The 57,671-nt window shown below is 63.3% G+C and carries 48 protein-coding genes (2 of these 48 cut by a window edge); 13 read left to right on the top strand and 35 right to left on the bottom strand.

Annotated elements, in window-relative coordinates; genetic code table 11:
• Positions 1-835: the 3' portion of a hypothetical protein gene (locus tag AB7F49_RS02770; RefSeq protein ID WP_428520078.1), read on the top strand. 125 nt of this gene lie to the left of the window's left edge; the window shows 835 of its 960 coding nt (coding positions 126-960); the start codon falls outside the window, past its left edge; it ends in the stop codon at positions 833-835.
• Between the two features lie 197 nt (positions 836-1,032).
• Here the strand turns inward: AB7F49_RS02770 and AB7F49_RS02765 are convergent, their stop codons facing one another.
• Complete coding sequence (locus AB7F49_RS02765; RefSeq protein WP_428520076.1) at positions 1,033-1,779, bottom strand: FkbM family methyltransferase; 747 nt, start codon at positions 1,777-1,779, stop codon at positions 1,033-1,035.
• Positions 1,780-1,958: 179 nt separating this feature from the next.
• Positions 1,959-2,270: a hypothetical protein gene (locus tag AB7F49_RS02760; protein WP_428520074.1), complete on the bottom strand. Its 312-nt coding sequence runs from the start codon at positions 2,268-2,270 to the stop codon at positions 1,959-1,961.
• 478 nt (positions 2,271-2,748) lie between these two features.
• Between AB7F49_RS02760 and AB7F49_RS02755 the strand changes: the two genes are divergently transcribed.
• Positions 2,749-3,348: a methyltransferase domain-containing protein gene (locus tag AB7F49_RS02755; RefSeq protein ID WP_428520072.1), complete on the top strand. Its 600-nt coding sequence runs from the start codon at positions 2,749-2,751 to the stop codon at positions 3,346-3,348.
• Between the two features lie 750 nt (positions 3,349-4,098).
• Positions 4,099-6,342 (top strand): hypothetical protein, encoded by a 2,244-nt coding sequence (locus tag AB7F49_RS02750; RefSeq protein WP_428520070.1) that lies wholly within the window; start codon positions 4,099-4,101, stop codon positions 6,340-6,342.
• A gap of 216 nt (positions 6,343-6,558) precedes the next feature.
• Here the strand turns inward: AB7F49_RS02750 and AB7F49_RS02745 are convergent, their stop codons facing one another.
• Complete coding sequence (locus AB7F49_RS02745) at positions 6,559-6,873, bottom strand: hypothetical protein (RefSeq protein WP_428520068.1); 315 nt, start codon at positions 6,871-6,873, stop codon at positions 6,559-6,561.
• Between the two features lie 232 nt (positions 6,874-7,105).
• On the opposite strand from AB7F49_RS02745, the gene AB7F49_RS02740 reads away from it, so the two are divergent.
• Entirely contained in the window at positions 7,106-7,849 is a 744-nt protein-coding gene (locus AB7F49_RS02740; protein WP_428520210.1) for a GntR family transcriptional regulator, read from the top strand.
• A gap of 23 nt (positions 7,850-7,872) precedes the next feature.
• Here the strand turns inward: AB7F49_RS02740 and AB7F49_RS02735 are convergent, their stop codons facing one another.
• Positions 7,873-8,304 (bottom strand): nuclear transport factor 2 family protein, encoded by a 432-nt coding sequence (locus AB7F49_RS02735; protein WP_428520067.1) that lies wholly within the window; start codon positions 8,302-8,304, stop codon positions 7,873-7,875.
• Positions 8,305-8,560: 256 nt separating this feature from the next.
• Between AB7F49_RS02735 and AB7F49_RS02730 the strand changes: the two genes are divergently transcribed.
• The 6 genes from AB7F49_RS02730 to AB7F49_RS02705 all read left to right on the top strand — a co-directional run bounded on the left by AB7F49_RS02730 (position 8,561) and on the right by AB7F49_RS02705 (position 15,725).
• Positions 8,561-9,745, top strand: a complete 1,185-nt coding sequence (locus tag AB7F49_RS02730) for an ABC transporter substrate-binding protein (protein ID WP_428520065.1) — start codon at positions 8,561-8,563, stop codon at positions 9,743-9,745.
• A 124-nt stretch (positions 9,746-9,869) separates the two neighbouring features.
• Positions 9,870-10,742, top strand: a complete 873-nt coding sequence (locus AB7F49_RS02725; RefSeq protein ID WP_428520063.1) for a branched-chain amino acid ABC transporter permease — start codon at positions 9,870-9,872, stop codon at positions 10,740-10,742.
• A gap of 4 nt (positions 10,743-10,746) precedes the next feature.
• The gene (locus AB7F49_RS02720; RefSeq protein ID WP_428520061.1) at positions 10,747-13,245 is read left to right on the top strand and encodes an ATP-binding cassette domain-containing protein; all 2,499 of its coding nucleotides are present in this window, start codon (positions 10,747-10,749) and stop codon (positions 13,243-13,245) included.
• Between the two features lie 51 nt (positions 13,246-13,296).
• Positions 13,297-14,559, top strand: a complete 1,263-nt coding sequence (locus AB7F49_RS02715; protein WP_428520060.1) for an amidohydrolase family protein — start codon at positions 13,297-13,299, stop codon at positions 14,557-14,559.
• A gap of 208 nt (positions 14,560-14,767) precedes the next feature.
• Complete coding sequence (locus tag AB7F49_RS02710; protein ID WP_428520058.1) at positions 14,768-15,367, top strand: D-sedoheptulose 7-phosphate isomerase; 600 nt, start codon at positions 14,768-14,770, stop codon at positions 15,365-15,367.
• 121 nt (positions 15,368-15,488) lie between these two features.
• The gene (locus AB7F49_RS02705) at positions 15,489-15,725 is read left to right on the top strand and encodes an Lrp/AsnC ligand binding domain-containing protein (protein WP_428520056.1); all 237 of its coding nucleotides are present in this window, start codon (positions 15,489-15,491) and stop codon (positions 15,723-15,725) included.
• Positions 15,726-15,738: 13 nt separating this feature from the next.
• On the opposite strand, the gene AB7F49_RS02700 is transcribed toward AB7F49_RS02705, so the two are convergent.
• The 14 genes from AB7F49_RS02700 to AB7F49_RS02635 all read right to left on the bottom strand — a co-directional run bounded on the left by AB7F49_RS02700 (position 15,739) and on the right by AB7F49_RS02635 (position 35,155).
• Positions 15,739-16,656: a DMT family transporter gene (locus AB7F49_RS02700; RefSeq protein WP_428520054.1), complete on the bottom strand. Its 918-nt coding sequence runs from the start codon at positions 16,654-16,656 to the stop codon at positions 15,739-15,741.
• A 117-nt stretch (positions 16,657-16,773) separates the two neighbouring features.
• Positions 16,774-17,688 (bottom strand): c-type cytochrome, encoded by a 915-nt coding sequence (locus AB7F49_RS02695; protein WP_428520052.1) that lies wholly within the window; start codon positions 17,686-17,688, stop codon positions 16,774-16,776.
• Between the two features lie 110 nt (positions 17,689-17,798).
• A complete protein-coding gene (locus tag AB7F49_RS02690; RefSeq protein ID WP_428520050.1) occupies positions 17,799-18,245 on the bottom strand; it encodes a c-type cytochrome in 447 nt (148 codons plus the stop codon).
• A 144-nt stretch (positions 18,246-18,389) separates the two neighbouring features.
• Positions 18,390-20,690 carry a xanthine dehydrogenase family protein molybdopterin-binding subunit gene (locus AB7F49_RS02685; protein ID WP_428520048.1) on the bottom strand — a complete coding sequence of 767 codons (2,301 nt, stop codon included), beginning with the start codon at positions 20,688-20,690 and terminating at the stop codon, positions 18,390-18,392.
• A gap of 12 nt (positions 20,691-20,702) precedes the next feature.
• Complete coding sequence (locus tag AB7F49_RS02680) at positions 20,703-23,882, bottom strand: efflux RND transporter permease subunit (RefSeq protein WP_428520046.1); 3,180 nt, start codon at positions 23,880-23,882, stop codon at positions 20,703-20,705.
• 4 nt (positions 23,883-23,886) lie between these two features.
• Positions 23,887-25,098 carry an efflux RND transporter periplasmic adaptor subunit gene (locus AB7F49_RS02675; RefSeq protein WP_428520044.1) on the bottom strand — a complete coding sequence of 404 codons (1,212 nt, stop codon included), beginning with the start codon at positions 25,096-25,098 and terminating at the stop codon, positions 23,887-23,889.
• A gap of 124 nt (positions 25,099-25,222) precedes the next feature.
• On the bottom strand, positions 25,223-26,785 hold the full coding sequence (gene murJ / locus AB7F49_RS02670; RefSeq protein WP_428520042.1) for a murein biosynthesis integral membrane protein MurJ: 1,563 nt from the start codon (positions 26,783-26,785) through the stop codon (positions 25,223-25,225).
• A gap of 83 nt (positions 26,786-26,868) precedes the next feature.
• On the bottom strand, positions 26,869-28,020 hold the full coding sequence (locus AB7F49_RS02665) for a DegT/DnrJ/EryC1/StrS family aminotransferase (RefSeq protein ID WP_428520040.1): 1,152 nt from the start codon (positions 28,018-28,020) through the stop codon (positions 26,869-26,871).
• A gap of 41 nt (positions 28,021-28,061) precedes the next feature.
• Entirely contained in the window at positions 28,062-29,063 is a 1,002-nt protein-coding gene (locus AB7F49_RS02660; RefSeq protein ID WP_428520038.1) for a Gfo/Idh/MocA family protein, read from the bottom strand.
• Positions 29,064-29,257: 194 nt separating this feature from the next.
• Complete coding sequence (locus AB7F49_RS02655) at positions 29,258-30,007, bottom strand: transaldolase family protein (RefSeq protein WP_428520036.1); 750 nt, start codon at positions 30,005-30,007, stop codon at positions 29,258-29,260.
• Positions 30,008-30,153: 146 nt separating this feature from the next.
• Positions 30,154-31,581 carry a mannose-1-phosphate guanylyltransferase/mannose-6-phosphate isomerase gene (locus tag AB7F49_RS02650; protein WP_428520034.1) on the bottom strand — a complete coding sequence of 476 codons (1,428 nt, stop codon included), beginning with the start codon at positions 31,579-31,581 and terminating at the stop codon, positions 30,154-30,156.
• Between the two features lie 53 nt (positions 31,582-31,634).
• A complete protein-coding gene (locus tag AB7F49_RS02645; RefSeq protein ID WP_428520032.1) occupies positions 31,635-32,651 on the bottom strand; it encodes an NAD-dependent epimerase in 1,017 nt (338 codons plus the stop codon).
• The gene (locus AB7F49_RS02640) at positions 32,648-33,931 is read right to left on the bottom strand and encodes a nucleotide sugar dehydrogenase (protein ID WP_428520030.1); all 1,284 of its coding nucleotides are present in this window, start codon (positions 33,929-33,931) and stop codon (positions 32,648-32,650) included. The genes AB7F49_RS02645 and AB7F49_RS02640 overlap by 4 nt, the downstream gene beginning before the upstream one ends.
• A 36-nt stretch (positions 33,932-33,967) precedes the next feature.
• Positions 33,968-35,155: a glycosyltransferase family 4 protein gene (locus AB7F49_RS02635; protein WP_428520028.1), complete on the bottom strand. Its 1,188-nt coding sequence runs from the start codon at positions 35,153-35,155 to the stop codon at positions 33,968-33,970.
• A gap of 144 nt (positions 35,156-35,299) precedes the next feature.
• On the opposite strand from AB7F49_RS02635, the gene AB7F49_RS02630 reads away from it, so the two are divergent.
• Genes AB7F49_RS02630 through AB7F49_RS02620 form a run of 3 tightly spaced genes read left to right on the top strand, consistent with a single transcriptional unit; the run spans position 35,300 to position 39,184 of the window.
• Positions 35,300-36,307, top strand: coding sequence for a lysylphosphatidylglycerol synthase transmembrane domain-containing protein (locus AB7F49_RS02630; RefSeq protein ID WP_428520026.1), 1,008 nt, complete (start codon positions 35,300-35,302; stop codon positions 36,305-36,307).
• Positions 36,304-37,770: a glycosyltransferase gene (locus tag AB7F49_RS02625; protein ID WP_428520025.1), complete on the top strand. Its 1,467-nt coding sequence runs from the start codon at positions 36,304-36,306 to the stop codon at positions 37,768-37,770. The genes AB7F49_RS02630 and AB7F49_RS02625 overlap by 4 nt, the downstream gene beginning before the upstream one ends.
• A gap of 10 nt (positions 37,771-37,780) precedes the next feature.
• Entirely contained in the window at positions 37,781-39,184 is a 1,404-nt protein-coding gene (locus tag AB7F49_RS02620) for an ArnT family glycosyltransferase (protein ID WP_428520023.1), read from the top strand.
• 31 nt (positions 39,185-39,215) lie between these two features.
• On the opposite strand, the gene AB7F49_RS02615 is transcribed toward AB7F49_RS02620, so the two are convergent.
• The 17 genes in view from AB7F49_RS02615 to AB7F49_RS02535 are tightly spaced (at most 21 nt apart) and all read right to left on the bottom strand, a layout consistent with a single transcriptional unit that may run on beyond the window.
• Positions 39,216-40,196 (bottom strand): GDP-L-fucose synthase family protein, encoded by a 981-nt coding sequence (locus tag AB7F49_RS02615; protein WP_428520021.1) that lies wholly within the window; start codon positions 40,194-40,196, stop codon positions 39,216-39,218.
• A complete protein-coding gene (gene gmd / locus AB7F49_RS02610) occupies positions 40,193-41,230 on the bottom strand; it encodes a GDP-mannose 4,6-dehydratase (protein WP_428520019.1) in 1,038 nt (345 codons plus the stop codon). Before gmd ends, AB7F49_RS02615 begins: the two co-directional genes overlap by 4 nt.
• Complete coding sequence (locus AB7F49_RS02605; RefSeq protein ID WP_428520017.1) at positions 41,223-42,326, bottom strand: glycosyltransferase; 1,104 nt, start codon at positions 42,324-42,326, stop codon at positions 41,223-41,225. Before AB7F49_RS02605 ends, gmd begins: the two co-directional genes overlap by 8 nt.
• Complete coding sequence (locus AB7F49_RS02600) at positions 42,323-43,198, bottom strand: hypothetical protein (protein WP_428520015.1); 876 nt, start codon at positions 43,196-43,198, stop codon at positions 42,323-42,325. The genes AB7F49_RS02605 and AB7F49_RS02600 overlap by 4 nt, the downstream gene beginning before the upstream one ends.
• A gap of 7 nt (positions 43,199-43,205) precedes the next feature.
• Positions 43,206-44,285, bottom strand: a complete 1,080-nt coding sequence (locus AB7F49_RS02595; protein ID WP_428520013.1) for a glycosyltransferase — start codon at positions 44,283-44,285, stop codon at positions 43,206-43,208.
• 5 nt (positions 44,286-44,290) lie between these two features.
• Entirely contained in the window at positions 44,291-44,851 is a 561-nt protein-coding gene (locus tag AB7F49_RS02590; RefSeq protein WP_428520011.1) for an acyltransferase, read from the bottom strand.
• Positions 44,848-45,999 (bottom strand): DegT/DnrJ/EryC1/StrS family aminotransferase, encoded by a 1,152-nt coding sequence (locus tag AB7F49_RS02585; protein WP_428520009.1) that lies wholly within the window; start codon positions 45,997-45,999, stop codon positions 44,848-44,850. The genes AB7F49_RS02590 and AB7F49_RS02585 overlap by 4 nt, the downstream gene beginning before the upstream one ends.
• The gene (locus AB7F49_RS02580) at positions 45,996-47,075 is read right to left on the bottom strand and encodes a Gfo/Idh/MocA family protein (protein WP_428520007.1); all 1,080 of its coding nucleotides are present in this window, start codon (positions 47,073-47,075) and stop codon (positions 45,996-45,998) included. Before AB7F49_RS02580 ends, AB7F49_RS02585 begins: the two co-directional genes overlap by 4 nt.
• Positions 47,072-48,343: a glycosyltransferase family 4 protein gene (locus AB7F49_RS02575; protein WP_428520005.1), complete on the bottom strand. Its 1,272-nt coding sequence runs from the start codon at positions 48,341-48,343 to the stop codon at positions 47,072-47,074. The genes AB7F49_RS02580 and AB7F49_RS02575 overlap by 4 nt, the downstream gene beginning before the upstream one ends.
• Before the next feature lie 4 nt (positions 48,344-48,347).
• A complete protein-coding gene (locus tag AB7F49_RS02570) occupies positions 48,348-50,048 on the bottom strand; it encodes an asparagine synthase-related protein (protein WP_428520003.1) in 1,701 nt (566 codons plus the stop codon).
• Positions 50,045-51,913 carry an asparagine synthase (glutamine-hydrolyzing) gene (asnB, locus tag AB7F49_RS02565; protein ID WP_428520001.1) on the bottom strand — a complete coding sequence of 623 codons (1,869 nt, stop codon included), beginning with the start codon at positions 51,911-51,913 and terminating at the stop codon, positions 50,045-50,047. Before asnB ends, AB7F49_RS02570 begins: the two co-directional genes overlap by 4 nt.
• Positions 51,913-53,457, bottom strand: a complete 1,545-nt coding sequence (locus tag AB7F49_RS02560) for a hypothetical protein (protein WP_428519999.1) — start codon at positions 53,455-53,457, stop codon at positions 51,913-51,915. Before AB7F49_RS02560 ends, asnB begins: the two co-directional genes overlap by 1 nt.
• A 7-nt stretch (positions 53,458-53,464) precedes the next feature.
• Complete coding sequence (locus AB7F49_RS02555; RefSeq protein WP_428519997.1) at positions 53,465-54,226, bottom strand: cytidylyltransferase domain-containing protein; 762 nt, start codon at positions 54,224-54,226, stop codon at positions 53,465-53,467.
• Positions 54,219-55,553 (bottom strand): DUF4910 domain-containing protein, encoded by a 1,335-nt coding sequence (locus tag AB7F49_RS02550; protein WP_428519995.1) that lies wholly within the window; start codon positions 55,551-55,553, stop codon positions 54,219-54,221. Before AB7F49_RS02550 ends, AB7F49_RS02555 begins: the two co-directional genes overlap by 8 nt.
• Positions 55,550-56,548, bottom strand: a complete 999-nt coding sequence (locus AB7F49_RS02545; protein WP_428519993.1) for a sulfotransferase family protein — start codon at positions 56,546-56,548, stop codon at positions 55,550-55,552. Before AB7F49_RS02545 ends, AB7F49_RS02550 begins: the two co-directional genes overlap by 4 nt.
• 21 nt (positions 56,549-56,569) lie before the next feature.
• A complete protein-coding gene (gene pseI, locus AB7F49_RS02540) occupies positions 56,570-57,622 on the bottom strand; it encodes a pseudaminic acid synthase (protein WP_428519991.1) in 1,053 nt (350 codons plus the stop codon).
• Positions 57,619-57,671: the 3' end of a class I SAM-dependent methyltransferase gene (locus tag AB7F49_RS02535; RefSeq protein ID WP_428519989.1), read on the bottom strand. The gene runs 724 nt beyond the window's last position; only the last 53 of its 777 coding nucleotides appear in the window; the start codon falls outside the window, past its right edge; the stop codon is at positions 57,619-57,621. Before AB7F49_RS02535 ends, pseI begins: the two co-directional genes overlap by 4 nt.

The following is a 57,671-nucleotide window of genomic DNA, read 5'->3' as shown; positions in this document are numbered from 1 at the left end:
AGCGCTGGAGGCGAAGGAGCCGGAGCCTGTACGGATGCTGCATCATTTCGCCTGCACCGGAGGCACGGTGATTGCGAAATGCATCGCTGCTGTGCCGAATACGGTTCTGCTTAGCGAAATTGACCCCCTGAGCACGCTGCAAACAGGCGAAAAGGCGAAGAGATTTGCGCCAACGGACCTGATTCTCAATCTGCGCAACAGTCTTCGGAGCGTGAACGACGAAACGATCGAAACGGTTTTCGCGGACGGCTTTCTTGCAATGTACAAGAGCCTTACCCTGGAAGGGCGCCGCCTCGTGATACGAGAGCATACCCATTCCCATTTTTGCACGAAGGTTGACCCGGCCGGACGTCCGTCAGTGCACGATCTCATCGCAAGGATTGTGCCGGTGCTTTCGGTTGTGACGGTCCGGCACCCGCTGGATTCGTTCCTGTCGCTCCAGGCGAACCGCTGGATTCATTTTTCACCATCTACACTTGAGGAATACTCAAGGCGCTATCTGGCGTTCCTGACGGCATATGAGAAAGTTCGCGTCATCCGATACGAAGACTTCGTAGCCGATGTCGAACATACGCTCCAAGAGATGTGCGACATCTTCAAGCTTCCGCACAATCCATATTTCTTGGAACTGCTGCCGATCATATCTATTTCAGGAGACAGCGGCCGATCGAGCAACATCATTGAACCGCGGTCGCGGCGAGAAATTCCAGAAGCAGTTGCCGAGCAGGTGTTATCCAGCCCCAGTTATTTCAGGCTTTGCCAAGACTTGGGATATGAGCCGAGCCCGACGAATTTCGAACGAGGTCGAGTATCAGACCAAGGTCGCGCCAACTGATGCTGACGGCGGGTGATGCAAGGACAGGATGAGTAAAGCGATAGTCCGCAAATGCAGGAGGGATCGCTACGATAGCGCACCGATAGGCAGTCGGCGGGCGCCGTACGAGGCCCGCCGTTGGTCAGTGGGGCTGCCCAGCAGACCGTTTGAGCTTGGCGTCCTGAGCTGCGCGGCGCTGATCGCCGTGCAGTCGCCATTCAGACATAGGGGTCCTCGATCGGCTCGTCCTCAAGATGCCGGAAGCCGTGCTGCCATTTCGCCCAATGCACCTTGCCCTCGCTGTATTGCCAGGGTCTGTACTTCAGTTCGGCCTGGCGCAACCGATTGTTGATCATCACCAGGTCGACCAGCGCCAGCTGCCCGTAATAATAGGCATTGTCGCAGATATCGAACATCCGAAAGCCGACCTTTTCGAGCATCGCGGCGCGCGAACAAAGATCCTGCCGCCCAATCGAGGTCTCGATGATGACAAAGGAGGCGCCGCGTAGCACCGTCTGCCCACCAGCGATGATCTTCTCCTCAACCCCATCCACGTCGAGTTTCACCAGGTAGGAAAGGTCAGGAAGGGCGGCGCCGGCGAAGACGGTGTCGAGCCGCCTCGTGGGGACTTCCTCGATCTTGACAAGAAACGGCATGTCCTCTTCGCGCTTGTCTCTGAGATGGGCATGGGTAACCCGTCCCGACCCATCCTGGCTTGTGTTGTGCAGATAGAGAACTCCGTCCGTGTCGCTGAGCGCAATCTTGTGCAACGTATAGGCGATCCCCTTCTTGCGATAGTTCTCCTCCAGCTTCTGATGATAAACGGTGGTCGGCTCGAACAGATGATGATGGCGGTCCGAGAAGACCTCCATCAGAAAATCCGTCTTGCTCTGCGCGCCGATATCGACCACCTGCCGCACCGCCTCGGGCGAGATCTGGCGCACGAGTCGCAGGGACTGGGTCATGACGGGGTATCGCATAAAGCTCTCGCCGGAAGCGTTGTTAACCACAAGTCTCTGCCCCTACACCGAAAGCAACCCGAAGGCTAGGTCGCGGAAGAAGGGCCCGTCGTTGCCGCGGCGCAGCGATGGTCGTGCGGCGGCCATCAGACATCGCCCGCCACGAAAAAAAACGGATGATTTTCCTATTGGCGCATTTTGAGATCGGTATCCTGGGGCCGCCGTTCTCGATCAATCGGTTGCGGCATGACTTCCGTCCTATCATCCAGTGCTTTGTCGACGAAGCCGCCGCTTGCGATTTTCAAGCCGTATCTGGGCAAGCGACGGTTTTGCCCGCTTGAAACGTCTTCTCTGTCCAAAACGGAAGGCGACTGGCCACTCTTGAGCATCGCGGCAAGGTTCGTCGAGAATGCTGGCAAGGCGCTCAGGCGCTCGGAGTTATCAATGCCGATGTAGCGAGGATCTCTGTCCGAATGATGCGCCGGACAGGCTGTCATGCGGCGCCCGCCTCGTTGAGCGCCGGGGCGCGGAACTCGTCCGGCTCGCCTTGCCGCGCACGACGCGATGAAGGCCGAGACCGGGCGCCTGCCGCCAGACCTTGCGTGCGCCATACACCTCTAAAATCACGGTGCGATGCGCTCGACGCCCGGCTTCAGCGCCGGTCCCGCTTCGCTCGCGCCGAGAGCCTCTCCGGGTCGAAGCTTTTGGGCGACAGGTCGTCGGAGGTTGACGGGCGATCGGCGGCATTCTCGCAGATCGGCTCGGCCCCAATGCGCGTCGCGGTGATCGTCGATGTGACGTTGGACTTTGCCGCAATGCACGAATAATCTTGGCATCGATGTTGGCAATAAAACCATAAGGTGAGAGTGGGCAATGCTGAGCGTATGTAACATCTGCGCAAGTACAGAATTTCAAGACTTCAAGCAACGCCCTCTCGCTCAATGCAAGGGTTGCGGCTCTCTCGAGCGGACCAGGTTGCTGGCGTTTTATCTTGCTCAGATGAAGCTGGACCCTGGCGCAAGTGTTCTGCACATCGCTCCCGAGAAAGGACTATTCGATTATTTTTCGTCACGGTGGGAAATAAGCGACTACGTTGTTGCTGATTTTAATCCCGAGCAATACGCCTTTACGAAGTGTCGGAGTATCGACCTCTGCAATCTTGAAAGTTGGCCTTCGGACCAATTTGATTTGATCGTGCATTCCCATGTTCTGGAACACACCACCTGCAATATTGCCTATACAATTTATCACCTTCATAGAATGCTCAAGAGGAATGGGCGTCATGTTTTTGTTGTTCCGTTTGCATCCGGAAAATATGAAGAGAGCTTTCGCACGATGAGCAACGCGGAGCGAACGCAAAGATTTGGTCAGTGGGACCACGTCCGGCGCTTCGGATGTGACGATATTGATATGCACCTGGGAAAAATTGTTCGCCTGCCGTCTGCGTTTGACGCCACCAGTTTTGCGACCGTGACAGAACTGGAACAGGCAAATATCCCGAAATTGAGTTGGACGGGGATAAACCCTTCTACCGTGATAGATTTGGCAAAGAACGACTACTTGCTGAGTAGATAAGTTTGAACTGCTGAGACGGATTGTACAAAGTGTACCCGGATGCATGTATGGCTGACAAGAAAATCGGCCGACCGTACAGAGAGCGCGATCGGCTGACAGTACTGCTACGAGCGGGCGGCATCAGGCGGTTTCTTGTTGGCTCGTTTTGATGGTTGCTTCTCCTCCTTTCGCTGTTGGGTTTTGAGCAGACCTTCGACGAAGGCTGTTGCCGCGGCCCTCCATGCCGCGGCCCTGGTGCGAACCGCGCTGATCATATTTCCATGTATGTATCGAGAACGTCCTGCATCTCCGCGGTTGTCTCGAACCAGTGCGTCGTCCCTCGGCGCGGAAGTGTGCGGTGCAACCACTCGACGATGCCGTTGGCTTGCAGGCCCTGGTCGTGCGCCGAACCTTGGCCAAGGGGACACGGAGGTATGCCCGTTTCGCAACGGGCGGGGGTTGGCCTGAAAGCTGGTGGATGGCCGACCGAGGATGGTATGGACTGACATCAAGTCCTGTGCTGAAATTTCAATCATTGCAAATTACCAGCCCGGAAGAAGGCTGGCTGTTGCGTGTGAGATCGACGATCTTGCGTTATCTCGAAGAGGAGGCTGGCGTGAACTCTGATGCTCTCAACTGCCAATTGGCGGCCGGGGGACCGTTTCGCTTGCCGTGCATTCCGTGATCCTCTGGCATGAGCGAACTCACGACTGCTCAGCCACCCTGAAATTCTTGCGGGAACTGCTTGGCAGAGCGACACCCGCATCGACGTTGACGGAACTCACCCACCTTTCGGACGTGGAAGCGTCTTTGCGGGTGGCCGACAACAACATGCGGCTTTTGTTTTTGTGTCCGCCGCCGGTCTCGGCGCTTTGCATTGCCATGGCGCAGGGGACGCCGCCGGGGACTGCGTTGCGCGACTGGAAGGGCAGAGCGCAAGAGATACTGCGCCTGTCGCGCCGTCACAGACGGATCACGACGATCGTCAGCCCTTTCACAATCGTTCGCCATCCCAGGCAGCTTTTCGAGACACTGGGTTTAAGACTGGGTGATGGGCAGATGCCTGCGGCACCTCGTCTGGACACGAAGGCTGGTGACGATCTGATTTTTCAGTTGCTCGCGAACCATGCCCTGAACGCGGACATTCCGGCTCGGATTTTGGCCAGCGAACTCGAGGCAAGTACGCTCGATTTCTCCGGCGGTGCCCTATGGGGCATCTTCAGTGCGGATCGTGCCTTCGCGCAATATCAGGACATGGTCTGGCAGTCAGCGCAGGCCCAGACCTGGGCCGAGCGTGTGGCCGGGCATGAAGCCTTGAAGCAGAAGTTTCTCAACCTGCAGGAGCAGGTCAATGCATTGACGGCGCAAAACAGGATTCTGGCGAACCAACAGGAGCAAGGAGGCACAGCGGCACGTCCCAGCCGTGAGCGAGGCCGGCAAGTTCCTCCGAGCCCCGAGAAGCCGGTTGCGGCAGGCGGTCTGGTTCAGCAACTCACGGTGAGACTTGGCCGCGCCAAACCCGTCAGCCAAGTCGAACTGCGCGAACTCCGGGCCATTCTTGCCGACATCGAATCCGGAACTGAAGCCTCTGAATCGCTCGCGGCGAGGATACGCGTCAATGGGCCAGGCCTGCTTGCGCTCCTGTCCTTCGAGCCGCCAACCAATTCCCAACGCGCCGAATTGGCAGGCAGTTCTGAGACCTTCATTCGAAAGGTGCTTTCGGCGTCATCGGTTCCCGACGGTGGGGGGCTCATCAACGATGCACGGCGCGGCGTCGCCGACCGGCCGCTCTCCGGACTGGCGGCCTCAGCGGACTGGCATGACCCCCGTTGGCTCAGTTTCGTTCCCGGCTTTACCGACGAGGAACCGCTCGATGCGCCGGGTTCCCGCAATCCATGGATCTGGGAGCGCGCGCATTTCCTCTACGGGCTGGACCGGATCGATCGTTCCCGTCCGATCCGGAACGTTCTGGCTGTTTGCGAGCTTCAGGAAGACCTCATCAACAAGCTCGTACGTCGTTTCGGAGGCATCGACCTGCTTGACGTCAATCTACTCCTCAAGCCTGCCATGAACGCGGGGCGGCCCTCGACTTACTTTATCGGAGACATGCTTGAAGAAACGCGTGGGGTCGAGCAGCTGTCACGAGCGGACTTCGACCGCCTGCCAAATGGTTGTTATGACGCGATTGTGCTTCCGCACGCGTCAGCGCTTGTGGGGGGACCGGACAAATTCGCGAACATCCTGTCGCAGCTTGACCCGAAGCTCGCGGTGGGCGGGACCGTCGCCTTTAGCGCCCATATCCCGCTGGGTCGGGCAAGCTCTAATCAGAACCTCGTGGATGTAAATCTCGCCGGCGATGATGGGCTTGTTGGACGGATTCTCCGCGGAACATCCTTTGATTGGATGGACGGGGTCGACATGACGCTTTGCGGTCACGACCTCGGTCTCTTCGGCCCACCGCAGACGCCGGGGGTGTTCTCCGAATCAGCCGGAGACGAAATGACATGGCCGGGCGTATTCTTTCTGGGAAAGTCGGCCGAGACGCCCCGTCCTGCCTGGGAAAGGGTTCTTCGTGACCAACACGATGCCAGCCTCGGCGATCAGACCAAAAAGCTGCGCCTGTCTCCGGGCAGCCGACGGATTGGAGACGCGATCGTGGTGTCGCCTCGCCGCGAGCGGATGACTGCGTTCTACGGGCCCTATATTCGCCTCTCTGCCGGCACCTACAGGGCGAGCGCAAGATTGCGGCTTGATGGAAGCGGAATTTTCAAGGGAAGAATCGACGGAATTTTGGAGGTCGTGGCGGGAACAGTGAGGCTGGCGGAAGTGCAGACCTCCGGCGCGGCGCGGATCTTCGGCCGTGAGCAAAGCTATGTTATGGATTTCGATATTCCCCATGGGTTCGACCAGGAAATCGAGATTCGCGCTGTGGTCGCCACAAATGTTGCTGTACGATTTTTTGACATCATGATTGAGCGTAAGATGGAGCCGCAACAGGTTCAGGATGACACCTAATAGCTCTCCCATCACCGAGGGCTGATTGGACTGCACCGGCCGGCATGCCCGGCATCAACCGTTCCAATTTGAACCTCAGCGTGCAGGTTACTCAGACATGCGCTGACGTGACCCTGCCACTGAACATTCATCCCGGCGGCGGTTGGAAGCTCGGCCAAATTTGCGCTGAAATCGCTATTCGCTGCAGAACGATATTCCTCTTTGGGGGTATTTCGCCTAGATCGCATCATCCGAGCGCTTGCTCGCCAGGCGAGCATGTCTCTGAGAGATTGCACTCCGACGATCGACGATTTGTTGCGGATGGTAGTTCTCGTCCAGAATATCGACACCCTCCGCGATATCGTTTTCCAGGATGCGGATCGAATAAACCAGCATTCTCCATTCGGCTTCGATCTGCTCGGCATCAAACCCCTGGCTGCGCTCCCATTCCTTGAATCCCTGTTTGGCTCTGCGGTAAACCCGTCGTCGCTCCGCAAGGCTCGACGCATCCGTATTCCGCAGCGCCTCACAAATCAGCATCCAATAATCCATCAAGATCAAGTCCCGCCGTTGGCTGTTCCGAAAACCGCTTGAAAAAGCCGAGAGAATCTTGCTGACATATTTCTTCCGAACCGCGCTGGATGATGCATCCGAGCGCTAGGTTTTAAAGGGATTACGAAACGAAGCCAAGATCGGCCCATTCGTGCCGTGCGTTTCAGCCAATTGACCGATGCCGCCACGGCCGCTACGGGATGGCATCATGGCCCGTCCGCGCCGCAATCCCATGTCGAAACGGAGCAAACCCGGCAAGGCATCCGACACCGATCGCGTCGGCACCATCTACCGCGCATTGCGGCGGGCCATCATCGAACAGGCCCTGGAGCCGGGAGCCAAGCTCCCGGAAGACGCCATCGGCGAACGCTTCGGCGCCAGCCGCACCATCGTGCGCCATGCGCTCGGCCAGCTCGCCGCGGAAGGACTGGTCGAGCTTCGTCGCAATCGCGGTGCTGCGGTCGCCACTCCGAGCTGGGATCAGGCGCGTGACATTTTCGACGCGCGCATCGCGATGGAGCGCCTGGTCATGCAGCGGCTGGCCGGCCAGCTCACGCGCCCGCAGATCGAGCAGCTCAGGAACCATGTGGACGAGGAAGAGCGGGCGCGCGGCCGCGACGAGCCACTGTCCATCCGGCTTGCGACCGAGTTCCATATCGTGCTGGCGGAGATGACCGGCAGCGCCGTCCTTGAACATTATGTCAGCGAAACCTCGTCACGCTGCGGTTTGATCCTCGCGCTCTACAGCCGGCCGCATTCGTCGGAATGTGCGGTCAGCGAGCATCGCGAGATCATCGAGGCATTGGTCGAGGGTGACGCGACGCGCGCGGTCGCGGTCATGGATCAGCATCTTGAAGCTGTCGCCAGCCGCGCACTGATCGTGTCTCGGCCCAACAAGGGCAAGGACATCAAGGATATTCTCGCAGGCTACGTCAACGCTGAGAACGAGAAGGGACGGAACGGCGCGCGGCGTTGATCGCTCCGCCGTCATTCGATGCGCTACGCCACGATCCCTCTTGCCGTCAGGATGCGCTCGGCTGAGTCGTTCCAGACATCCATCTGCACGATCTTGCCGCCGCGGACCACAAACCGGTCGACATAGCGATTGCCCTCGAACACTGTGCCGTCCGGCCATTCGCCAAAAAGCGTGCCAAGGTTGTAGACGATGGTCTCGCCCCGTCCCGGCACCACGTCGGTGCGCTCCATTTTCTTCTTCACCCATTTGTAGCGCCCCGCATTGAACGCCGTCGTCTCGCGCGGATGCTTGTACTTGCGCCCGCCGGTAAACGTAATGGCGAGATCGTCGGCGATGTAGCGCGCCGCCGTCTCCGGATCCGGAACCATCGAGGCGATCAGATAGCGCTCGACGATGGCTGCGGCTTCGGCAGTCTCGTCGGTGGCGGAAAGGATCTGGGCGGTGGCTGGTGACATGGTGCATCCCTCATCGCGTCGACCCGTAAGCCGGGTGACGATCCCCTGCATAATCCCTGCCACAGATTGGATGCAATGCCGGCCATTATTCGTATACAATATCGCATACGATTTTGCCTGAATCCGGGGCTCGTTGCCCATTAGATGTGCGGTGGAGCCAAAAGGCAGCGGATTCTTCTGCAATTTCAGTGCATGCGCTTTGGCATGCGGCTTGCGTCAGCAGACCCCAGTTGTTCACCGACCGGAGAGGTATGCCATGATGTCCCGTCTGCCGCTTCCCATCAACCGACGGCTCGTTCTCGCCAGCGCCTTGGCGCTGGTCATGCTCTCACCGGCTGTGGCCCAGCAAACCATCAAGGTCGGGCTGGTTGCGGCCATGTCCGGCCAGTCCGCCAAATCCGGAGAGGCCATCACGCGCGGCCTGACGCTCGCGATCGACGAAATCAACGCCAAGGGCGGCGTGCTTGGCAAGAAGCTGGAACTGGTCTCGCGCGATGACGAGAGCAATCCCGCCAAGGGCGTGGTCGCTGCACGCGAGCTGGTGCAGCGTGAAAAGGTCGCGGCCCTGTTCGGCGGCGTCGATACGCCGGTGTCGCTCGCGATCGTGCCCTTCGCCAACCAGGCCAAGGTCCCGTTCATGGGCGTGTGGGCGGCAGGCACGCCGATCACCAAGAACGGCGCGGCCGAGAATTACGTGTTCCGGGTCTCGGCGGTGGACGAAATCGTCGACAAGGCGCTGGTCGATTATTCGATCAAGAAATACGCCGCCAAGAAGCCCGGCATGATCCTGATCAACAATCCCTGGGGCGAGTCGAACGAGAAGGGCCTGAAGGCCGCGCTCGCCGACAAGAAGATGGAATATGCCGGCATCGAGAAATTCGAGACCAACGACGTCGACGTGGTGCCGCAGCTCACCCGCCTGAAGCAAGCCGGTGCCGACGTGCTCTATCTCGTCGCCAATGTCGCGCCATCCGCGCAGGTGGTGAAGTCGCTGGACCGCATGGGCTGGAACGTGCCGATCGTCTCGCATTGGGGCCCGGCCGGCGGACGGTTCGCCGAACTCGCTGGCGCAAGCGCGCCGAAGGTGCATTTCATCCAGACCTACAGCTTTTCCGGCAAGCTGCCGCCGAAGGGCGAAGCGGTGCTGGCGGCGCTGAAGAAGAAATTCCCCGAGATCAAGTCGCTCGCCGACGTGACTCCGGCGGTCGGCATCGCCAACGCCTATGATGCGATGCACCTCACCGCGCTGGCGATCGCGAAAGCCGGATCGACCGAAGGCCCGAAGGTCCGTCAGGGCTTCTACGCGATCGACGGCTATGACGGCCTGATCAAGAACTACAAGAAGCCGTTCACCGCGACCCAGCATGACGCGCTCGGATCTGACGATTATCTTTTCACCTATTTCAACAAGGACGGTGAAATCCTTCCGCTGACGAACTGAAAATCTTGCTCTGGAGTCGTCCCCGCGAAAGCGGGGACCCATATCCACGGCTCTGGAATATGGGTCCCCGCCCGTGCGGGGACGACAACCAGGATGTCCTCGAGATGACGGAGCCGCTATCCTCATGCTGATCACCTCCGCGATCATTTCCGGCATCGGGCTTGGCTCCATGTACGGACTGATCGCGCTCGGTTTTCACGTCACCTATATCGTCTCTCACACCGTGAATTTCGCACAGGGCTCGGCGATGATGCTGGGCGCGGTGCTGGGCTATACTTTCGGCATCACCTTGGGCTGGCCGATACCGCTGGCGGTGGTCGCGTCGCTGCTCCTGTGCGGCCTGTTCGGGCTCCTGGTCGAGCGCACGCTGGTGCGTCCGTTCGCCGAGCGTGGCTCCAATGCATGGCTGATGGCGACGGTCGCCGGCGGCATCGTGCTCGACAATGTCGTGCTCTTCACGTTCGGCAAGGAACCGCGCAGCTTCCCGTCCTTCCTTGCGCAGAAGCCGGTCGAGATTTTCGGCGCGGGCGTCTATCCGCTCCAGCTGATCATTCCCGTGGTTGGGATCGCGGCAGCGCTTCTGTTTCATCTGGTCACCCACCGCACCCGCTACGGCAAGGCTTTGCTGGCGGTGGTGCAGAACCCGGATGCCGCGCGGCTGATGGGCATCAATGTGCGCATGATCGTGGCCGCGTCCTTCGCGATCTCCACCATGCTCGCTGGCGTCGCCGGTCTGCTCATCGCGCCACTGTTCAGCGTGCATTCCGAGATGGGCATGCTGTTCGGGATCAAGGCTTTCGCGGTCGCGATCCTGGGCGGCATCACCTCGGCCTGGGGCGTGGTGCTGGCCGGCCTCGCCTATGGCCTGATCGAGGCGCTGGTCACCGCCTATCTCGGTTCGACCTACACCCAGATCGTGGTTTTCTCGGTGATCATCCTCGCGCTTACCATCATGCCGAACGGCCTGCTGGGCCGCCCGGCCGTGAACAAGGTCTGAGCCGATGGTCGAGACCCTGCGCGCCATCGGTACGCCGCTTGCCATTCTCGCCGTCACGGCTGCGGGCATCGCATTCGGGGTAGCGACCGAAGGCTACTGGCATTTCGTGCTGGCACTGGTCGCGCTCACCACCATTACCGGCGTGGGACTGAATATCCTGCTCGGGCTGACCGGCCAGATATCGCTCGGCCATGTCGGGTTCTATGCGATCGGCGCCTATACCGCAGCGATCCTGACCCTGAAGGGTGTCAGCTTCTGGCTGGCCTTCCCCATTGCGGGCGCGCTGGCGGGCGTGGTCGGCGCGCTGCTGGCGCTGCCGGCCTTGCGCGTCACCGGGCCGTATCTCGCTATGGTCACCATCGCCTTCGCGTTTATCGTCGAACACGGCACCATCGAATGGCGCGACCTCACCGGAGGCCAGAACGGCCTCATGGGGATTCCACCCCCGTCGGTCGGCGGGCTCACATTCAGCGAACGCGACGTCGCCCTGATGGCGGTCGGCTGCGCCGGACTTGCGCTCTATTTCTTCCACCGGCTGGCCAACAGCAGCTGGGGCAAGGGCATGGTCGCGGTGCGCGACGCTGAAGTCGCCGCGCGCTCCATCGGCCTCAACCCGGTCATCGTGAAGACCGCCGCCTTCGCGCTATCGGCGGTACTGACCGGGCTTGCGGGCGCCATGTTCGCGCCGCTCCTGATGTTCGTTGCGCCCTCCAATTTCCCGTTCTCGCAATCGATCCTGTTCCTGCTCGCGGTGATCGTCGGCGGCGCGGGCTGGACGCTGGCGCCGGTGATCGGCGCGGTCGTCAGCGTAGTGCTGCCGGAGATGCTGTCCTGGCTTGCCGAATACCGGCTGCTGTTTTTCGGCAGCCTGCTGCTCGTGGTGCTGTGGCTGGCGCCGGAAGGCGTGCTGGGCTCGCTCGCCAAGCTGTGGCGGCGCATCGATCCGCGGCCGGCTGCGGCCGGCGGTTTCGACGTGAAAGCTTTCCTCAAACCCGCATCGCCGCGCGACCTGATCGCGCGCGACGTCGGCATTTCCTTCGGCGGCATTCGCGCCGCAACCGGCGTGAGCTTCGACGCCAAACCCGGGAAGGTGACAAGCGTCATCGGTCCGAATGGCGCCGGCAAGACGACGGTGCTGAACATCGTCGGCGGCTTCTATCGCGCCGATACCGGTTCGGTGATGCTCGGCGACCAGGATCTGTCCGGCGCCCCCGCCTGGAAGATCGCGCGCGCCGGCATTTCACGCACCTATCAGACCACCAAGCTGTTCACGACGCTCAACGTTCTCGACAATGTCCTGATCGCGCTCCGGCGCGGCGTCCTGGGAGCGCCCTTGTCGGACGCGGAGAATCCACAGGATCGCGCGGTGGCCGAAGCGCTGCTTTCTTTCGTCGGCTATGCCGGGCCGGTGGCGACGCCGGCCGGCGACCTGCCGCATGTCGACCGCAGGCTGGTCGAGATCGCGCGCGCGCTGGCGTCACGTCCCGACGTGCTGCTGCTCGATGAGCCGGCGGCCGGCCTGATGCGCTCCGACAAGGATGGCCTCAGCGCGCTTCTGCGCCAGATCGCCGATCTCGGCATCGCCGTGATCCTGGTCGAGCACGACATGACCCTGGTCATGGGCATTTCGGATCATGTGGTCGTGCTCGACGCCGGGGCGGTGATCGCGCAGGGCACGCCGCTCGAAGTGCGGCACAATCCGGCTGTGCTGAAAGCCTATCTCGGTGGCGGCGGCATGCGTGAGCGGCCGCGCAAGGAGGCATTCGAGCCGCCGGCCGATTCCATCCTGTCGGTGGTCAAGCTGACCGCGGGCTATGGCGCGGCGCCGGTGCTGCAGGCCCTCTCTTTCGACGTGCGGCCCGGCGAAATGGTGGCGATGCTCGGCGCCAACGGCGCCGGCAAGTCGACCATCATGCGCGCGCTGTGCGGCCTGCTTCGGCCGGTCGCCGGCAACATCGTGCTCGACAACAGGCAGGTCGCGGCGCTGGAGGCTTACCGGATCGCGCGCTCGGGACTGGCGCTGGTGCCCGAGGGCCGCCAGGTGTTCGGCGAGCTCGATGTGCGTGACAATCTCGTGCTTGGCGCATTCTCGCGCAAGGACGCCGATCTCGACCGCGAGATCGAAGCACTGCTCAAGCGATTTCCACGCCTGCGCGAGCGGCTGACCAGCCGCGCCGGGCTGCTCTCGGGCGGCGAACAGCAGATGCTGGCGATCGCGCGTGGCCTGATGGCGCATCCGCAGCTTCTGATGCTGGACGAACCGTCGCTCGGCCTCGCGCCCGCGATGATCAACGAGCTGTTCGACATTCTCGCCGAATTGCGTGACGAGGGCGTCACCATTCTGCTGGTCGACCAGATGGCCGCGCTGGCGCTGACCGTCGCCGACCGCGGCTACGTGCTCGAGCAGGGCCGCTTCGTCCGCGAAGGCGCGGCGGCCGAGCTTGCCGCCGATCCGGCGCTGGAAGCGGCCTATCTCGGCGCCAAGGAAAAATCCGTCGCGTGAGCAGCATGGTTCCGGAACAGATCATGCTCACCCAGGAAATGGAGTGCATTTGTGGATTTCGATCTGATCCTGCGCGACGCGCGCATCGCCGGCAGCGCAGACCGAACCGCCGATATCGGCATCAGCAAGGGGCGGATCGCGGCAGTCGCGCCGGAACTGCCGAAGGGCGCCCCGGAAAAATGCCTCGATGGCCGGCTGGTGGTTCCAGGCTTCATCGAAACGCATATCCATCTCGACAAGTCCTGCCTGCTCGGCCGCTGCCAATGCGAGAAGGGTACGCTGGACGAGGCCGTGGTTGCGGTAGCCGCAGCCAAGCGCGGCTTCAGCCATGACGACGTCTACGAGCGCGCCAGCCGGACGCTGGAAAAGGCGATCAAGAATGGCACCACGCGCATGCGCACCCATGTGGAGGTCGATCCGCGGGTCGGGCTGACCAGCGTGCACGCGCTGCTGCGGCTGAAGAAGGACTATGCCTGGGCGATCGACCTGCAGCTTTGCGTGTTTCCGCAGGAGGGCCTGCTCGACGATCCCGGCTGCGAGGATGTCATGGTCGCGGCGCTCGAGGCGGGCGGCAATGTGGTCGGCGGCGCGCCCTATATGGACAAGAACTCGCACGGCCAGATCGCACGCATCTTCGCGCTGGCGCAGCGGTTCGGCATCGATATCGATTTCCATCTCGATTTCGGGCTCGATACCACGCATCTCGATGCGCTGGAGGTCTGCCGGCTTGCCGACGAGACCGGCTGGGGCGGGCGGGTGACGATCGGGCATGTCACGAAATTCTCCGCCATGCCGTCCGCCGATCTCGATGTGCTGGCGAAGCGGCTTGCCGATTCCGGCGTCGCGGTCACCACGCTGCCGTCAACGGACCTGTTCCTGATCGGCCGGGATTATGACGGCAACGTACCGCGCGGGGTGACGCCGGTGCATCGCCTGGTCGAGCGCGGCGTCAACTGCTCGATCTCGACCAACAACGTGCTGAACCCTTTTACGCCGTTCGGGGACTGCTCGCTGGTGCGGATGGCCAATCTCTACGCCAATGTGGTGCAGATCGGCGGGCGGCCGGCCGACATGGAACTGTGCCTGTCGCTCGTGACCGATCGGCCGGCACGGCTGATGAACCTGCGCGATTACGGGATTGCAGCCGGCAACCCGGCGGACATCGTGGTGATGGATTGCGCGGACGGCGCCTCCGCCATCGCCGAGCTTGCGCAACCGCTGATGGTGTTCAGGCGCGGGGAGATGACCGTGTCGCGGCCCGCGGCGACGCTGATGCGGCCGGGAGCGGGACAGGCGGATTCGGCGGCGGCGTGAACCAGCCGTCCGCTCCCTTTCGGCGTGCCCAGGGACTCTCGCAGGTCCGGCTCCAAGTCTCCTGAACTGGGGCAACCGATCTCTGACTTCCGGTTCGATCGGAGGTCGGCGAACGTTCGATTTGATGGCCGAAGCCGGAATGGATATGCATGGACCCCACCACGCGGAAGGCTCGCGCGCCAGGCTGCGGGACGGAGGCTGCACGCGGATGCCGGACCCTGAGACTCACGACCTCCTCGACCGGCATCTGTCGGCGTCGGTTCAGGTCCTGCAGGCGGCGGCGGCGTCGAACAGTTTCCGCATCAGCCTCCGGCAGGTCGCAGAGGTGATGACCGAGAGCCTGAAGAACGGCGGCAAGATCATGTTTGCGGGCAACGGCGGCAGTGCTGCCGATGCCCAGCATATCGCCGGCGAGTTCGTGTCGCGGCTCAATTTCGACCGCGCTCCGCTGGCGGCTCTGGCGCTGACCGTCGATACCTCGGTCCTGACCGCGATCGGCAATGACTACGGCTACGAACATGTGTTCGAAAGACAGGTCCGCGGTCTCGGCCGCCCGGGAGATGTGTTCGTCGGCATCTCCACGTCGGGGCGCTCCCCCAACATCCTGCGTGCCATCGATACCGCCAGAGAACTCGGCTTGCGCAGCGTGGGCTTCGGCGGCGAAGGCCAAAGCGGTCTCAGCGAGCGCTGCGAGCTGATGATCGCGGCGCCATCGCGTCAGACGCCCTTGATCCAGCAGATTCACATCGTGGCCGCGCATGTGATTTGCGGCCTTGTCGAGGAGGCGCTGTTCGGAAAAAGGCCGTGAAGCAGGCGCTTTCCCTTCCCCACGGAGGACTGGGACGGAAGCACTCCGGCATGAACCGGACCCGGCTTGCCAAGCAAAGGGCTTTTTGCTGGATTGGCGCCCACCCCGCGCGGAGGCCCGAATGGTTCCCTTCTTCGTCCAGATCAAATGCCATATGGGCAAATCGTACCAGGTGGCCGATGCGATTGCCGACGCCGAGATCGCTTCCGAAGTCTATTCAACGGCGGGTCATTACGACCTGCTGGTGAAATTCTATGTCGATCCGTCTGTCGATATTGGGCATTTCGTCAACGAGAAGGTGCAGGTCATCCCGGGCATTCAGGACACGCTGACGATAATAACCTTCAAGGCGTTTTGAACGGAGGCAGCCCTCACGGCGCCGGCGGGGCGGTGTCGATGTCGCGCTTGCCAAGCTGCCGCTCACGGAACACCACGATCAGGCCGGCGGTCGCGATGATGCTCGCCCCGACGAACACGATCGGCAGCGGTATTTCGCCAAAGACCAGAAATCCGAACATCAGCGCCCACAGCATCGTCGAATAGGTGAATGGCGCCACCACCGATTGCGGCGCGTTGCGGTAGCTCTCGGTCAGGAAGATATGTGACAGCCCGCCGATCAGGCCGGTCGCGATCAGCGCCGCAAGCTGCATCGGCGACGGCATGATCCAGCCGAAAGGAAGCGTCGCCAGCCCGGCAAGCGCACAGAACAGCGAAAAATAGAACACAATTGACGATGTCGTCTCGGTATCGGTCAGCCGCCGCGTCTGGATCACCGCGCCCGCGTTGATGATGGCGCCCGAGAGACCGCAGATCGCCCCAATCGCGGTCGCCGTGGTCGCAAATCCCCCGTAGCGCGACGGATCGAAATGCGGCCACAGCATCACCAGCACGCCCACGAAACCGAGGATCACCGCAGACCAGCGATAGATGCGCACGCGCTCCTTCAGGAAGATTGCCGACAGCACCACGGTGGCCAGCGGCGAGGCGAACGAAAAGGCTGTGGCGTCGACCACCGGCAGCCGCGCCAGTGAGGCGAAGTTCAGGAACATGCCGCCCACGCTGAACAGGCCGCGCCCGGCATGGCCGAGCACGCGTTTGGTGCGGAGCATCTGCATCAATTCGCCCCGGACCAGCACGAGCAGCGTGATCGGCACGATCCCGAACGCGGCGCGGAAGAATACAACCTGCCCGACCGGCGCGGTTTCGCCCGCAAAACGCACAAGCACCGACATCGCCGCAAACATCAGCGACGAGATCAGCGTGAAAAGAATCGCCTTGGTGACATTCATTGAGGGGAAGACGCCGAGGGCGCGTCCGGCACGGACGCTCAGGTCCCTCCCCTCCTGTCGCCGATGAACCGGCTGCCCGCAAGGGGCTGCGCCGCATGCCAAGGATGCGGCGCAATCCTACTTGGCGGGACGCTTGGGCCCCTCCACCGGCGGCAGCGACTTGAGATAGATCGCCATCGCCGCCCGGTCCTCCTTGGAGAGTTGCGAAGTATTGCGGATCACCGGCCCCATATTGGAGCCGACCGAGTCACCCGAAGGCGTCATGCCCGAATCAAGCAGATACTCGATGTCGTCCTGCGTCCAGTCCTTCAGCCCCGTCTGCGTAATGTTCGGAACCCAGCCCTTGCCCTCAGGATTGGGGCCGCCTGCGAATTTCTGTCCCGAAAGGATGCCCCCCAGCAGATTGCGCGGCGAATGGCATTCGGCGCAGTGGCCCGGACCGTTCACGAGATAGGCGCCGCGATTCCATTCCGCGGATTTGCTCGGGTCGGGCTTGAATGACGAATCATCGAAAAACAGCAGCTTCCATCCGCCCAGAGGCCGGCGAATGCTGAATGGGAACGGCACGTCATGGGCCTTCGAAGCATCCTGCACGGCCGGCAGTGTCTTCATGAAGGCGTGCAGATCGCGCACGTCTGCGACCGACATCAGCCGATAGGAGGTGAACGGAAAGGCCGGAAAATAGTGCGAGCCGTTCGGCGCGGTCCCCTTGAGCATGGCGTTGACGAACTGATGCTCGGTCCAGGCGCCGATGCCCATCTTGGGGTCCTGTGAAATGTTCGGCGCGTAGAAGGTTCCAAATGGCGAATGCAGCGGATGCCCGCCGCCCAGCTTGAGCTTGTCGGGCTGTCCCTCGGTCGCGTGGCAGGATGCGCAGCCACCGGCGTAGAACATGGTCTTGCCGTTTTCGAGGTTGGGCTGATGCGCGGCGAGCGCGGTCGCCGGCACTGTGGCGGGGATGGTGACGAACCAGAACGCCGCGAGGCCGACGACGCCCGCAACGATCGCCAGAAGGATCAGCTTGCGCAGCATGCATCACTCCCCATTGTCCAGACCGATACTATTCGGTCAGGCCGGCTCGGAAAAGTGCGGGGCGGCACATCCGGTGGATGGCCGCCCCATTGGTCACCCGACCGCGAAACCTAATTCTTTGAGATACGAAACATCTCATGGCAGGTGCCGCAGTTATCCTTGCCCATGGCGCTGAACGCCGCCTTGAAACTGTCGAGGTCCTTGACCGAGGTCTGGGCCGCTTTCGAAGCGGCGCCCCACTTCGCCATCGCCGCCTTGAAACCCTCCATGTCGGACCAGATTTTCGGCGACGCCGTGGTCTCACCGCCGGTCTTGGAATCGTCCGGGAACAAAGCCGGCATCTTTTCGGCGGCGTTGGCATAGACGACAAACACCTGAACCGCCTTGGCGTTGTCGTAGGGGGCCGAGCCACGCACCATCGCAGCACCGGTCTTCGCCGCCGCGCCGACGCCCTTCATGATCTCTTTGCGCTCGGCGATAGCCTTGGACTGGGCAATGACGGCGCTGGCGCCGAGAGCAATTGCGAGGGCGGCACAGACGGCGGTGCGAACGATCATTGGGAACTCCCCGTTTTTCGGAAGGAAGGACAGTCTCGGAAGGCGAACCGGCAAACCCGGACGGCAGATTGTTATTCCTAAAAAGTGACGCGACGGCTATTCCCCCCAGCAATCACTAAACCGTGATCCGATCCCCCATGCGAACTAGGTGACCGTTTCGTCCTTCGACTGCCGCATCGCGCGCCATATTCGCTCGGACGTCGCCGGCATGTCGAGATGCTCGACGCGATAGCCACGCCAGAGTGCGTCGATCACCGCATTCATCACGGCAGGGCAAGACCCGATGGCGCCAGCCTCGCCAGCCCCCTTCACGCCGAGCGGGTTGGCCTTGCACGGAACATTCCGGGTCTCGAATGTGAAATCGGGCATCTCCTGCGCCCGCGGCAGCGCGTAGTCCATCAAACTCCCGGTCACGAGCTGACCTGAATCCTCGTCGTAGACGGTGTGCTCCATCAGCGCCTGGCCAATTCCCTGCACCGCTCCGCCGTGAACCTGCCCCTCCAGCAGCATCGGGTTCAGCGAGACGCCGAAATCATCGACAATGACGTAGTTCACGATGTCGAGACGTCCGGTGTCCTCGTCGATCTCGACTTCGGCAACATGGGTACCGTTCGGATAGGTTGGCGCCTTGGGAACGAAGGCATCGGCCGCCCGCAGCTTGTCCGGCGTCGCCCTGGGATGGGCTGCAAGTGCGACGAGCGAGATCATGCGATCGGTTCCGGCGACCCGAATTGCACCATCTGAAAACTCAAGGTCACGCGGCGCGGCTTCGAGGGCGTCGGCGGCGACGTCCTTCAGTTGGTCGGCGAGCTTTGCCGCCGCCATGGCGACTGAATTGCCGCCGGCGGGAATCGAGCTCGATCCGCCGGTCCCGGTCCCGGTTGCGATGTGATGGGTATCACCCTGCAGCATGCGGACCTGGTCCGGCGGTACGGACAGGTGATCGGCCACGATCTGCGAGAACGACGTGTCATGCCCCTGCCCCGTGGTCTGGGTGCCAACATGCAGACGGATCGTCCCGTCCTTTTCGAGTGAGATGGTCGCCGTATCCGGCCCGTTGCCGCCGCAGGCCTCGATGTAGGTTCCGATCCCGAACCCGCGCAGGACCCCGCGCTTGCCGGCCGCAGACGCGCGGGCCTCGAAGCCAGCGAACTCCGCGAGTGCAAGCGCGCGCGACATCTGGCCGTCGAACTCGCCGGTATCGTAGGTCTTGCCGGTCGCGGTGGCGTACGGCATCTGCTCGGGCCGGATGAAGTTGCGCCGCCGCATTTCTTCGGGCGCCAGGCCGGTCTCGCGCGCTGCGGCATCGACCAGCCGCTCGATCACGTAGGAGGCTTCAGGGCGCCCAGCCCCGCGATAGGCGTCCACGGGCACCGTATTGGTGAAGGCGGCACGCACGCGAATGTAGCACACCGAAATGTCGTAGACCCCCGGCAGCATCGCGGCGCCGATATAAGGGATGTACGGCGCATAGGTCGACAGATACGCGCCCATGTCGGCGATGGTGTCGACATCGAGCGCGAGAAAGCGGCCGGCGCCGTCGAGCGCCAGGCGCGCGGTGGTGATGTTGTCGCGGCCCTGGGTATCGCCGAGAAAATGCTCGGTGCGGTCGGCGACCCATTTCACCGGCCTGCCCGTCGCCTTCGCCGCAACCGCGGCGAGTGCATATTCGCGATAGGCGAACAGCTTGGTACCGAAGCCGCCGCCGACATCGGGAGTGATCACCCGCATCTGTTCCGGCGCAAGACCCATCACTTGCACGCCGATGATGTCACGGATGGCGTGGCTGCCCTGGCTGCCGAGCGTCAGCGTGTAATGATCGCGCGCGGGATCGTATTGCGAAATCACCCCGCGGGTATCGATGTAATTGGTGACGAGGCGCTGGTTGACCAGCTTCACGCTCACCACCCGGGCGGCCGTCGCGAACACAGATTCGGTCCTAACCCGGTCGCCGAAACTGACTTCGAAGGCGAGATTTCCCGGGCGGTCCGGCCAGACCTGCGGCGCGCCGTCGGCAAGCGCAGCCGCCGCCCCGACCACATGCGGCAGCGGCTCCCAGTCGATCTCGATCGCTTCGGCCGCATCGCGCGCCTGATCGGGCGTATCCGCGACCACGAACGCCACTGCGTCCCCGACGTGATGGACCTCATCCAGAGCCAGCACCGGACAGGGCGGGACGATCATCTCCTGCCCCGGCACGCCGACGACGCAAGGCATCAGGCCAAGATGCCTGGTATCGGCGCCGGTCAGAAGCGTGCGGATTCCGGGCATGGCACCAGCCCGCGCGGCGTCGACGATCCGGAAGCGGGCATGCGCGTGCGGGGAGCGCAACACCACGGCATGGCCGCATTGCGCCGGCGCAAAGTCCGCGACATAGCGCCCGGCCCCGCGGATCAGCGGATCGTCCTCCTTGCGGACCAGCGCCTGTCCGACTCCGAATTTCATCGCAGCGATCCGTCAGCTTTGCTGTTCAGCGGCCCGGTCCGAAGTCTCAGGATGCATCTTGCGCCGCGCGAAGCGGTCCTCGATCCAGCGCACCATCACGTAGAAAGCCGGTGTGAACAGCAACCCGAAAATCGTGACCCCGATCATGCCGGACACGACCGCGACGCCCAGCGCCTGGCGCAGTTCCGCGCCAGCACCGGTAGCGATCGCAAGCGGAACCACGCCCAGCGTGAAGGCGAGCGACGTCATCAGGATCGGACGCAGACGCAATTCCGCTGCTTCCGACGCAGCACGCCAGCGATCCCGCCCCTGATCTTCGAGCTGCTTGGCGAATTCCACGATCAGAATCGCGTTTTTCGCCGCGAGGCCTATCAGCACGATGAACCCGACTTGAGTCAGAATGTTGCTGTCCTGTCCGGCCCAGACGACTCCGGTGATCGACGCGATCAGACACATCGGCACGATCATGATCACCGCCAGCGGCAAAGTCAGGCTTTCGTACTGCGCCGCGAGCACGAGGAACACGAACACCACCGCGAGGAGGAAGGCGAAGATCGCGGTATCGCCGGCGCGGATCTGCTGGAACGCAAGCGTCGTCCATTCATAGGCAAAGCCCGCCGGCAGGACTTCCGCCGCAAGCTTCTGCATGATCTGGATCGCCTGTCCCTGCGAAAATCCGGGCGCGGCTGCGCCGTCGAGTTCGGCCGCGGGATAGAGGTTGTAGCGCGGCACCCGATACGGGCCGGTGATGTCGCGGATCGTCGTGAATGAGCCGATCGGCACCGTATCGCCATCCGCGTTGCGTACCCGCAGATTGAGGATGTCCCGTGGTTCCAGCCGATAGGGCGCCGCCGCCTGCGCCTGGACCCGGAAGGTGCGGCCGAACAGGTTGAAGTCGTTGACGTAAAGGGAGCCGATATTGACCTGCAACGCGGCGAAAACGTCCGGCAGGTTGATGCCGAGGAGTTGCGCCTTGGTGCGGTCGATGTCGAGATAGAGCTGCGGCGTCGACACTTCGAACAGCGAGAATACCTGCATCAGGCCGGGGGTCGTGGCAGCGCGACCCATCATCGCACCGACCGCCTCCTGCAGGGCCTGCGGTCCGCGGCCGGCACGATCCTCCACCATCATGCGGAAGCCGCCGGCATTGCCGATGCCCTGCACCGGCGGCGGCTGCACCACCAGCATCAGGGCTTCCTGAATTCCGGCATACTTCCCGAACAATGTGCGCTGGATCGCGCCGACCGACTGAGCCGGATCCTTTGCCCGCTTGTCGAACGAGTCGAGAATGAGGAAGATCGCTCCGGCATTCGGTGCGTTGGTAAAGGTCGCGCCGGAGAAGCCCACGATATTGATGGCGTTGAGAACGCCCGGCGTCTCGAGCGCCAATTCGGTTGCGCGCTTCATTACCTTGTCGGTGCGTTCGAGCGACGCGCCCGGCGGCAATTGCGCCACGACGATGAGGTAGCCGCGATCCTGTTGCGGAATGAACCCTTGCGGAGCCTTGCGGAACTCGTTCAACCCGACCCCGATGATCACGGCGTAGACCGCCAGCATCAACCCCGTCAGCCGGACCGTGCGTCCCGCCAGCCAGCCATAGCGGGACGACAGCCAGTTGAAGCCGCGGTTGAACAGCCGGAAAAACGCCCCGAAGGGCTTCTCCCACCACCGCTCCTGATGGTGCTCCTTGTGCGGCTTCAGCAGCAGCGCGCACATCGCCGGCGACAATGTCAGCGACACGATCAGCGAGATCGCGGTCGCGCTGGCGATGGTCAGGGCAAATTGCCGGTAGAACTGACCGGCGATCCCGGTGATGAAGGCGGCGGGGATGAACACAGAGCAGAGCACGAGCGCGATCGCGATCAGCGCGCCGCCGACCTCGTCCATCGAGCGGATGGCGGCGTCGCGGGGCGCCAGGCCGCGCTCGATATTGCGCTCGACATTCTCCACCACGACGATCGCATCATCGACCACGATACCGATCGCAAGCACGAGCCCGAACAGCGACAGGTTGTTGAGCGAAAAGCCGAACACGCTCATCATGAAGAAAGTGCCGATGAGCGAGATCGGGATCGCCACGATCGGAATCACCGCCGCCCGCCAGGTCTGCAGGAACAGCAGAATGACGAGGATGACGAGGACCACCGCCTCGAAGATGGTCTCGATCACCGCGTCGACCGACTGCTGGATGAACTGCGTCGGGTCGTAGATGATGGTGTATTGCATCCCCTCCGGGAAATTCTTGGCAAGCTCCGCGGTGGTGTTGCGGATCGACGTGCCGGTCGAGAGCGCGTTCGATCCCGGCCGCTGGAACACCGCGAGCGCGACCGACGGGCTCCGCCCCAGATAGGAGGACGAGGAATAGTCCTGGCCGGTCAGTTCGACCCGCGCCACATCCTTGATCCGCACGACTGCGGTCGGCGTTTGCTTGATGACGATATTGGAGAATTCAGCCGGATCGGACAGGCGGCCGAGCGTGCGCACCGCCACCTGGAAGGCCAGCTGGTTTGCGACCGGAGGCTGATTGAGCACGCCCGATGCGACCTGGATATTCTGGCCCTGCAACGCGGCGGTGACGTCCTGCGCGGTCAGATTGAGCGATTGCAGCCGGTTCGGATCGAGCCAGATCTGCATCGCGAAATCGCGGGCGCCGAACACCGTGATGGAGCCGACACCGTCGAGCCGGGTCAGTACATCCTTGACGTAGAGATTGGCGTAATTGGTCAGGAATACCGGGTCGCGCGACTGGTCCGGCGAGAACAGATTCACCACCATCAGGATGTCGGGCGAGCTCTTTTCGACCTTGACGCCGATCTGCTGCACCGCCTGCGGCAGCCGCGGTGTCGCCGTCGAGACGCGGTTCTGGACCTGGACCTGCGCGATATCGAGATTGACACCGAGGTCGAACGTCACGGAAATCGAGAACCGGCCGTCGGCGGTCGAGTTGGAGGAGATATACAGCATCCCCTCGACGCCGTTGACCTGCTGCTCGATCGGAGCCGCGACGGTGTCCGCGACGACCTCGGCGCTGGCGCCGGGATATTGCCCGGTGATGTTGATCACCGGCGGAGCGATTTCCGGATATTGCGCGATCGGCAGCCGCAGGAACGCGACCCCGCCGAGGATGATGAACACCGTCGAAAGAACCGCAGCGAAGATCGGCCGGTCGATGAAGAAATGGGAAATCTTCATGAGGCTATTTCCGCGCCTGTCCGGCGGCGGATGCCGAGGCGGGCGCCGGCGCGGGGGCAACCTGCGGCGTGACCTTGATGCCCGGTCTCGCGCGCATCAGGCCCTCCACAATGACGCGTTCGGTCGGCTCGACGCCGCTCTTGATCACCCGGTCGCCGTCGGAAAGCGCACCAAGTTCCACGTATTTCTGCGCGACCGTGTCATCGGGGCGCACGACATAGACGAACTTGCGGGCCTGCTCGCTGCCGATCGCGGCGTCCGGGATCAGCAGCGACGTATACGGCGCCGAGCCCGGCACCTGAACCCGCGCGAACATGCCGGGCGTGAACAGTCCTTGCGCATTGGCAAACACCGCGCGTCCGCGAATGGTGCCGGTCGAGCGGTCGATCACATTGTCGACGAAGTCCATGCGGCCGACATGAACGAAATCCTTCTCGTCGATCAGCTTGAGCCGCACAACCGACGACCCGCCGCGCGCAGCGATTTCGTCCTTCTTCGCATTCACATTGCCGTCGGCCGCAAGGCGCTCGTATCGCAGGTAGGACGCCTCGTCGAAGGTGAACTCGAAACGGATCGGATCGGTGGAGACGATGGTCGCGAGCAGGGTGGTCGTGCCGCCGGCGCCGCCGGTGACGAGGTTGCCGACCGACACGCGGCGGTCGCCGATGCGCCCGGAGACCGGCGCGCGCAGATCGGTGAATTGCAGATCGAGCTCGGCCTGCCGGACCGCGGCTTCCTGAGCGGAGACGTTTGCTTCCGCGACCCGCTTCACCTGCGTGCGCTGATCGAAGGTCTGCTGCGTGATCGTCTTGTCCTTGACCAGCTGCGCGGCGCGGTCGAGATCGCCCTGCGCGAATGCGAGTTCGGCGCGGGACTTCTCCAGCGTCGCTTTGGCCTGATCGAGCGCGGTCTGGAACGGGCGTTTGTCGATGGTGAAGAGCAGGTCGCCCTCCTTCACCATCTGGCCGTCCTTGAAGTCGATCTTGTCCAGATAGCCCGAGACCCGCGCACGAATCTCGACCGAGTCAACGGCCACGAAGCGACCGACATATTCGTCGTGATCGGTGATGGTGCGTTCGATCGGTGCAGCCACGGTGACCGCGGGTGGTGGCGGGGCCGCTTGCTGCTGGGGTGGATTCTGGCCGCAACTCGCAAGCAAGGCGCCCGCAAATGCAAGCGCGACGCCGCCAAGCGGACGATACTTTGGTCTAATCATTCAAGGCTCAAGAGTCGGCTCAGTCCCCACACATCAGATAGGAACGCCGGGTTTGGACTTCAAACATCATGGCGGCGCCTGCCTGTTATTGTTGCGCCGACGAATACTGAACGGATACAGGTGGTTAATCCGATTTTGGGAGCGCCGCCGGCGGCTGAGGGCTGCCCCGAAAAGCCCGGAACCAGTTGCGCCCGAGCAACAGCAGCACCAGCGCCCCATAGAGAATGCCGCCGAACACGGCGAGCGTGGCCAGCGTGGCCTCGTCGCGGAACGCCGGCAAGTCGCGGTAGAGGGCGGCCACAATCCGCTGCGACAGGAAAAGTGCGATCCCGAACACGCATCCGATCGCGGTCAGGAGCAGGATCGACCGCTTCAAACGGCCATCCACCCCGGCAATGCCGGCGCGAGAGGCGAACCAGGCCACGAGCCCCAGATTCACCCAGGCCCCGATGGCGGTCGCGATGGCAAGGCCGACCTGCGCCAGCGGACCCATCAGGGCGATCTTGATCAGGATGTTGATCGCGACCGCAATCAGCGACGCCTTGACCGGGGTCGCGGTATCGCCGCGGGCGAAGAATGGCGCGGTCAGGGAGCGGATCAGTACATATGGAATCAGCCCGATCGCATAGGCCGCAAGCGTTGCCCCGGCTGCCAGCGCGTCGTCTGCGGTGAATTTCCCGCGCAGGAACAGTGCGCGCATGATGAGATCGGGGATCAGGAGAAATGCGACCAGACACGGGATGGTGAGCAGCAGAGTGAGCTCGATCGCGCGGTTCTGCGCATGACGCGCGCCCGGCTCGTCCCCCGCTGCAAGCCGCCGCGACATTTCCGGCAGCAGGACGGTGCCGATTGCAATGCCGATCACGCCGATCGGCAACTGGTTGATCCGGTCGGCATAATAGAGCGCGGAGATCGCACCGGCGGCGAGGAAACTTGCGATGATGGTGTCAGCGAACATCGCAAGCTGCACGCCGGCGGAGCCGACGGTGGCCGGACCGAGCGCGCGGAAGAATTTGCGCACATCCTGATCGAGCCTCGGCCACCTGAAGCGCGCCAGCACATGGGCGCGGCCGGCGTCGCCCATCACCAGCAGCAATTCGAGAATGCCGGCAATGAACACACCCCAGGCGGCGGCGTGACCGGCGGTCGGGAAGAACGCGGCGAGCGCCAGCGTCGCCATCATCGACAGATTGAGCAGAATCGGCGCCGCGGCCGGGGTCGCAAAGTGATGGATCGAATTGAGGATGCCGCCATAAAGCGTCACCAGCGACACCAGCAGGAGATACGGGAAGGTGATGCGGGTCAGTTCGGTCGCCAGCGCGAAGCGGTGCGGATCGTCGCTGAAGCCCGGCGCCAGCAACGAGATCACATCCGAAGTGAAGGCCAGCGCAACCACGAGCAGCACAAGCTGGACCGCCACCATCATGGTGAAAACGCGGTCGGCGAACAGCTTGGCGGGGTCCGGACCGTCCTGTGTACGAATTCGCGCATAGGCAGGAATGAACGCTGCGTTGAATGCACCCTCGGCGAAGATTGCGCGAAAATGGTTCGGCAGCCGCAGCGCGACAAAAAACGCATCCGCGATCGGCCCGGCTCCCAGGATCGCCGCCAGCATGATGTCGCGCGCGAACCCGGTGATGCGCGACAGCAGCGTAAAACCACCGACGGTGAAAATGCGTCCGATCACGATCGGAAAACCATTCTTTCCGCTCGTCCCCGCGAAGGCGGGGACTTCGCGGGAATGAGCGGAGCCTAGAGGCGGTTCAAGCCTTAGCGCAATGCTCGCTTCACTGCATCCACGATCCGGTCCTGCGTCGGCTCGTCGAGATAGGCATGCATCGGCAGGCTGATCACTTCGCCCGAGAGCCGCTCGCTCACCGGCAGCCCGGTCTCGGCCACCGGGAAATCGCGGTAGGCGGTCTGCTGGTGGAGCGGCTTGGCGTAATAGATCGCGGTTGGGATGCCCTCGGCCTGCAGGGCGCGCGCCAGTCCGTCGCGCTTTCCAGCCGCCAGTCGGATCGTGTACTGCGCCCACACCGATTCGTGGCCAACCGGCACGACCGGCACGGCGGCAACGTCGCTCAGCATCCGCGAATAGCGCGCGGCAACCCGGTTGCGGGCCGCGATCTCGTCGCGGAAGATTTTCAGCTTCTCGATCAGCACCGCTGCCTGGATGGTATCGAGGCGGGCCGTCAGACCCAGCCGCACGTTGTCGTATTTGTCCGAACCCCCACCATGAACGCGCACACTTTTCAGGATCGCGAGCAATTCGTCGTCGTCGGTGAGCACCGCACCGCCGTCGCCATAACAGCCGAGCGGCTTGGCGGGAAAAAAGCTGGTCGCGGTGGCATGACCGAAGGTGCCTATGTCGCGCCCCTTGTACGTGCCCCCAAAGCCCTGCGCGGCGTCGTCGAGGATGAACAGCTTCTCCGCGTCGGCGACCTCGCCGACCGCATCATGGTCCGCCGGCAGACCGAACAGATCAACCGGGATCACCGCCTTCGGTCTCAGTCCCATGGCCCTGGCGGTTTCGACCGCGGACTTCAGGCTCGCGGCGTCGATATTGAAGGTGTCGGCATCGACATCGACGAAAACCGGGGTCGCGCCGACCAGCGCCGCGCTTTCGGCAGTCGCGCAGAAGGTGAAGGTCGGACAGAACACCGCGTCACCGCGCCCAACCCCCTTCGCCATCAGGATCATCACCAGCGCGTCCGTCCCGCTCGAACAGGAAAGCGCATGCTTGGCACCGCAAAACGCCGCGAGTTCGGCCTCGAATGCCAGGACCTCCGGCCCCATCAGAAACTGGCAGTGATTGAGGACGCGCGCGGTCGCATCGTCGATCGCCTTGCCAAGCCGTCGGCGCTGCGCGGCAACGTCAATGAAGGGAATGGGTGTCACTTCGACGCGGGCGTGCTGGTTCATCGTGCGGTCAGGAGCTTTCTGCTCGTGGCGAAAATGTAGGTTCAACCGGCGGCGCGGCGCGGCTCGGGACGGCGTGAGGTCACCTTGGCCGGCTGACGATTCTCGAGGCAGCGCATTGCAACGTCGAGGCTTTCCACGCCCTCTTCGCCACTGACCGGCGGCGCGTTGTTATCGCGCACCGCGCTCACAAAGGCCTGCAATTCCGCGCGCAACGGTTCCGCATGCCCGACCGACAGATGCCGCATCGAATAGCTGCCGTCCGGCTGAAACCCGAAACATTCGGTCACCTGGCGGGTGAGCAGATCGCCGATCAGGTACTTGCGGCGGGTCGCGACGTGGACGGTGCGCGCCTTGAACGGTGTCAGCCAGTTGGTGTTGATATGGGCGAGCACACCGGAAGCGGTGCGAAATTGCAGCAATGCGATGTCCTCGCGCTCGGCCATCGCGCTCGACAATTGCGGCTGCACTTCCACGATTTCGGAATCGGTGAACCAGCGGATCAGGTCGATGTCGTGGACCGCGAGATCGATCACCACGCCGACATTCGACATGCGCGGCGGAAACGGACCGACCCGGGTAATCGCGATCGAGAGAATGTCCTCGTCGCGGATCGCGTCCTTGATCGCCTGCACCGCCGGATTGAAACGTTCGACATGGCCGATCATCAGCTTCACGCCGCGCCGCTTTGCTGCGGCGATGATCTCGCGTCCCTCGTCGACGTTGGAGGCGATCGGCTTTTCGATCAGGATATGAATGCCGCGCTCGATGCATTTCAGCGCGAGTTCATGATGCAGATGTGTGGGCGCGGCAATCGTCACCGCATCGAGACCCGGCCCCAGCAGATCGTCGATATCATCGACCGCGGGTACACCAAGAATGCGGGTGACGAGTTCGCGCTGCTGCGCGCTCGGATCGGCCACCCCGACCAGAATCACATCCGGCAGGCCGGAAAAGACGCGGGCGTGATTCGCCCCCATGATACCCACGCCGACCACGCCGACGCGAAGCGGCCCCGTCTCGCCGCTCTTTACTGCACGAACCATCGCAGACTCACCCCCGAAGCGGCCCAGATTGCAGCCCTGCCTAGCATGCCCTTCGCAATTGCGGCGAGATTTCGTTAACTGGTCCAAACACCTTTTGAGTCAAAGCGTTACGAGCGCACGTCCGGTGCGGGCAGAATCCGCCCGCTGCACCCCGTGGATGGTGCAGGGTTTCGCGAAACGGCGACACCCAAAGGCTATTCCGCCGCCGCCCGCCCGCCAAGGTCGAGCCGCAATCCGGCCGCCAGCGCATCTTCCCGGAAGGCCTGCACCGCGCCCACCGACAATTCCTCGGGCGTCTTGCTGCCCAGCGCCGGCAGCTTCTTCAGCACATCGGCGGGTGCGGTGATGATATGGCAGCCCATCCGATCGGCCTCGATGACATTGTAGACCTCCCGGGTCGAGGCCCAGATGATCTCTACATTTTCCGTCTCGCGCGCCTGGGCGATCGCGTCGCGCATCAGGGGCGCATAGTCGATCCCGAAATCGGCGAGCCGCCCGGCAAAGACCGAGACACAGGCCGGCGCGCCGCCACGCAGCGCAGCCATCGCCTTGCCGACCTGGTCGGCGGTGAAAATTGCCGTCATGTTGATTTTCACGCCCTCCGACGACAGCGCGCGCACCGCATCAAACAACGGTTCCTTGCGCGTCGTGGTGACCGGAAGTTTCAGATAGACATTCGGCCCCCATGACGCGATTACGCGGCCCTGTGCCACCATCTCCGGAATGTCGTCGGAGAAGACCTCGAAAGAGATGTGCCGGTCGGGCACCGCGGCAACCAGGTCGCGTGCATAGGCTTCGTAATCCTTCACACCGGCCTTCTTCAGCAATGACGGATTGGTGGTGAAGCCGGCGATCCATCCGTTCTTCGCCATCTCCACAATCTGCGCTTTCTCCGCGCCGTCGGTGAACAGCTTGACCTTGAGGTCGCCGAGTTTGATCGCCATGACGCTCTCCGTCATTCCGGGGCGCCCGCAGGCGCAAAGCGGAAGCGGGCGAACCGGGAATCCATAGCGCCCAGGCGGCCGATAGGCAAAGGATTGTGCGCTTCGTTCCGGATTCGCGCCCTGGCGCACCCGGATAGCGACCCGGATCACGACCGCCGGTAATCATCCTCGATGCGGACGATATCGTCCTCGCCGAGATAGGAGCCGGTCTGGACCTCGATCAGTTCCAGATCGATCATGCCGGGATTTTCCAGCCGGTGCGAGGTGCCCATCGGAATATAGACCGACTGGTTCTCGTGCAGCGTCGTGACCGCATCGCCGATCGTCACGCGTGCGGTGCCGCGCACCACCACCCAATGCTCCGCCCGGTGGTTGTGATATTGCAGCGACAGCCGGCCGCCGCGCTTCACCACGATCCGCTTCACCTGATAGCGCGCGCCGTGGTCGAGCGACTGATAATTCCCCCAGGGCCGGTGCACCCGCAGGTGATCCTCGGTCACCGATGGCGCCACCTCTTTCAGCCTGCTCACCAGCCGCTTCATCTGCGCCGTATGCGCGCGGTCGGCGATCAGCACCGCGTCCTCGCTCGCCACCACCACAAGGTCGCGCACCCCGAACAAGGCCACCAGCGGCTTCTCCGAGGAGGCAAAGGAATTGTAAGTATCGACGAACACCGCATGGCCCTGACCGGCATTGCCGTTGCCATCATGCGGCGACAATTCCCACACCGCATGCCAAGAACCGACATCGGACCAGCCATAGGACACCGGGATCACCGCGGCTCGCGTGGTTTTCTCCATCACCGCATAGTCGATCGAGATCGGCCGCGCCCGCGAGAAATGTCCCGGATCGATGGTGACAAAGCCGAGGTCGCTGCCCGCCGCCTCGATCGCTTCTCTCGCAGCCTCCACCGTCCCGGCCTCGAACGCGGCGTATTCGGCCAGCAGGTCGTCCGCTGCAAAAATGAAATTGCCGGAATTCCAGAGATAGCCCTCCGCGATATGGCGCCCGGCGGTCTCGGCATCCGGCTTCTCGACGAACTGGTCGACCGCGAACACCTCACCGCCGATCCGCGCACCGGGGCGGATATAGCCGTATTCGGTGGCCGGCCGGTCCGGTTTCACGCCGAAAGTCACGATCCGTCCCTGCAGCGCGGCGTCCGCCGCCTCGCGGCAGGCCGCAACGAACGCGGCCGCATCGGTCACGACGTGATCCGCCGCCAGCGCCATCATCACCGGATTGCCGTCGCGCCGGACGCCAAAGGCGGCGCCTGCGGCAATGGCGGGTCCGGAATCACGGCGGATCGGCTCCAGCAGGATGTCGGCGTCAACGCCGATCTCCGCGAGCTGATCCTTCACGACGAACCGGTATCGGGTATTGGTGATGACGATCGGCCGGCCGAATACCGAAGCATCCGCGACCCGCAGCATGGTCTCCTGGAAGGTCGAGCGCGGACCCAGCAGCGGCAGGAACTGCTTCGGCCGGCCCTCGCGCGACGACGGCCACAGCCGCGTGCCGGCACCACCGCACATCACAAGCGGAACGATATGACTGGATGAGGCCGTTTGGTTCATGAGGGCTTAAGGCGCATCGCAAGTTCCACTGCAACGGTTAGAGCACGGCGGTCTTAAGTTCCCGTGTACTTGCGATACCAGTCAACAAAATTGCGGATGCCGGCTTCTATCGGGGTCGAGGGCCGGAATCCCACGTCGCGCATCAGATCGTCCACATCGGCATAGGTTTCCGGCACGTCGCCAGGCTGCATCGGCATCAGGTTACGCTCCGCCTTGCGCCCGAGGCACTTCTCCAGTTCGGAGACGACGTGCAGCAATTCGACCGGCCGATTGTTGCCGATATTGTAGATTCGGTAAGGTGCCGAACTCGTCGCCGGATCGGGATCATTGCCCGACCAGTTCGGATCGGGCGCCGCGGGCCGATCAATCAGACGCACGACCGATTCCACGACGTCGTCGACATAGGTGAAGTCGCGGCGCATGTTGCCGTGGTTGAACAGCGCAATCGGCTTCCCGGAAAGGATCGACTGCGCGAAAATCCACATCGCCATATCCGGCCGTCCCCACGGGCCATAAACCGTGAAGAACCGCAAGCCGGTTACCGGCAGCCGGAACAGATGCGCGTAGGAATGCGCCATCAGTTCATTGGCCTTCTTGCTCGCCGCATACATCGAGATCGGATGGTCGACATTGTCGCTCACGCGGAACGGCAGGCTGGTATTGGCGCCGTAGACAGACGACGACGACGCAAATATGAGATGCCGGCAGGCATTGTGGCGGCAGCCTTCCAGCACGTTGGCAAAGCCCTGCAGGTTGGCGTCGACATAGGCTTCCGGATGCGTGATCGAATGTCGCACGCCGGCCTGGGCGGCGAGGTGCACGACATGGGGAAACCGGTATTCGCGAAACAGCGCGGGCGCCGCTTCGCGGTCGGCGAGATCCAGCTTGTTGAATTCAAAATGATCTGACTTCACCAGTTCGGCAAGCCGCGCTTCCTTCAGTGCGGGATCGTAATACGGCGTCAGGTTATCGACGCCCACAACACGGTGCCCCTGGGACAGCAGCCTGCGCGCAACGTGAAACCCGATGAAGCCGGCTGCGCCGGTGACGAGGATGGGTCCGTTCATCACAAGCGCCACAATTCGATGGATGCAGGCTTTGACCCGCGGTCGAGGATGGACTTGACGTCGAATACCAGGCCTTCGCCGCCGCGCAACAGACTGCCGATCAGCGGCCAGCCGCCATGCACATAATCCTCGTGCGCAACCGCAAGCACGACCGCATCGGCCGCCTCCAGTTCGCTCATGGTCATCAGCGCGATCCCGTATTCATGTTTGGCCTCCTCGGCCGAAGCCAGCGGATCATGGACCTGCACCACAACACCGGCAGCGGCCAGTTCGCGGACGATATCGGCCACCTTGGAATTGCGGGTGTCGGGCACATTTTCCTTGAAGGTCATGCCGAGAATTGTGACGACCGCGTTGACCCGCTGACGCCTGAACAGTGCCTGCACACAGGCAAGCGCCACCCGCTGGCCGACATTGTCGTTGATCCGCCTCCCGGCGAGGATGACTTCGGGATGATAGCCCGCCCGTTCGGCGCGATAGGTCAGGTAATAGGGATCGACGCCGATGCAATGTCCGCCCACCAGGCCAGGGTAGAAGCGCTGGAAATTCCATTTGGTGCCGGCGGCGGCGAGAACGTCACCAGTATCGATGCCGAGCCGATGGCAGATCGCGGATAATTCGTTCATGAATGCGATGTTCAGATCGCGCTGGGTATTCTCGATCACCTTCGCCGCTTCCGCAACCTTGATCGACGGAGCGCGATGGATGCCGGCGGTGACGACCGAGCCGTAGACTTGCGCGACAATATCGAGCGTCGCTTCATCCTGGCCGGCCACCACCTTGGTGATGGTCTCGAAGCGATGCCTGGTGTCGCCAGGGTTGATGCGCTCGGGTGAGTAGCCAACCGAGAAATCCTGCCCCGCCCGCAAGCCCGACGCTCGCTCCAGCACCGGCACGCAATCCTCCTCGATGCAGCCGGGATAGACCGTGGATTCGTAAACCACGATCGCGCCCTTCGGCATCGTCCTGCCTACCGTTTCGGACGCCCCGAACAGCGCGCGCAGATCAGGCCGGTTGGCCTGGTCGATCGGCGTCGGAACCGTCACGATAAAGAAGTCCGCGCCCTTCAGTTGCGCGGCGTCACTCGCGAGTGACAGCGTGCGGATCGCAAGATCGGCGGGCGCGACCTCCCGGGTGCGGTCGTGGCCCGCCTGCAATTCCGCGATCCGGCGCAGATCGATGTCAAAGCCCACAACCGGGATGCCGGCACGGGCAAACGACACCGCGACCGGAAGCCCGACATAGCCAAGACCGATCACGGCGATCTTGCGGCGGTTCGCCACGATGTGAAGCCCCTTCAAATTGAACGCGCGGCCTCTTTAGCTGGCTGCCGCGACGGGCCGCAATAGTCGCGGGGGTCCCTCAATGAGCCGGTCGTAAAGCGCGAGGATTTCCTGCCCAATGCGGGCGCTTGAGAATTCAGTCTCAGCCATGTGCCGCCCCTCACGGCCAAGTTTCAACCGCAACGCCTTGTCGCGCGCAAGCACCGCGATCGCATCCGCAAGCGCCACCGGATCGTCCGGCGGCACCAGGAACGCATTGACCCCATGCCGCGCGATCTCCCGGCAACCGGGGACGTCGGTCGCCACGATCGGACGGCCGAACGCCGCCGCTTCCAGCAGACTCTTGGGCAGCCCCTCCCGGCGCGAGGGCAGCACCGCGATATGCGCGCGCGCCCAGACCTTCTCGATGCCAGAGACATTCCCCAGCAATTCGAGGTTCGGCCGGGTCTTCCAGCCCTCGATTTCCGCGACCGGAATCGAGGCCGGGTTGGCCGGGTCGCGGTCGCCCGCAATCAGGAGCCGCACCCGCTCGCCATGTGCCATCAGCAGCGCATGCGCCTCGACTAGCGGTCGCACCCCCTTGTCGTCGAGCAGGCGTCCGACAAAGGCCGCGGTGACCTCGCCTTCGGGTTCCGGCAAGGGCAGCATCGTGTCGGTGTCGATGCCGGAGCCGGGGATCAGATTCACGCGCTCCGCGGCCACCCCGAGCATTCGCACCGCGTCACGATCGTCCGGATTCTGGACCAGCACCGCCGCGCGCGGATTGTTGAACAGAAGCCGCGCCAGCGCGGTCAGCACCGGACGCATGGCAAGCGCGCTCGCGCTGCGCGACGTGAACACGAAGCCAAGTCCCGCCAGCGCATTCAGCCGCCTCGGCGGAAGCCCAACCGCCGCAAGCGAGCCGATGATGGACGGCTGCAACGCGACGTGATGCACGATGTCTGGCTTGAGCCGGCGATACAGACCGCGCACCTGCCGCACGATCGAGGCGACGTTCAGCGGATTGGTCGAGCCGCGCTTCCAGTCGAGAGGATGCAGGGTAAATCCGCGCCCCTCGATCTGCGCGCCATGTGCCTGCACGCGGGTCGCGACATGGACCTGATAGCCCGCGCGTTGCGCCGCAAGCGCCATCGGCAACCGGTGCGAGATGAAGTACCAGTCCTCGGTCACGAGATAGACCAGCACCGGTCCCTCGATCGCGGATTGCCCTCCAGCCTCCGGCATCACGGTTCCAGTCCGCCCCTCGAAAAGGCTTGACGGCGTGGCATCGCCATTGTTCCAGTCCCGCCCGCCTGCCCGAGACGGCCTGCGAGCGATTTCGCTTCAGCGCCATCCTCTAGCAGGCGTTCCGTCGGATCAGAAGCCTGCATGCGTATCGACACACCGAGCGATGCCGCCCCAACCGCCCGCGGTCCCACACGCCGGCGGCTGTTCGAACTGGCGCTTACGGTCGCGGTCGCGGCGGCACTCCTGAGCATCACCTTGCACTTCGTCGACATCCACCAGGTCAGCCAGGGCCTGCGCAAGATCGGTCTTTCGGCCGCGCTGTTCGCCGCCGCCCTGCTGCTGGCGCAGGTCGTGCTGTGCGCGCTGCGCTGGATGCTGATCACGCGGCTGACACCCACGCCCCTGCCGTTTCGCGAAGCCACGCGCGGCTATCTCGAAGCGGCATTCGTGAACGCGTTCCTGCCGAGCCTGATCGTCAGCGACGGCACCCGGATGGTCCGCGCCATGGCAAGCGGCGCGAGTCCGACCCACGCATTCGTCGGCGTTGCGAGCGACCGGCTGGTGGCGCTTTGTGCCCTCGCCATGGCCTCCGCCACAGGGTTGTTCCTGCTGCCGGAAACCAGCCGCCATCCGCTGATCGTGCTCGCGCTGGTCGGCCTGCTGCCGGCTTTTGTGATCGGGCTCGTCGCGCTCGATATTCTTGGCCGCATGTTCGTGCGCTTCTCCCGGTTTCGCATCGTGCGCCCGTTTCTCGAACTCGCCTCCCTGATGGAGCGGCTGCGCCGCATGCCCGGGCTCACCGCGCTCGTGATCGCGATCTCGCTGATCGGCCACGCGCTTTCGGCCGGCAGCTTCTACATCCTCGCGCGGCAGCTTGAACTCGGCATCGGCTATTGGGAGATGTTCGCGCTGTCCGCGCCCATCATCGTCTACTCGGCGGTACCGATCTCGGTCGGCGGATGGGGTGTCCGCGAGGCGCTGAGCGCGGCTCTGTTCGCGCTGATCGGGATTGCGCCCGCCTCGGGCGTCGCGCTTTCCATCGCCTTCGGGCTTCTGACGTCCGCGGTCGGGCTGTTCTGCGGTGCGATCGCGCTGGCAGCCACGTTTCGCAGCCGCGCCCTCGCATTCCGAAAGGCGCCGCAATCGTGACCGCGACGGACATTCCCGGCAGCGCGCTGGCCCGCGCGCAAATGCGCAAGGCCGCGATCCTCGATCACGCCAACAAGATCGCAGGCCAGCGCCAGCACTGGATCGCCCGCAACCGCGCCTTCTATCGCGACGACCGCAACTACATGAAGTTCCTGATTCCGAAGGGCGTGCGCGTGCTCGATCTCGGTTGCGGCAACGGCGACCTGCTGGCCGAACTGGAGCCGTCTCGCGGGGTCGGTATCGACATCAGCCCGGCCATGGTCGAGCAGGCCCAGCGGCTCTATCCCCAACTCGCCTTCGTGGTCGGCGATGTGGAAGACGAAGCCGTCATCGGCGGCATCGACGGGCCATTCGATTACATCATCCTGTCCGACACCGTCGGCATGCTGGACGATATCGAAACCGCGCTTCGGCAATTGCAGCCGCTTTGCGGCCCGGACACCCGGATCATCATCGCCTATTATTCCCAGCTCTGGGAACCGCTGCTGAAGGTCGCGGAATGGGTCGGGCTGAAAATGCCGCAGCCGCCGACCAACTATCTCAACACCACCGATTTCCTGAACATCCTCGATCTCGCCGATTTCGAGCCGATCAAGATGGATTACCGGCAATTGGTGCCGCGGCGCCTGCTCGGCCTCGGAACCTTGATCAACCGCTTCGTCGCGCCGATCCCCGGAATCCGGCGGCTGTGCCTGCGCACCTATGTGGTCGCGCGCTCAAGGACCGCGAAGCGCCCGGCCGACATGTCGGCCAGCATCGTCATCCCCTGCCGCAACGAGCGCGGCAATATCGAGACCGCGATCAAGCGCCTGCCGCCCTTCGGCAAGTCGCAGGAAATCATCTATGTCGAAGGCAATTCCAGCGACGGCACTTTCGAGGAATGCCTGCGCGTGCAGCAGGCCTATTCCGGCACCCACGACATCAAGGTGCTGAAGCAGGACGGCCGCGGCAAGGGCGACGCCGTGCGCAAGGCCTTCGCCCATGCTTCGGGCGACATTCTGATGATCCTCGACGCCGACCTCACCATGCCGCCGGAAGCGCTGCCAAAATTTCACGCCGCGATCGAATGCGGCAAGGCCGATTTTGTGAACGGCACGCGCCTCGTCTATCCGATGGATGACGAGGCGATGCGCCCGCTCAATTTCCTCGCCAATCGCTTTTTCGCCGGGGTGTTCAGCTATCTCGTCAATCAGCGTTTCAGCGACACGCTGTGCGGTACCAAGGCCATGAGCCGCAAGCATTACGAGGCGATCGCACGCGGGCGCGACTATTTCGGTGAGTTCGATCCCTTCGGAGATTTCGATCTGATCTTCGGTGCGGCGAAGCAGAATCTCAAGATCGTCGAGGTGCCGGTCCATTACGGCGCCCGCGTCTACGGAGAGACGCAGATTTCGCGGTTTCGCGACGGCTGGCTGCTGCTGCGGATGGTCGGCTTCGCCTTCATGAAGCTCAAGGCGTTCTGAGGCATTGCCGATGACCGCCTTACCAATGCGCTTCGGCTCCCGGAATGGCGCAACCGACTTCCTGCCGCTGCTGTGGCTCTTCCTGTTTGCGCTGGCAATCCGCTGGACCTACGCGCTCGGCGTCTACGCGGCGATGGGTGACAGCGGCATCATCTCCGCGGACGGTCACGGATACATGTCGGATGCGCGGCGGATGGTGGAGCACCTTTCGGCCGGCACCCTGCAGGCCGCGCAATGGCTGGGTACCGACCGATCCACCATGCCGGTATTTTCCTGGCTGCTCGCGCTCAATGTCATGGCATTCGGCGACAAGGGCGCCTTCGCCTATGTGCTGACGCAAGGCGTGATCGACGCCGTGACCTGTCTGTTCGTCTACGCCATGGCGGCAATGGTCTCCGGTCGCTTTGCGTTGCCGGCCGGGATCGCCGCGGCGCTCAACCCGACCCAGATCGTCCTGTCGGGGCTCGTCTATACCGACACGCCATTTCTGCTGTTCGTGGCGATCATGCTGTTCGGGTCGCTGCGATGGTTGCGCGCCCCGTCACTCGGCTCGGCGCTGATCATCGGGATCGGCATCGGCGGAGCGGCCCTCACCCGCATCCTGATCCTGCCGTGGCTGCCCGTACTCATCGTGTTTCTTCTGGGTGTGGTGTTCTTTCGGAGGACCTTCGCGCTTCGTCATCTCGCGCATGCGGCAGTCATCGCAGCATTAACGGTGTCGTGTGTCGTACCGGTCATCAGCCGCAACGTCTTCGAGCACGGAGCGTTTGCCCTGACCTCGCAGGGCGGCGTTCACCTCGCCTATTGGGTCGTGCCGCTGGTCAAGGAAGCCAAGGACGGGACGCCCTGGGAACGGACATCGGAAGCCATGAGCAAGCGGGTCAAGGCGAAATATCCCGACATGCCGAAGAACCCGTTCGAGGCATCGCGTCTCACCGCAGAAGTCGGCCGCGAGGCACTGGGCGAACTCGGCTACGCGGCAATCGTCAAGGCCTGGGTGACCGGTGCAGTCATCAACCTCGCGGCACCGGCGATCATTCTGTCACCGCCGGTCGCTCAACTGCCCCGGACCGGATTCTATGCCACCCCTGGCGCGCACATCGTCGAGAAGGTAGTCAACTTCATGTTCCGCTCCGACAACCGGATCTACGCGTGGGTCCTGCTGCTTGGCGTCGCGGGCGTCGCGCTTGTCAGGCTGCTGCAACTGATCGGGCTCGTGGCGGTTGCCCGCGTCGCCCCGGCGGCGGCCCTTCTCGCCGTCCTCTGGGTCTCGTTCATCCTGGCCGTGAACGGCCCGGTCGCCTCGCCGAAATACCGGCTGCCGGTCGAGCCCGCACTTTGCCTTCTCACGGGCGCCGGTTTCGTCCTGCTGCGCGACTGGCGGAAGCGCCGGGCAAAGCCCGGAGCCTCATGAGCGCCGCAACCGCGTCTTCGGAATATCCTGATCAGGTGTGGGTGGCAGCGGCACGATCCGGCTCGGCCACCATGTTTTCCCGGTACCATGCGTAGGTCCTGCGCAGACCATCCGCGAGAGAGGTCTGCGGCCGCCAGCCCATCGCAAACAGGCGCTGGGAGTCCATCAGCTTGCGCGGCGTGCCATCGGGCTTGGAGGAATCGAAACGCAAGGCCGCCTCCACCCCGACCGCGCGGGCGATCTCGATCGCAAGCTGCCTGGTGGTTACCTCCTCGGCGACACCGACATTGATGTGCTCCTCGGCGTTGTAATGCCGCATCAGGAACACGAGCGCGTCGGCAAGGTCATCGACATACATGAATTCGCGCAACGGAGCGCCCGATCCCCAGACTGAAAGCTCGCTCGCCTTGTGCATTTTCACCGCATGCGCCTTGGCGATGAGCGCCGGCACAACATGGCTGGACTGCAGATCGAAATTGTCGCCGGGACCATACAGGTTGGTGGGCATCGCCGAGATGTAGTTGCACCCATATTGCCGGCGATAGGCGCGGCACAGCATGATGCCGGCGATCTTGGCAACGGCGTACCACTGGTTGGTCGGCTCAAGCGGACCGGTCAGAAGCGAGTCCTCGTTCATCGGCTGGGGCGCGAGTCGCGGATAGATGCAGGAAGAACCGAGGAACATCAGCTTCTCGACCCCGGCGCGTCGCGACGCCTCGATCAGGTTCGTTTCGATGACGAGATTGTCGTAGAGGAATTCCGCAGGACGCGAGTCATTCGCCAGAATGCCACCCACCGGCGCCGCGGCCACGAATACCGCCTGCGGTCGATGCCGGGTCATCCATGCCTCGACCGCGTCCTGGCGCAGGAGATCAAGTTCGGCACGGGTCGCCGTCAGGATGCGGCAATCCTCACTTTGCAGCCGCCGCGCCAGCGCCGAGCCGACGAGCCCGCGATGACCCGCAACGAAGACCCGTTTCCCGGTCAGGTCGTAATCGGTCGCTGGCGTCATGACAGGAGCCGCAGATCGCTTTGCACCATTTCCGTGATCAACTGATCGAAGTTGGTGCGGTGGCTCCAGCCGAGATCGCGGCGCGCCTTGCTGGCATCACCGACAAGGTTGTTTACCTCGGTCGGACGGAAATACCGCGTATCGATTGCAACCAGCACCGCGCCGGTCGAAGCGTCGAGGCCGACCTCGTCCGCACCCTGGCCCTTCCAGACGAGGCTACGGCCGATGGCCGCGAACGCCTTTTCGGTGAGTTCGCGAACCGAATGGGCCTCGCCCGTGGCGAGAACGAAATCATCCGGCTTGTGATGCTGCATGATCAGCCACATGCCCTCGACGTAGTCGCGCGCGTGACCCCAGTCGCGCCGTGCATCGAGATTGCCGATGAACAGCTTGTCCTGCTTCCCCGCGTGGATCGCCGCGACCGCGCGCGTGATCTTGCGGGTGACGAAGGTCTCGCCCCGGATCGGGCTCTCGTGATTGAACAGGATGCCGTTGCTTGCGAAAATGCCGTAGCCTTCGCGATAATTCACGGTCATCCAGTACGCATAGAGCTTCGCGGCGGCGTAAGGGCTGCGCGGTGCGAACGGCGTTGTCTCGTTCTGCGGTGCCGGGCTGTTGCCGTATTGCTCCGAGCTGGAAGCCTGATAGAACCGCACGCGACTTTCCATTTTCAGAATGCGGATGGCTTCAAGCAGGCGCAACGGGCCCAGCGCATCGGCATTGGCGGTATATTCCGGAGTCTCGAACGACACCTGTACATGGCTCTGGGCGCCGAGATTGTAGATTTCGGTCGGCTGGGTTTCCTGGATCAGTCGGATCAGATTGGTGGCGTCGGTCAGGTCGCCGTAATGCAGAAAGAAATTGGTGTGGCCGAAATGCGGGTCTTCGTAGAGATGGTCGACGCGCTGCGTGTTCAGCGAGGACGACCGGCGCTTGACGCCGTGCACCACATAGCCCTTTGCGAGCAGCAACTCGGACAGATAGGCGCCATCCTGCCCTGTGACGCCGAGGACGAGTGCAATCTTGTCAGCCATTTTGGTCCCGTAGCTGCAAGGCAGCGGGGTTTGAACCCTGCTGATAGCGCGCCGCGAAACGATCGACCGCACGGTCGAGGGTGAAATTCTCCACCACGCGGGATCGGGCGGCCGCCTGACGCTCCGCCCGGTCGGGATGCGCCGCCTCGGCGGCGAGCGCCAGAGCAAGCGCACCTGGATCGCGGATCGGCACCACCCGCCCGGCATCACCCACGATCAGCCGGGCGTCGCCCACGTCGGTCGCAACGGGGATCAGGCCCGAGCTCATGCCTTCCGCAAGCACATTGGAGAAGCCCTCGGCAAATGCCGAGCTCGACACCACGATGTCGGCGCAACGGTAAAGCCGCTCGATGTCGGTCCGCAAACCGAGTGCAAGCACATTGTCGGGCCGTTCGAGGGTTTCAGTACCGGCGCCGACAAGCAGGCCGTGAAGGTGCGGCAACGCCCGCATTGCCGTGAGGAAACTCGCATGATCCTTCATCGGGTTCAGACGCGCGACATGGATCGCCACGATGGCGTCGTCGGGGAGCCCGAATTCCGCGCGCAGCGCCGTACGATCGGCGGGATCGGGACGAAACCGGCCGGTGTTGACGCCATTCGGGATTATGTCCGAATGGCGCGGTCGGTATCCATGGTTCAGATGGAAGTCGAGACCCGTCCGCGAGTTGGCGATGACGAGGTCTGGCCAGGCAGAGAGCCTCGCATTGATGCGGACGAGCCGGCCATAACCGCCTGCGATGGTATCCGAAGCACGCAGATTCCAGTATAGTCTCCGCTTGCCGGGAACCACGCGGTTTGCCAGGGCGGCGAACAGATCGCCGTAATACATCCAGCCCTGCATCACGTCCGGCCTTGTCTTTCGGACCAGGGCGGCAAGCCTGCCGACCGCGGCCATGGCGCCTGCCAGCGAGCCGACATTCAGCGAGTGCACGGGGATACCTGCCGCCAGAAGGGCCGCCGCATGCGCGCCGGCGCCGGTGACGCTCACCACGTCCTGCGAGAAGCCTCGCTGCTTCAGCGCCGTGGCCAGTTGCACCAGAAATGCCTCGGCGCCCCCGGTATCGAGCCCGCTGATGACATGCATCACCCGCGTCATGCGGGACCGGCAACCAGCGCGAGCTGGGTAAACAATGCCGCGTCGTCATAGCGCTCGCGCCACCACGGATGGACTGTGCCGCGATAGGTTTCCTTGACGTTGCGCGACGGCACCACGCGTGCCGCGATATTGCGGCTCCTGAACAAGGCATCGATGTCGGGTGCGCGGAGCAGGTTCATCGCCTTTCCGCGCCGGGCAATATAGTCGTCAGGCGGCTGTTCGTAGAGACCGTTGAGCGGATTGCCGGTCGGATAATGATTGCCAAAATCGACGAGATGCAGAAAGCGCGTGGCCGACGTCTGAATCTCCGCGAGCTTGTCCATCGTGCCTTCGATGGGAAAGACGTGCTCCAGGCAGGATTGCGAGATCACGATATCGGCCGCTCCGCCGGCCGCGAACTTTTCAAAACCGCAGCGCTGGATGGTGAAGCGTTCGCGCAATCGTTTGCGAAATTCGGCGAAGTCCATCCGTGGGCCATAAAGCGCGACGAGATCGGCATAGAAGATGAAGTGGTACTTCTCGACCACTTCCGGGCTGTCGAAAAGCTGCGGGTCCCATTCCGGCTCCGCGCTTTCAAACGAGGAGGCACCGCAGAAAATGACGAGAGGTCCAAAGCCGCCGAGCGGACCGCAGCCGATCTCCACCACGCGACGGCCGTCAAAATCGAGCGGCTCCCATGGCATCGCGCGCCGCACAACCGCCTCCTGCCGCAGCAGCAATTCGGCGAAGCGGATGCCGCGGCCATGCTTGGAGGAATAGATCAGTTCGTTCGGCTGCCAGGATGGACCGCCCCGCAGCCCCGGAAGCCGATGCCGCAGCACGCGCCAGCTTTCGCGTGGCGTCAGGGAAAGGAGATATTCGAGCTTTGCCATCCGCGTTCTACAGGCTTGAGAAGAGTTTCAGATACGAGTCTGCGATGCGGGCGCTGGAGAAGCGGGCGGCATCGGCCATTGCGGCTGCGCTTAGCCGCCGCGCCAGATCGCGATCATCGAGCAGTGCGGCCATCGCCCCGCTCAACGCCGCCAGATCACCATCCGATACCAGCAGCCCGTTGACGCCATCGACGATGATGTCGCGCGGACCGTGCGGGCAGTCGAACGCGACGACCGGAGCGCCTGCCGCCATCGCCTCGACAATCACGTGGCCAAAGCCCTCCCAGCGCGACGAGAGCACAAAAACGTCGGCGTGCGCGAGCCAGTGTACCGGCTGGCGCACGAAGCCGGGCATGTGAAGCGTGACACCGAGATCGCGCGCCTTCGCCGCCAGCGCATCACGATCCGGCCCCTCTCCCACCAGCACCAGCCGCATTTCGGGGCGCTTCAAATCCGCGACCGCGCGGATCAGCCGGTCGAAGCCCTTCTGGCGGATCAGGCGGCCGACCCCGATGATCCAGGGGCCGTTCTTTTCGACCGGAGGCGTCTGTGCAAGCTTCGCCTCGGCGCTCAGTGCGTCAACTTCGATGGGATTGTGAATCGTTACCACCGAAGCCGGCGGCAACGCGTAATCCGCGATCAGTTCCTGACGGACGCCCTCGGACAGGGCGACGACGGCATCCGCGCGCGGATAGGAGAAGCGCGTCAGCTGCTGGCGAAGCCGTCCGATATCGCCCCGCGCGCGGTGACTGTTGGTTTCGCGCACGACGAGCTTGGTTTCGCGGGAACCGGACAGCGCGCGCGCCGCCACCGCAACGACGTTAGCATCCAGCACGGACGAGAGCACCACCTCGGGCCGTTGCCGCCGGATCAGACGCGCCAGCGGCAATACCGCGTTGCGCAACTGGCCGCGCCCGACCGGCACGGTGCGCAGTTGCGGGTCGACCCACGCCAGTGCAGGGCCGTCCCGCTGCGCGGCAGCAAGTGTCACATCGTGACCGGCCTGGCGGAAACAGGCAGCAAGATTGATCAGCGTGCGCTGCGCCCCCCCGCCGCCGAAATCCGGCAGGAAACAAACGATCCGCATGGGGATCAGGAGACGCGCACAAGGGCATCGCCCTCGGTCTTGTAACGCTCGCCGGTGCGCGGACAGACCAGATCGCCCTTCAGGATTTCGCCCGCGGCGGAAACCCACCCGATCCGTCGCGCCGGATTGCCGACCATGAGTGCATAGGCCGGAACGTCTTTGGTCACCACCGATCCCGCGCCGATCATGGCGTAGTCCGCGACCGCGTTGCCGCACACGATCGTGGCATTCGCGCCTATGGTGACCCCACGCGCGATTCGCGTCGCCTCGAACACATCCTTGCGCGACACATGCGCGCGTGGATTTCGCACATTGGTGAAAACCGCATTGGGACCGACAAATACGTCATCCGCGATCTCGATGCGGTCGTAGAGGCAGACATTATCCTTGATCACCACCCGATCACCGATCCAGACACCGCCCTCCACGAACACATTGTGCGCGAGCTTGCAGTCGCGCCCGATGCGCGCGCCTTTCAACACGATGCAGTGCTGCCACAGCCGCGTGCCGGCACCGATCGTCGCATCCGGCGAGATCTCTGCGGTGGGGTGCGCGACGAAACTCATGCGCGCACCGCCTCAATCAGCGCGGATGCGACGCGCTCGACCTGAAGGCGCGTGATTTCCGGATAGATCGGCAGCGAAAGCACGCGCTTCGCGACTCGGCTCGTTACCGGAAAATCATCCGGCCGGTATCCCAGATGGCGGAAGGCAGGCTGCTCATGCACCGGCACCGGATAATGCACACCAGCACCGATGCCGGCTGCGTTCAGTGTTTCGCGCACGCGGTCGCGATCGTCGATCTGTACCACATACAGATGAAACACCGGCGTGGCGCGTGAATCGGTGACGGGCCGCCCAATCCCGTTGTGGCCGGACAGCAACGCGTCATACCAAGACGCAACCTCGCGCCGCGCTACGTTCCACGCATCGATATGGCGCAGCTTGACCCTCAAAATAGCTGCCTGAAGCGTATCGAGCCGTGAACTAACCCCTTGAAAATCATGGAGATATTTTCCGGCCCGCCCGTGGTTTGCGCGCCGGTTGATACGATCGATCAGGGCCGGATCACGAGCATGGACTGCGCCGGCATCGCCCCAGGCGCCGAGATTCTTTCCGGGAAAAAAGCTGAAGCATGCGGCGTCTCCGAGCTCTCCAACGCGCAAGCCTGAAAAGGATGCACCATGCGCCTGGGCGGCGTCCTCGATCACCTTCAGCCCATGCTTGTCCGCGATTGTGCGGATCGCCGGCATGTCAACCATCTGCCCGTAAAGATGCACCGGCATGATGGCGCGCGTGCGGTCGGTGATGGCGCGCTCGATCGCGTCAGGAGCCGTCAGGCAGGTGCGTTCGTCGATATCGCAAAAAACCGGGCGATATCCGGCATTCGCGATCGCTTCCGCAGTCGCGACGAAGGTGTGGCTCGTCGTGACGATCTCGCCCGATCCGTCGCCCTCACCGAGCAGTTCGGTCACCGCAAGCTCCAGCGCATCGGTCCCATTGCCAACCAGCGCGACGAAGCCGCCGCCACACCAGGCAGCGAATTCATGCGCGAAAGCGTCGTGCTCCGCACCACCGATGAAGCTCGTGTTGGACGCGACGCGCTGCACGGCTGCGTCCAGTTCGGACCGATAGCGCTCGTATTGCGCCTTCAGGTCGACCAGCGGAATGGGCAAAGCGCCGGCTGTCCGCACAGTCTGCACCGATGCTGTCATGGCTTGCGTCCCAACAGGCTGCGCGGCTTTCCGTAACCGATCTTGATCACCTCGCCGGTCGCCATCGACTCGTAAATCGCGATCACGAGCTCTAGCGATCGGCGGCCCTCCAGTCCGTCCACGAGCGACGGCGCGCCGTTCGTCACCGCATCGACCACATGCCGCAAATAGGCGATATGCCCAAATCCGTAAACACTTGGCGGATTTTCGCTGAAGTTCGCAAAGACTTCGTCGTCCCCCGGCTCCGGCCGCTCGAATTTCCAGTCGGTCAGCTTGTTCGCCGCAAAACCGCCAATCACGACGCTCCCATGCTCGCCCAGAATCGACAGAGATCCCTCCAGATCGACCGGCCGGGTGGCGGTCGTTGCCTCGATCACACCGATGGCTCCGCTCGCAAAATTCACCACTGCCACACCAGTGTCTTCGACTTCGATTTTCGACGCCAGCGCGGTTCGGCCGGTTGCATAGACCGAAACCGGCTGGCCTAGGCACCATTGCACCAGATCGACGTGATGGCTGGCCTGGTTGGCGAACACGCCGCCATCAAACGCCCAGGTGCCCCGCCAGGCATCCTGATCGTAATAGTTCTGTCGCCTGCACCAGCGCACGCGCGTCGTACCCATGACAATTTTGCCGAAACGATTTGCATCGAGCGCTTCGCGCAGTTTGCGGACCGGAAGATTGTAGCGATTCTGCTTGACGATAAACAGCTTGATGCCGGCCCGGTCGCAGGCTGCGATCATCCGGTCGGCATCTTCCAGCGTCAGAGCCATCGGCTTCTCGACCACAAGATGCTTGCCGAATGGCGCAAGTTCGATGGCGTGCTCGGCGTGCTTTCCGCTTTCGGTGAGTACGCAAACGATGTCGATGTCTGCCTTGCGCTCCTCCATCATCTCGCGGAGATCGACATAGGCTGGAACCTGGTGCCGTCCTGCGAGCTTGTCCACGCGCGACCGTTGCGCGTCGCATACCGCAACAAGACGCGCGCCGGGCAATTGATCATTTGCGAAGATATCGGAATAACGCTGCGCGATGCGGCCGCAGCCCAATAGTGCGAAACCCAACGTCTCTTTCATCGTTTTGAAGCTCGGTTCGTTTCTGCCCAGATCTCGAAATCCGGCCTTCGGGCAACCACGGATTTCAGAAGTGCAATGTCATTTGCCACGACGTCCGACCAGGGCCGGATGATCTGCTGTGCCAGCGCACCGGTTTGCCCACGCCGGGCCACAATCTCCTCGGGGGATCGCACCAGTTGGCAGAGCGCATCTGCGAGCGACGCGGGCAATTCATTGCGCGCGTATCGTGCAGCGGTGCCGGGCGGGAGCAGCCGGTCGGTCACGGTATCGAGCGGCAGCAACGGATCGGAGGTCGGGAACACGAGGCAGGCGCCGGCCGCGAGCGCTTCGAGATTGGCGTTCGACAGGTTGCCATACATATTGGTCGAGACGTAGACATCGGCGGCATTGAGGAACAGGTTGACGCGCGCATGCGGCTGCGCGCCGGCAAACCGGATGCGGGCCATTACTCCGGACGCGTTGACGCGGGCTTCCATTTCGTCCCGCAGCGGCCCATCGCCGACCACAACGACATCAGCGCCGTCCGGTATGGACCGCAACATCGCAATCGCCGCCTCGATAAACTCGACTGCACCCTTGTAGGGCTCGAGCCGTCCAAGGAACAGAACCACCGGCCGCTCGCCCAGTCCGGTTTCGTTACGAAACGCGCGGACCTGGTCCGCAGGCAACGGCTTCGCATCACAGCCATTCAGCCGTACGGTCCAAGGCGTTTCGGCGCGTACCAGATTCGGGATCAGTGCGGCCGGATCGCTGCCGTCTTCGGTACACACGACATGCGCGAAAGGTGACCGCATCTGCCAGCGGAAGAATGGCGCCTTGCCCGCGGCGATGTCGCGGTGATGCGACTGCACGCCCATCAGCCGCAGCACGACGCGATAACCCGCACGCGCCAGCAGTGCCGCCGGCAGGATGTTTGTATAATTGGCGTAGATCACGTCCGGCTTGAAGCGCGCCGCTAGTGCAAGCATGCGCGCTGCATGCATGGCCTCGTTTCGGGCGGCGGTGACGCGCCGCGCTCTGCCACCGAATGGGCTGGCATATGGCAGGATGACGGTATCGCCGATGACCGGAATATTCCGCCGCAATCGCTTCGGAAAACGCGAATCCGGCTCCTTCACGCAGAACACGGACAGCAGGTCAACATCACGGTCCGCCGCAAGACCCTCGATCAGGCGATAGATCGCAGGAACCCCACCTGGCTCCCATTGCCCTTTCGCCAGTCCGGACTTGAGGCCGGCAAACAGCCGCGCCAGGAACAGCACGCGCACGCCGTCAGACCTGTGCCGAAAGGTGATCGAGCGCGACGCCGTGGCGAGCGAGATAGAGCTCCGCAAGCCAGGCAATGTGGTGACGCGCGCCCCGCGTATCACGCAGCACGCGCTGATAGGGCACACAGGCCGAGTTGCACGTCGCGTCCAGCCAGTACTGGAAATAGCGTCGCTCGAATCGGTGCCAGCGGTCTCGTCCGAACGGCGCGTGCAGCGCCTTGGCGGCGAGCCGAAGGGGAATGATCGAGAGCGGACGCACGGTCTTGCGGTTCACCGGCACGTCCTGCCAGACACCGCCCCAATTGGCTTTGGCCAGCATGCGCGCATAAAGGCCCTGGCCGATCTTTTCCGCAAGCGGAACGCCCTCCCAAAATCGCAGATAATCGTTGTCCCACAGCGGCAGTCGCCAGTCATGGCCGAGAAACTCGTAGATGCGCTGGCCAGTGATGACGTAGCGGCATTGCCGATCCTGGAATTCGGCGTATTCATAGAGCCCGTGATCGGAACGCGGGTCGCCAAGTGCGCCGCCCGCGCGCGCGATCGAACTGCGAAGAAGCGCCGAAATACGCGCGTTGTTGTCCGGCGTCGCAAGCGAGCGCCACAGCGAGAAATGCTTCTTCAGCAGCGCGTCGATGATGCGCTGCCAGCGCTCGTCATCTGAAAGCGCCGCGCCGGGCAGCCACATCGATTCCGGAACGTGATTGCCGGTGATGAAGTCACCGGAATTGCCGTTGACGATCACCGCATCGTCCGGAACATAGCCACTCGCCTTCAATTCCATCAGCGGCGCCATGTCCTGGACAAATGGTAGCGAGCAACCGTCGTCGGCAAAATCGACATAGCGCTCATAGTCGGTGCTCGCAAAGAACTCCCGCTGCTTGCCGATGGTCGCCGGCACGAAGGTCCACCGATATCCAAGCCTCTCCGCAATTGTCCGGCTCGCTCTTGCCTCGAAATTGCCGGCGCGGCCGTAGGTAAAGCAGCGGACATTCTTGTATCCGAGATGCTTCGCCGCGCTTGCGATGAGACGCGAGTCGCGGCCGGCGCTGAGCGGGATCACGAGGGTACGGCCCTCCAGATTGCCGAGCATGCGCTCGATCAGATGCAGGGTCAGGTCCTTCAGTTCGGATTCGAGGCTCTCGCTCGATGCCGGACGAACCTGCCACGGCCGGTAGATGTAATATCGATGACGCCTGATCGTGCCATCCTCGAAAAACGCGAGCTCTCCCGGAACCAGCAGCTGCATGCCGCGATAGAGTGCCGCGTCATCGATGGTATAACCGGCCATTCCGATCGCAAGCGCGGCATCCGGAGCGAGGTTCGCAGCGCCCAGCCCTGCACGCTGCCGCAGCCGGTCCGGCCGATCGTCGATCACCCAGCATCGATCGATCTTGGCCGCTGCAAGCGGAATGCTGCGCACCCAATCAACTGCTGCGAACGCCCAGCCGGGGCCGGTCGCGCAGATTGCGAAATGTCCGATAACCGACGCAAGCAGATCGCCCACAGCCGTTGCCGACGGACGCTCCTGCGCGAAACGTTGCGCAAGCGACGCGGCGTCAATGCCGTCGATCCGGCCCTTGAACCACACGGTCACGGCGCCCTGTGACGCGCAGCTCCATCCGTATTCCTCGCGGATGTTCACGGCGCAGCGGGCGTCGGCCAATGCGTTGCCCCGCTCAAACATCGCATCAGCAGCCGCCATCATGCGGGTGCCACAGCGTTTGTAGCCGGTTCGTGGACTGTGGTTGCCGCCGAGCCCGGCTTGGAGAGGCTGCGCAGCCACATTTCGATATTCACCAGCATCCACATCGAGGGGATGCCACGCCGCTCGCCAGCGCGAAAGCGCGCGACCACATTTGAGAGCGCCGCCGGCTCGGCATAGGCCCGCAGCCGCCCGTCCATATCGGTCAGGAGGTCGAGATAGCGTCCGAGCCCTTTCGGATCGGATAACCAGTCGTCGTACGGCAGCCACAGCCCGATCTTGCGGCGGTAGATCACGCGCTTGTCGAGGAATTTTTCCGCAATACGCTTGAGCAATGGCTTGGTCACGCCGCCGGGCGCGCGGATGTCGCGTGGTAGCCGGTTCGCGACCCTGGCAAGTGGCAGGTGCACGTAGGGGACGCGCGCTTCCACCGAAGCCGCCATCGACATCTTGTCCTGACGCACGAGGAGCGACTCCAGATAGGACACCTGGTCAATCGCGAACAGCCGGTCGCGGAAATCCCGGAAGCGTGCGCTGGTCGCCTCGCGCAGGCCAGGCGTCGGCACGAGGCCCGGAAACAGCGCCTGCATCGCATGGAAGTTGTGATAGACCGCCGAATAGACGGCCGAGTCACGGCCATCGAGCCGTTTCACGCCGAGAAATGGCCAGACCGGGGGGAGCATTCGCGACGGCAGGAAACGCGCAAGCAAGTCCTGACGCGCCAGATTGCGCCAGACGCCATAGCGCAGATATCCGCCGAACATTTCGTCGGCACCTTCGCCGGTCAGTGCCACCCTGGAGCCTTCGCGCATGCGGTCGCAGAGAAGCATCAGCGTAACGCAGCCGCCATGCGGCACCGGCCCCTCCATGTGCCGCACCGCGCGCGGCAGAGCGTCCGCGAATTCCATGCCGCCGATCCGGATCTCGTGGTGGTCGAGGCCATACCGCTCGACGACAAGCTGCCGGAATTCGCCCTCGTCGTAGGGATGGTCCCCGAGGCTGACCGCGTAAGACGCGACACGCCGGCCGGCCGCTTCACTGGCCATCGCGGCAACCAGACTGGAGTCGATCCCGCCCGAGAGCTGGAGCGTATAGCCGACATCGCTCATCAGATGCTGACGCACCGAGGTCTCGATCGCCTCCTCTGCGACCCGCGTCGCTTCGTCGGACGTGATTGCGTCCTCGACCTTCAGCGTTTCGAGCACATCGCAGAAGCGGTGGCGGGCGATTGATCCGTCCTGCAATGACACCGTCAGCAGCGTGCCACCCGGCACGCGCTCGATGTCGCGAACGTTGCTGAGGCTGCCCGCCGCCCATGTGAACGTGACCAGTTCCGCAAGCGCGGCTTCATCCGGCTGCGGATCGATCACCCGGAACAGCGGCCGCATTTCGCTCGCAATCCCGATTTGGTTGCCGCGCTGGCAGACATAGAGCGGCTTGATGCCGAAGGGATCGCGCGCGGCGAGTGCCACATTGAGTTTGCGGTCGACCAGTACGAAAGCATACATGCCCTCAAGCCGGTCCAGCACCCCCTCGCCCCAGTGCAGATACCCTTGCAGAATTGTCTCGGTATCTCCGCTGGTTCGGAAGCGTGCTCCCACAGCTTCCAGTTCCGCGCGCAGCTTGCGGAAATTATAGATCTCGCCGTTGAAAACCAGGGTGCAGCGCCCGGTTTCGTCGGTCATGGGTTGATCGGCGGCGCTGCCGGGATCCATGATCGCGAGCCTGCGGAATACCAGTGACCAGCCTGGCTCCGCCGCGCGTCCCGCGGAATCCGGCCCACGATGGAACAGGTCGCGATCCGCGCCCGCCAGGAGTGCCTCGGGGAAACTGCGTCCCGGCTGGAAGAAGGCTGCGAAACCGCACATCAGGCAGTCCCCGCGAGCAGGCATCGAAATGCCGACGGATCGGCAGGGCAGGCCTTTGCGAGAATGGCATCGCGCAGAGCGTGCTCATCGAGCTGCATTCGATGATCATCGTCATGCGACACCGGCAGAATGGTGGCGCGTTGCGCAAAAAGGCGCGCGATCTGCGGCGTCATGCGACCTGCACCCATGTCAAGATAGACGATTTGTGCATCGGTGCAGCACGCTTCCCATAACGCGGTCGTGGTCGGATAGTCGAAGACGAACACGTCGGCTTCCGCAAGCTGTACCTGAAAATTGCCGCGGCGCACCGGCACCAGCGCCTCGAGCGGATGCGGACGGCCGCCGAACAGGCCTTCCGGATGCGCCTGGCACACGAAATCGACCGGCAACGTGTTGAGAAATTCGGCGACCCGCATCTGCCAGTCGAGATGCACGGGGTCGGGCGGCAAGGCCGGCACCAGTTGACGAAAGCCCAGAAGCTGGGTCGGCGCGTAAACCACGCGCGGCTTCCCGGCACGCGGCTTGCTTGGTCGCCTCGGCGGCACGCGCCGGAAAACCGGATCACCCGTGCCGCCGGTGATCTGCACGGCGCTTGCACGCTTCATCATTTCCCGGCGGCAGATCGCCGCCGCGTCCTCTGTCGGCAATGTGAATTCCGACGACACCGACAATTCCAGCAGCTCGGTCATCCCGGCGGTTGCAACGAATTCGCGCGGCGTGCCGTGGTCGAAACGCCGCACATGCCCGCCTCGCCGCAGCACCTCGAGGCCAATGGCCCGCGGCGCATGCAGCCCCCCTGAACCGGTCCATATATCTTTCGGCAAGGAGGCCAGCCGCAACGCCGCCATATCCCGCGCAGCCTTGCCGAGATGCGCCAGCACAACCGCCCCGACCAATCGCATTGCGCGTTCACGATACGGCGCATCGAGCGATGCGGCGTCCACGATCAGGACGGCCAGCGCGCGGGACATATCCGCGACGTCGTGACTCTCCGTGGAGTTGAGGCGCGCCGTCCCGAGAATCGTTTCGGCATGGTGGAAGCCGACGCCCCGCCTCTCACGTCCAGCCACGTCACGCAGCAGCGGATTGTGACTGATCGCGACCGCTCCGGGCGCCAGCATCGCGCGCGGCATGCGCGACAGCGGCGTCCAGCTCCGCATCCGCGCGAGACGGCGCGCAAATGTCAAACCGAAGCTGGCCGACGGCAGCGTCGATTCGGCGCGCGCCGGCAGCGGCCCTTCCCCGGTCTGCAGATACTGTAGTTCGGCAGCGGCCCCGGCGATACCGAAGCCATCCTGCTCCGCGCGGCCGACAGCCAGAGCTGCGAGCACGATCGCGCGGCCATAGGCCAGTGCATTCGGCAGCGCCAGCAAGACCGCGTCGCGCATCAGCGGATCGTCGAGCGCCCCTGCGAATCCGAGCGCGTCACGGACCTGCTGCTCGCAGATCGCATTGGTTTGCGCGAGCGAAACCGGCCAACGCAGATTGCGCCGCCAGCCGGGCTGCGCCAGCGCGGTGTCGATATCGGCCGGAAGCACCGGCATGCTGACGTCAGCGCGCTGCAGCACGGGCGATCGCAGAGGCGCCTTCTGCCGCGGCGCGCAACTCGGGACGACTCTCGAACAGCGAAACGATGTCGGCGTAGGTGAAGTCCGGATTGCGCGGATACAGCGCGTCGTAGATGGCGGAGGCGAGCTGATAGTCCTGCTCGGTGTCGACGGTCAGCCTCCAGTTGCGGCGATCCGGTTTCGTATCGATCGTCACGGCGGGAAATCGATCGGGGCGTGTTCGGATATAGGGCGTGACGTGCTCGCGGTCGAACCGCTCCGTCGCATTCGCCTCAGCCTCGTAAAGCGCGTCCGCATCGAACACCTCGGTGTCGAAACCATGCGGATAGCCGAACTCCGGCGAGGTCCGCGCATAGCGGATGCCGCTCTGGCGCGCGTCCGTGTAGGCCGTCAGCACCATCGCGCTGACCTCGGGATCGAGCAGCGGGCAGTCCGAGGTGACGCGCATGACAGTCGTCGCACCAGTCGCACGCGCGGCATCCGCGTAACGCGACAGCACGTCGGCCTCGCTGCCGCGCACGATCGTCACGTCCATCCCGTCAAGGGCGGCAATCACCGGATCGTTCGCCATGCCTTCCGCAAGCGCAACAACGACACGATCCAATCCACCGATCCGAAGCACGCGCTCGATCATGCGCCGGATCAGCGGCGCGCCGGCGAGCGGCTTCATCACCTTGCCGGGCAGACGCGACGATGTCATGCGCGTCTGCACGATTGCAACGGCGGGCCGAGTGTCCTCAGCCACGAGCGGTCTCTTTTGAAACGGCGCGGCGCAAAATGCCAGCCTTCTCAGCGGCCAAGGCGGCCGGCCAGAGCTGATCGATGGCGATGCCGCTGCGCTCTGCGATCGACAACAGATCGTGGGACCCGTCAGATAGGTTGAGGACCCACATCATCGCCTGCACGCGATCGGCCTGATCGGCCGCACCGATTGTCGGATAGAGACCGCGACGGCCGAGTTGCGGCTCGCCATGGGGCAGAAGATTTTCAAACCTCTCGTTGCGCTCCAGCGCCCGGCAGATCGTCTCATAGGCGTCGATCGTGCCGCGCAAGGCTGCGAAATCGATCAGTGCCTTGTTGTCGAGCGAGGTGTGGTACTCAGGATACTCACCGTAGACGCCGCGGATCAGCGATCCGACCGGAAGATTGAACCCTGGCGAGCAATATTGCCGTTCGTCGCTGCCGGTGGGGGCGAAGTCCCGTACGCGGTACTCGAAGCCCATGGATTTCAGTGCATGCACCGCAGCCCGGTCAGCCAGCGTGTCGCCGCGGCGCGAACGCTTGTAGGTAAAATGGGTATCGAGCCCGCAGCAGGTGGCGACATAGCCGGCAACGAGATATTCGCGCAGGTGGTCGCCGCGCAGCGCCAGATAGGCGATGGCGCCGATGGTTTCCGGTGCAAACACGAAGCGATAGGTAAGCCGCCGCTGTGGCCAGGCAGCTAGCCTTCGGTACAGGAAAGCAGCGACCAGCGGCCCCGAAAGCTCGTTGTTGGCAAGCGACGGATGGCAGGTATAGGTCGAAATCAGGACCTCCGCGTTTTCGGAGCCGGGCAATACCGCTTCCGATATGGTCAGCGCGCCGTCCTTCAGTTCGGTATCGACCACGACCTCGTAATCGCCCTCGGGCAAAGCCGCGCGCTCGTTGTCGCTCAGGCAAAAGCCCCAACGTGGCTCGTAATAGCTCGTCACATAGGGAACCGCATCCGGCATATCGGGCCGGCTATGCAGGTGCGCCTCGAGTGCCGCGCGCGATAGCGCCCCGCGGAACGGCACCGAATAATTCACCAGCCGAAGGTTGTTCTCGGCCACATCCAGAATGCGCCGGCCATCCGGCGCAATCACGTAGGACTGCCGCACCAGCCATTCCTTCGGAACCGTCCAGTCGAAGACTCGGGTTCCGGAGGGCACCTCGATCCGTTGCAGCGGCAGATACTCGGAAAGAATGTCATGCGTTGCGCGGACGCCCGGCCCTGTAAGGGATCGCATCAGCGGCCACAATCGGTCGAACAGCACTTCGATCTGATCGACGCTGTCCAATCCAGACGCCGCAATCTGCGGCATCGCGCTCATCGCGAAACACCGTGGGCAAAGCGGTCGCTGTAGAAATAGGCATAATTCTGCCACTTGTAGAATTCCGCGGCAGCCCGCGCCTGTTCGCGATCGTCAAATGCTGGCCGATAGCCGAATTCCTCCATGTACTCACCAAGGTGAAATTCGATCACCTGCGCGTCCGCGGATGCAATGCGATCACGCCAACGCTCGACATTTCGGGAGCTCACGCCGAAAGTCGCAACCCCGTCGAATGCGTTCCCTCCCGTCGGCTGGCCTAGCAAGGACGGCTTGAGCAGCGATGGCGTGAACGCGACTCCGATAAAATCGGCGACCCTCCGCATCGATGTTTCCGGATCGGTCGCAATGTCCTCGAAGCGAAGCGTCAGGTAGCGCTGATCGCCAAACTGAGCACGGTTCGTTCGTGCCATGCGAAGGCCAGTGCCTACGCGATTCAGCAGGCTTGCAAGCGTGCGGTTGTGATCCTCACCCATGCGGCCGTAGTAGCCATCGACGCCGGCGGCGAGCGCGGCGAAATTGTCACGTGGATCGCGCACGACATGAATGAAGCGCGCATCTGGAAACCAGGTCAGCATCTCGGCGGCATAAATCTCGATGCTTGTTTCCTTGAATATTCCGAAGCGGGTCGACTCGATGCCGCGTCCGGTAACGGACTGAAACGCCGCCATCAGCCGGCCGATCAGGATATCGAGTCTCGCGAGATCGTCGTCGGCCAGGCCGTCGAAGAACATGCCAGCGACCGCGTCCACGTTCAGAAGCGCGGAATCCAGACGTTGTCGCAGATCGGAAAACAGGATGCGCTCCAGACGTGTGCGGCGCTCGGCAGGACCGTCGTGCTGGCGAATAAAGTCCGGGAAATACGCATAGAGCAGCACCAGGTCGACGGGATAAACCGCGAGCTGCGGATGGCCATCCAGCAGATTGGCCAACAGCGTCGTGCCTGACTTGCGGTGGCCGCAAATGAAGGCCAGTGGGCTATGCGTGGGTGAGTTCATGGGCGACGGGGCGCGGTTCGCCTATTTGGCGATCAGTTCCCACGAAAGCGGAGTTCCACGCTTCAGATCGCTGGCCGCGGCTTTTCCCAAGACCTCGTTGAGATGCCTTGGCGCCAGCCCGTAACCTGGCCGAATCGATCGAACATTGCGCGGTGTAAGTATTCCGCCCGACGCTACGTCCTCCACGACATACAGAGAGCGGCGAAACACCGCGAGGCCGTCTTCGGCCTTTGGCCGTTCGAAGCGGCCGTGTCCGCGCGCGGCGAACGCCACGTTACAGTCTTCCACCATGCGCGCGAATTCGCCGGGCTCAAGCGAGAAGGCGGCATCCGGCCCGCCGTCGGAGCGATCAAGGGTAATATGCTTTTCGATGATCGAGGCGCCGAGCGCGACCGCCGAAACCGCGGCCGCCGTGCCAAGCGTGTGATCGGAGAATCCGACCACAATGCCGAAGCTGTCGATCATGGCCGGAATGACACGCAAATTGCAGTTTCCAGGCTCCGTCGGATAGGTTGAAATGCAATGCAGAATGGCCGGATCCTGTCCGGCCGCCTTTTTCGCAGCCGCGATTGCGTCGGCAATCTCGTCGCGGCTTGCAAGGCCGGTCGAGATGATCACCGGCTTGCCGGTCGCGGCCGCGCGTTCGATCAGAGGCAAATCAACGGCCTCGAAAGAGGCGATCTTGTAGGCCGGGCAGCCCAAGTCTTCCAGAAAGTCGATGGCGGTGAAATCGAACGGGCTGGAAAACACCGGCATGCCGAGTTCGCGTGCCTTGTCGAAGATGGGCCTGTGCCAGTCCCACGGCGTGTGGGCTTCGTCATAAAGGTCATACAGCGTGCGGCCTTCCCAAAGGGTGCCTTCGACAGTAAAGCCGGGACCGTTGTGGTCGATGGTGATGGTATCCGCCGTGTAGGTCTGCAGTTTAACCGCATCGGCGCCCGCATCTTTCGCGGCAACGACGATCTCGAGCGCGCGCGACAGCTCGCCGTTATGATTGCCTGACATTTCGGCGATCATGTAGGGCGGATGATCCGATCCGACAGGGCGGCCGGCAATGGTGATGGAAGCGGTCACGGCCGGCGCTCTTTCTTAATGACGAACAGTTTGAGTGGTGCGTTGTCGC

The organism is Pseudorhodoplanes sp. (assembly GCF_050250235.1).
Taxonomy (GTDB): domain Bacteria; phylum Pseudomonadota; class Alphaproteobacteria; order Rhizobiales; family Xanthobacteraceae; genus Pseudorhodoplanes.
The sequence above is the reverse complement of the archived record's forward strand: the minus strand, read 5'-3'. Positions and strand labels throughout refer to the sequence as shown.

Bases quoted from the DNA above. Each gene is read 5' to 3' on its own strand.
- AB7F49_RS02765 (WP_428520076.1), bottom strand. From the start codon at position 1,779: ATGACCCAGTCCCTGCGACTCGTGCGCCAGATCTCGCCCGAGGCGGTG.
- AB7F49_RS02760 (WP_428520074.1), bottom strand. From the start codon at position 2,270: ATGACAGCCTGTCCGGCGCATCATTCGGACAGAGATCCTCGCTACATC.
- AB7F49_RS02745 (WP_428520068.1), bottom strand. From the start codon at position 6,873: ATGGATTATTGGATGCTGATTTGTGAGGCGCTGCGGAATACGGATGCG.
- AB7F49_RS02740 (WP_428520210.1), top strand. From the start codon at position 7,106: ATGTCGAAACGGAGCAAACCCGGCAAGGCATCCGACACCGATCGCGTC.
- AB7F49_RS02735 (WP_428520067.1), bottom strand. From the start codon at position 8,304: ATGTCACCAGCCACCGCCCAGATCCTTTCCGCCACCGACGAGACTGCC.
- AB7F49_RS02730 (WP_428520065.1), top strand. From the start codon at position 8,561: ATGATGTCCCGTCTGCCGCTTCCCATCAACCGACGGCTCGTTCTCGCC.
- AB7F49_RS02725 (WP_428520063.1), top strand. From the start codon at position 9,870: ATGCTGATCACCTCCGCGATCATTTCCGGCATCGGGCTTGGCTCCATG.
- AB7F49_RS02720 (WP_428520061.1), top strand. From the start codon at position 10,747: ATGGTCGAGACCCTGCGCGCCATCGGTACGCCGCTTGCCATTCTCGCC.
- AB7F49_RS02710 (WP_428520058.1), top strand. From the start codon at position 14,768: ATGCCGGACCCTGAGACTCACGACCTCCTCGACCGGCATCTGTCGGCG.
- AB7F49_RS02705 (WP_428520056.1), top strand. From the start codon at position 15,489: ATGGTTCCCTTCTTCGTCCAGATCAAATGCCATATGGGCAAATCGTAC.
- AB7F49_RS02700 (WP_428520054.1), bottom strand. From the start codon at position 16,656: ATGAATGTCACCAAGGCGATTCTTTTCACGCTGATCTCGTCGCTGATG.
- AB7F49_RS02695 (WP_428520052.1), bottom strand. From the start codon at position 17,688: ATGCTGCGCAAGCTGATCCTTCTGGCGATCGTTGCGGGCGTCGTCGGC.
- AB7F49_RS02690 (WP_428520050.1), bottom strand. From the start codon at position 18,245: ATGATCGTTCGCACCGCCGTCTGTGCCGCCCTCGCAATTGCTCTCGGC.
- AB7F49_RS02685 (WP_428520048.1), bottom strand. From the start codon at position 20,690: ATGAAATTCGGAGTCGGACAGGCGCTGGTCCGCAAGGAGGACGATCCG.
- AB7F49_RS02680 (WP_428520046.1), bottom strand. From the start codon at position 23,882: ATGAAGATTTCCCATTTCTTCATCGACCGGCCGATCTTCGCTGCGGTT.
- AB7F49_RS02675 (WP_428520044.1), bottom strand. From the start codon at position 25,098: ATGATTAGACCAAAGTATCGTCCGCTTGGCGGCGTCGCGCTTGCATTT.
- AB7F49_RS02665 (WP_428520040.1), bottom strand. From the start codon at position 28,020: ATGAACCAGCACGCCCGCGTCGAAGTGACACCCATTCCCTTCATTGAC.
- AB7F49_RS02660 (WP_428520038.1), bottom strand. From the start codon at position 29,063: ATGGTTCGTGCAGTAAAGAGCGGCGAGACGGGGCCGCTTCGCGTCGGC.
- AB7F49_RS02655 (WP_428520036.1), bottom strand. From the start codon at position 30,007: ATGGCGATCAAACTCGGCGACCTCAAGGTCAAGCTGTTCACCGACGGC.
- AB7F49_RS02650 (WP_428520034.1), bottom strand. From the start codon at position 31,581: ATGAACCAAACGGCCTCATCCAGTCATATCGTTCCGCTTGTGATGTGC.
- AB7F49_RS02635 (WP_428520028.1), bottom strand. From the start codon at position 35,155: ATGCCGGAGGCTGGAGGGCAATCCGCGATCGAGGGACCGGTGCTGGTC.
- AB7F49_RS02630 (WP_428520026.1), top strand. From the start codon at position 35,300: ATGCGTATCGACACACCGAGCGATGCCGCCCCAACCGCCCGCGGTCCC.
- AB7F49_RS02620 (WP_428520023.1), top strand. From the start codon at position 37,781: ATGACCGCCTTACCAATGCGCTTCGGCTCCCGGAATGGCGCAACCGAC.
- AB7F49_RS02615 (WP_428520021.1), bottom strand. From the start codon at position 40,196: ATGACGCCAGCGACCGATTACGACCTGACCGGGAAACGGGTCTTCGTT.
- gmd (WP_428520019.1), bottom strand. From the start codon at position 41,230: ATGGCTGACAAGATTGCACTCGTCCTCGGCGTCACAGGGCAGGATGGC.
- AB7F49_RS02605 (WP_428520017.1), bottom strand. From the start codon at position 42,326: ATGACGCGGGTGATGCATGTCATCAGCGGGCTCGATACCGGGGGCGCC.
- AB7F49_RS02600 (WP_428520015.1), bottom strand. From the start codon at position 43,198: ATGGCAAAGCTCGAATATCTCCTTTCCCTGACGCCACGCGAAAGCTGG.
- AB7F49_RS02595 (WP_428520013.1), bottom strand. From the start codon at position 44,285: ATGCGGATCGTTTGTTTCCTGCCGGATTTCGGCGGCGGGGGGGCGCAG.
- AB7F49_RS02590 (WP_428520011.1), bottom strand. From the start codon at position 44,851: ATGAGTTTCGTCGCGCACCCCACCGCAGAGATCTCGCCGGATGCGACG.
- AB7F49_RS02585 (WP_428520009.1), bottom strand. From the start codon at position 45,999: ATGACAGCATCGGTGCAGACTGTGCGGACAGCCGGCGCTTTGCCCATT.
- AB7F49_RS02580 (WP_428520007.1), bottom strand. From the start codon at position 47,075: ATGAAAGAGACGTTGGGTTTCGCACTATTGGGCTGCGGCCGCATCGCG.
- AB7F49_RS02570 (WP_428520003.1), bottom strand. From the start codon at position 50,048: ATGATGGCGGCTGCTGATGCGATGTTTGAGCGGGGCAACGCATTGGCC.
- asnB (WP_428520001.1), bottom strand. From the start codon at position 51,913: ATGTGCGGTTTCGCAGCCTTCTTCCAGCCGGGACGCAGTTTCCCCGAG.
- AB7F49_RS02560 (WP_428519999.1), bottom strand. From the start codon at position 53,457: ATGCCGGTGCTTCCGGCCGATATCGACACCGCGCTGGCGCAGCCCGGC.
- AB7F49_RS02550 (WP_428519995.1), bottom strand. From the start codon at position 55,553: ATGAGCGCGATGCCGCAGATTGCGGCGTCTGGATTGGACAGCGTCGAT.
- AB7F49_RS02545 (WP_428519993.1), bottom strand. From the start codon at position 56,548: ATGAACTCACCCACGCATAGCCCACTGGCCTTCATTTGCGGCCACCGC.